The sequence below is a fragment of the Paenibacillus sp. JT22N12 genome (assembly GCF_056269365.1).
Window position 1 is genome coordinate 576,716 of record NZ_JBWDNU010000003.1, and the last position, 57,671, is coordinate 634,386.

At 52.8% G+C, this 57,671-nt stretch carries 56 protein-coding genes and 1 riboswitch (2 of these 57 running past the window's edge); of the genes, 7 read left to right on the plus strand and 49 right to left on the minus strand.

Features of this window, described 5'->3' with window-relative positions:
* The 19 genes from AC0YOA_RS13900 to AC0YOA_RS13990 all read right to left on the minus strand — a co-directional run.
* Positions 1-1,362 carry the 5' portion of an EAL domain-containing protein gene (locus AC0YOA_RS13900; protein WP_475787084.1) on the minus strand. 1,065 nt of this gene lie to the left of the window's left edge, so only the first 1,362 of its 2,427 coding nucleotides appear in the window; it begins with the start codon at positions 1,360-1,362; its stop codon lies off the left edge, out of view.
* Positions 1,363-1,576: 214 nt separating this feature from the next.
* Positions 1,577-2,707 carry a response regulator gene (locus AC0YOA_RS13905; RefSeq protein WP_475787085.1) on the minus strand — a complete coding sequence of 377 codons (1,131 nt, stop codon included), beginning with the start codon at positions 2,705-2,707 and terminating at the stop codon, positions 1,577-1,579.
* A 145-nt stretch (positions 2,708-2,852) separates the two neighbouring features.
* Positions 2,853-3,632, minus strand: a complete 780-nt coding sequence (locus AC0YOA_RS13910) for a DeoR/GlpR family DNA-binding transcription regulator (protein WP_379113839.1) — start codon at positions 3,630-3,632, stop codon at positions 2,853-2,855.
* The gene (locus AC0YOA_RS13915) at positions 3,633-5,057 is read right to left on the minus strand and encodes an ABC transporter substrate-binding protein (RefSeq protein WP_475787086.1); all 1,425 of its coding nucleotides are present in this window, start codon (positions 5,055-5,057) and stop codon (positions 3,633-3,635) included. It abuts the gene before it with no gap.
* Positions 5,058-5,199: 142 nt separating this feature from the next.
* Entirely contained in the window at positions 5,200-6,627 is a 1,428-nt protein-coding gene (locus AC0YOA_RS13920; protein ID WP_475787087.1) for an MBL fold metallo-hydrolase, read from the minus strand.
* 69 nt (positions 6,628-6,696) lie between these two features.
* Entirely contained in the window at positions 6,697-7,557 is an 861-nt protein-coding gene (locus tag AC0YOA_RS13925) for an HAD family hydrolase (RefSeq protein WP_475787088.1), read from the minus strand.
* A 45-nt stretch (positions 7,558-7,602) separates the two neighbouring features.
* Positions 7,603-8,496, minus strand: a complete 894-nt coding sequence (locus AC0YOA_RS13930) for a carbohydrate ABC transporter permease (RefSeq protein WP_210040736.1) — start codon at positions 8,494-8,496, stop codon at positions 7,603-7,605.
* 14 nt (positions 8,497-8,510) lie between these two features.
* On the minus strand, positions 8,511-9,587 hold the full coding sequence (locus tag AC0YOA_RS13935) for a carbohydrate ABC transporter permease (protein ID WP_475770495.1): 1,077 nt from the start codon (positions 9,585-9,587) through the stop codon (positions 8,511-8,513).
* Positions 9,588-9,860: 273 nt separating this feature from the next.
* Positions 9,861-11,303: a nicotinate phosphoribosyltransferase gene (locus AC0YOA_RS13940; RefSeq protein ID WP_475787089.1), complete on the minus strand. Its 1,443-nt coding sequence runs from the start codon at positions 11,301-11,303 to the stop codon at positions 9,861-9,863.
* Between the two features lie 199 nt (positions 11,304-11,502).
* Positions 11,503-12,024 carry a hypothetical protein gene (locus tag AC0YOA_RS13945; RefSeq protein ID WP_475787090.1) on the minus strand — a complete coding sequence of 174 codons (522 nt, stop codon included), beginning with the start codon at positions 12,022-12,024 and terminating at the stop codon, positions 11,503-11,505.
* Between the two features lie 91 nt (positions 12,025-12,115).
* Positions 12,116-13,771 (minus strand): nucleoside recognition domain-containing protein, encoded by a 1,656-nt coding sequence (locus AC0YOA_RS13950; protein ID WP_475787091.1) that lies wholly within the window; start codon positions 13,769-13,771, stop codon positions 12,116-12,118.
* Entirely contained in the window at positions 13,765-14,892 is a 1,128-nt protein-coding gene (locus AC0YOA_RS13955; protein ID WP_475787092.1) for an NAD(P)/FAD-dependent oxidoreductase, read from the minus strand. Before AC0YOA_RS13955 ends, AC0YOA_RS13950 begins: the two co-directional genes overlap by 7 nt.
* A gap of 210 nt (positions 14,893-15,102) precedes the next feature.
* Positions 15,103-15,570: a DUF1572 family protein gene (locus AC0YOA_RS13960; protein ID WP_475787093.1), complete on the minus strand. Its 468-nt coding sequence runs from the start codon at positions 15,568-15,570 to the stop codon at positions 15,103-15,105.
* The gene (locus tag AC0YOA_RS13965) at positions 15,567-16,601 is read right to left on the minus strand and encodes a DUF3500 domain-containing protein (protein WP_475787094.1); all 1,035 of its coding nucleotides are present in this window, start codon (positions 16,599-16,601) and stop codon (positions 15,567-15,569) included. The genes AC0YOA_RS13960 and AC0YOA_RS13965 overlap by 4 nt, the downstream gene beginning before the upstream one ends.
* Positions 16,602-16,878: 277 nt before the next feature.
* On the minus strand, positions 16,879-17,052 hold the full coding sequence (locus AC0YOA_RS13970; protein ID WP_475787095.1) for a DUF2197 domain-containing protein: 174 nt from the start codon (positions 17,050-17,052) through the stop codon (positions 16,879-16,881).
* A 106-nt stretch (positions 17,053-17,158) separates the two neighbouring features.
* Positions 17,159-17,704, minus strand: coding sequence for a QcrA and Rieske domain-containing protein (locus AC0YOA_RS13975; protein ID WP_475787096.1), 546 nt, complete (start codon positions 17,702-17,704; stop codon positions 17,159-17,161).
* Entirely contained in the window at positions 17,697-18,587 is an 891-nt protein-coding gene (locus AC0YOA_RS13980) for an alpha/beta hydrolase (RefSeq protein ID WP_475787097.1), read from the minus strand. Before AC0YOA_RS13980 ends, AC0YOA_RS13975 begins: the two co-directional genes overlap by 8 nt.
* A 1,230-nt stretch (positions 18,588-19,817) precedes the next feature.
* Positions 19,818-20,492, minus strand: a complete 675-nt coding sequence (locus AC0YOA_RS13985) for a glutamine amidotransferase-related protein (RefSeq protein ID WP_475787098.1) — start codon at positions 20,490-20,492, stop codon at positions 19,818-19,820.
* 119 nt (positions 20,493-20,611) lie between these two features.
* Entirely contained in the window at positions 20,612-21,940 is a 1,329-nt protein-coding gene (locus AC0YOA_RS13990) for a voltage-gated chloride channel family protein (RefSeq protein WP_475787099.1), read from the minus strand.
* Between the two features lie 91 nt (positions 21,941-22,031).
* Positions 22,032-22,095, minus strand: a riboswitch (Fluoride riboswitch).
* Positions 22,096-22,303: 208 nt separating this feature from the next.
* Here AC0YOA_RS13990 and AC0YOA_RS13995 point away from each other — a divergent pair.
* Entirely contained in the window at positions 22,304-22,459 is a 156-nt protein-coding gene (locus AC0YOA_RS13995) for a DUF1540 domain-containing protein (protein ID WP_210040708.1), read from the plus strand.
* 152 nt (positions 22,460-22,611) lie between these two features.
* Here AC0YOA_RS13995 and AC0YOA_RS14000 read toward each other — a convergent pair whose 3' ends face one another.
* The 4 genes from AC0YOA_RS14000 to AC0YOA_RS14015 form a co-directional block, all read right to left on the minus strand.
* Positions 22,612-23,598 carry a D-alanyl-D-alanine carboxypeptidase family protein gene (locus AC0YOA_RS14000; RefSeq protein ID WP_475787100.1) on the minus strand — a complete coding sequence of 329 codons (987 nt, stop codon included), beginning with the start codon at positions 23,596-23,598 and terminating at the stop codon, positions 22,612-22,614.
* A 213-nt stretch (positions 23,599-23,811) separates the two neighbouring features.
* Complete coding sequence (locus tag AC0YOA_RS14005) at positions 23,812-24,900, minus strand: sensor histidine kinase (RefSeq protein ID WP_379113845.1); 1,089 nt, start codon at positions 24,898-24,900, stop codon at positions 23,812-23,814.
* On the minus strand, positions 24,890-25,585 hold the full coding sequence (locus AC0YOA_RS14010; protein ID WP_475787101.1) for a response regulator transcription factor: 696 nt from the start codon (positions 25,583-25,585) through the stop codon (positions 24,890-24,892). Before AC0YOA_RS14010 ends, AC0YOA_RS14005 begins: the two co-directional genes overlap by 11 nt.
* Before the next feature lie 51 nt (positions 25,586-25,636).
* Entirely contained in the window at positions 25,637-27,436 is a 1,800-nt protein-coding gene (locus AC0YOA_RS14015; protein ID WP_475787102.1) for an ABC transporter ATP-binding protein, read from the minus strand.
* A gap of 179 nt (positions 27,437-27,615) precedes the next feature.
* Here AC0YOA_RS14015 and AC0YOA_RS14020 point away from each other — a divergent pair, with 179 nt between their 5' ends.
* Positions 27,616-27,981 carry a glyoxalase superfamily protein gene (locus AC0YOA_RS14020; RefSeq protein WP_475787389.1) on the plus strand — a complete coding sequence of 122 codons (366 nt, stop codon included), beginning with the start codon at positions 27,616-27,618 and terminating at the stop codon, positions 27,979-27,981.
* Here AC0YOA_RS14020 and AC0YOA_RS14025 read toward each other — a convergent pair.
* On the minus strand, positions 27,950-28,948 hold the full coding sequence (locus AC0YOA_RS14025; RefSeq protein ID WP_475787103.1) for a serine hydrolase domain-containing protein: 999 nt from the start codon (positions 28,946-28,948) through the stop codon (positions 27,950-27,952). The two genes, AC0YOA_RS14020 and AC0YOA_RS14025, sit on opposite strands and share 32 nt — an antisense overlap.
* 218 nt (positions 28,949-29,166) lie before the next feature.
* On the opposite strand from AC0YOA_RS14025, the gene AC0YOA_RS14030 reads away from it, so the two are divergent.
* Positions 29,167-29,946 (plus strand): alpha/beta hydrolase, encoded by a 780-nt coding sequence (locus tag AC0YOA_RS14030; protein ID WP_475787104.1) that lies wholly within the window; start codon positions 29,167-29,169, stop codon positions 29,944-29,946.
* A gap of 57 nt (positions 29,947-30,003) precedes the next feature.
* Here AC0YOA_RS14030 and AC0YOA_RS14035 read toward each other — a convergent pair whose 3' ends face one another.
* On the minus strand, positions 30,004-31,320 hold the full coding sequence (locus tag AC0YOA_RS14035) for a beta-propeller fold lactonase family protein (protein WP_475787105.1): 1,317 nt from the start codon (positions 31,318-31,320) through the stop codon (positions 30,004-30,006).
* Between the two features lie 183 nt (positions 31,321-31,503).
* Positions 31,504-32,484, minus strand: a complete 981-nt coding sequence (locus AC0YOA_RS14040) for a LysR family transcriptional regulator (RefSeq protein WP_475787106.1) — start codon at positions 32,482-32,484, stop codon at positions 31,504-31,506.
* 132 nt (positions 32,485-32,616) lie between these two features.
* Between AC0YOA_RS14040 and AC0YOA_RS14045 the strand changes: the two genes are divergently transcribed.
* Entirely contained in the window at positions 32,617-34,200 is a 1,584-nt protein-coding gene (locus tag AC0YOA_RS14045; protein ID WP_475787107.1) for a DHA2 family efflux MFS transporter permease subunit, read from the plus strand.
* 180 nt (positions 34,201-34,380) lie between these two features.
* Positions 34,381-34,602, plus strand: a complete 222-nt coding sequence (locus AC0YOA_RS14050) for a helix-hairpin-helix domain-containing protein (protein WP_475787108.1) — start codon at positions 34,381-34,383, stop codon at positions 34,600-34,602.
* A gap of 224 nt (positions 34,603-34,826) precedes the next feature.
* On the opposite strand, the gene alr is transcribed toward AC0YOA_RS14050, so the two are convergent.
* The 3 genes from alr to AC0YOA_RS14065 are packed head-to-tail and all read right to left on the minus strand — an operon-like array spanning position 34,827 to position 38,472.
* Positions 34,827-35,960, minus strand: coding sequence for an alanine racemase (gene alr, locus AC0YOA_RS14055; RefSeq protein WP_475787109.1), 1,134 nt, complete (start codon positions 35,958-35,960; stop codon positions 34,827-34,829).
* Between the two features lie 21 nt (positions 35,961-35,981).
* Positions 35,982-37,385 carry a UDP-N-acetylmuramoyl-tripeptide--D-alanyl-D-alanine ligase gene (locus AC0YOA_RS14060; RefSeq protein ID WP_475787110.1) on the minus strand — a complete coding sequence of 468 codons (1,404 nt, stop codon included), beginning with the start codon at positions 37,383-37,385 and terminating at the stop codon, positions 35,982-35,984.
* Positions 37,386-37,392: 7 nt separating this feature from the next.
* Positions 37,393-38,472 (minus strand): D-alanine--D-alanine ligase family protein, encoded by a 1,080-nt coding sequence (locus AC0YOA_RS14065; protein ID WP_475787111.1) that lies wholly within the window; start codon positions 38,470-38,472, stop codon positions 37,393-37,395.
* 217 nt (positions 38,473-38,689) lie between these two features.
* Between AC0YOA_RS14065 and AC0YOA_RS14070 the strand changes: the two genes are divergently transcribed.
* Complete coding sequence (locus AC0YOA_RS14070; RefSeq protein ID WP_475787112.1) at positions 38,690-39,238, plus strand: NADPH-dependent FMN reductase; 549 nt, start codon at positions 38,690-38,692, stop codon at positions 39,236-39,238.
* A 6-nt stretch (positions 39,239-39,244) separates the two neighbouring features.
* Here the strand turns inward: AC0YOA_RS14070 and AC0YOA_RS14075 are convergent, their stop codons facing one another.
* The 13 genes from AC0YOA_RS14075 to AC0YOA_RS14135 form a co-directional block, all read right to left on the minus strand.
* Positions 39,245-39,901 carry a FusB/FusC family EF-G-binding protein gene (locus AC0YOA_RS14075; protein ID WP_475770520.1) on the minus strand — a complete coding sequence of 219 codons (657 nt, stop codon included), beginning with the start codon at positions 39,899-39,901 and terminating at the stop codon, positions 39,245-39,247.
* Positions 39,902-40,165: 264 nt separating this feature from the next.
* Positions 40,166-40,627, minus strand: coding sequence for a nuclear transport factor 2 family protein (locus tag AC0YOA_RS14080; RefSeq protein WP_475787113.1), 462 nt, complete (start codon positions 40,625-40,627; stop codon positions 40,166-40,168).
* Between the two features lie 268 nt (positions 40,628-40,895).
* Positions 40,896-41,105 carry a hypothetical protein gene (locus tag AC0YOA_RS14085; RefSeq protein WP_475787114.1) on the minus strand — a complete coding sequence of 70 codons (210 nt, stop codon included), beginning with the start codon at positions 41,103-41,105 and terminating at the stop codon, positions 40,896-40,898.
* A gap of 152 nt (positions 41,106-41,257) precedes the next feature.
* Positions 41,258-41,620: a hydroxyisourate hydrolase gene (gene uraH, locus AC0YOA_RS14090; protein WP_475787115.1), complete on the minus strand. Its 363-nt coding sequence runs from the start codon at positions 41,618-41,620 to the stop codon at positions 41,258-41,260.
* Positions 41,617-42,645: a factor-independent urate hydroxylase gene (pucL, locus tag AC0YOA_RS14095; RefSeq protein WP_475787116.1), complete on the minus strand. Its 1,029-nt coding sequence runs from the start codon at positions 42,643-42,645 to the stop codon at positions 41,617-41,619. Before pucL ends, uraH begins: the two co-directional genes overlap by 4 nt.
* 35 nt (positions 42,646-42,680) lie before the next feature.
* Positions 42,681-43,190: a 2-oxo-4-hydroxy-4-carboxy-5-ureidoimidazoline decarboxylase gene (gene uraD / locus AC0YOA_RS14100; protein ID WP_475787117.1), complete on the minus strand. Its 510-nt coding sequence runs from the start codon at positions 43,188-43,190 to the stop codon at positions 42,681-42,683.
* Positions 43,187-43,390 carry a hypothetical protein gene (locus AC0YOA_RS14105; RefSeq protein WP_475787118.1) on the minus strand — a complete coding sequence of 68 codons (204 nt, stop codon included), beginning with the start codon at positions 43,388-43,390 and terminating at the stop codon, positions 43,187-43,189. The genes uraD and AC0YOA_RS14105 overlap by 4 nt, the downstream gene beginning before the upstream one ends.
* 2 nt (positions 43,391-43,392) lie before the next feature.
* Complete coding sequence (locus AC0YOA_RS14110; protein WP_475787119.1) at positions 43,393-43,899, minus strand: (2Fe-2S)-binding protein; 507 nt, start codon at positions 43,897-43,899, stop codon at positions 43,393-43,395.
* Positions 43,896-46,271, minus strand: coding sequence for a xanthine dehydrogenase subunit D (pucD, locus tag AC0YOA_RS14115; RefSeq protein ID WP_475787390.1), 2,376 nt, complete (start codon positions 46,269-46,271; stop codon positions 43,896-43,898). Before pucD ends, AC0YOA_RS14110 begins: the two co-directional genes overlap by 4 nt.
* Positions 46,272-46,327: 56 nt before the next feature.
* On the minus strand, positions 46,328-47,284 hold the full coding sequence (locus AC0YOA_RS14120; protein WP_475787120.1) for an FAD binding domain-containing protein: 957 nt from the start codon (positions 47,282-47,284) through the stop codon (positions 46,328-46,330).
* Positions 47,285-47,466: 182 nt separating this feature from the next.
* Positions 47,467-48,063, minus strand: coding sequence for a nucleotidyltransferase family protein (locus AC0YOA_RS14125; RefSeq protein ID WP_475787121.1), 597 nt, complete (start codon positions 48,061-48,063; stop codon positions 47,467-47,469).
* Positions 48,011-49,081 carry an XdhC family protein gene (locus tag AC0YOA_RS14130; RefSeq protein WP_475787122.1) on the minus strand — a complete coding sequence of 357 codons (1,071 nt, stop codon included), beginning with the start codon at positions 49,079-49,081 and terminating at the stop codon, positions 48,011-48,013. Before AC0YOA_RS14130 ends, AC0YOA_RS14125 begins: the two co-directional genes overlap by 53 nt.
* Positions 49,082-49,364: 283 nt before the next feature.
* A complete protein-coding gene (locus AC0YOA_RS14135) occupies positions 49,365-51,320 on the minus strand; it encodes an ATP-dependent DNA helicase (protein ID WP_475787123.1) in 1,956 nt (651 codons plus the stop codon).
* Between the two features lie 192 nt (positions 51,321-51,512).
* Between AC0YOA_RS14135 and AC0YOA_RS14140 the strand changes: the two genes are divergently transcribed.
* On the plus strand, positions 51,513-52,157 hold the full coding sequence (locus AC0YOA_RS14140) for a metal-dependent hydrolase (protein ID WP_475787124.1): 645 nt from the start codon (positions 51,513-51,515) through the stop codon (positions 52,155-52,157).
* Positions 52,158-52,208: 51 nt separating this feature from the next.
* Here the strand turns inward: AC0YOA_RS14140 and AC0YOA_RS14145 are convergent, their stop codons facing one another.
* From AC0YOA_RS14145 to AC0YOA_RS14175, 7 genes are all read right to left on the minus strand, one after another.
* The gene (locus tag AC0YOA_RS14145; RefSeq protein WP_475787125.1) at positions 52,209-53,126 is read right to left on the minus strand and encodes an aminoglycoside phosphotransferase family protein; all 918 of its coding nucleotides are present in this window, start codon (positions 53,124-53,126) and stop codon (positions 52,209-52,211) included.
* A 28-nt stretch (positions 53,127-53,154) separates the two neighbouring features.
* A complete protein-coding gene (locus AC0YOA_RS14150) occupies positions 53,155-53,808 on the minus strand; it encodes an ABC-2 transporter permease (protein ID WP_475787126.1) in 654 nt (217 codons plus the stop codon).
* A gap of 2 nt (positions 53,809-53,810) precedes the next feature.
* Complete coding sequence (locus AC0YOA_RS14155) at positions 53,811-54,605, minus strand: ABC transporter ATP-binding protein (RefSeq protein WP_475787127.1); 795 nt, start codon at positions 54,603-54,605, stop codon at positions 53,811-53,813.
* Between the two features lie 55 nt (positions 54,606-54,660).
* Positions 54,661-55,044: a GntR family transcriptional regulator gene (locus AC0YOA_RS14160; protein ID WP_210040656.1), complete on the minus strand. Its 384-nt coding sequence runs from the start codon at positions 55,042-55,044 to the stop codon at positions 54,661-54,663.
* A gap of 179 nt (positions 55,045-55,223) precedes the next feature.
* Complete coding sequence (locus AC0YOA_RS14165; RefSeq protein WP_475787128.1) at positions 55,224-55,616, minus strand: hypothetical protein; 393 nt, start codon at positions 55,614-55,616, stop codon at positions 55,224-55,226.
* 78 nt (positions 55,617-55,694) lie between these two features.
* Positions 55,695-56,978: a DUF4129 domain-containing protein gene (locus tag AC0YOA_RS14170; protein WP_475787129.1), complete on the minus strand. Its 1,284-nt coding sequence runs from the start codon at positions 56,976-56,978 to the stop codon at positions 55,695-55,697.
* Positions 56,975-57,671, minus strand: partial view of a DUF58 domain-containing protein gene (locus tag AC0YOA_RS14175; RefSeq protein WP_475787130.1) — the 3' portion only. Its footprint extends 398 nt past the window's final position; 697 of the gene's 1,095 nt are visible here — the last part of the coding sequence; the start codon falls outside the window, past its right edge; the stop codon is at positions 56,975-56,977. The genes AC0YOA_RS14170 and AC0YOA_RS14175 overlap by 4 nt, the downstream gene beginning before the upstream one ends.

The following is a 57,671-nucleotide window of genomic DNA, read 5'->3' on the forward strand; positions in this document are numbered from 1 at the left end:
CTCCAGATTATCGGCGCCGGCAATAAAGCGCTCACTTAACGCCTTGAGAAACAGATCGCCGTATGTATGTCCCAGTGAATCGTTAATAAGCTTGAAGCGGTCAACATCAAGCACAAGCACTGTAAACGAACCGCTTCGCTTTTTGCATTCCTCGATCGCCTGGTCGAGCATCTGGTTGAACAGTCTGCGGTTAGGCAAGGCTGTAAGCTCATCATGGAAAGCGAGATGCTCGATCAGGCTTTTGTCCCGCTTCTCTTCGGTTACATCCCTCAGGATAACATGGCTCCCCACAATCCTCTCGTCAATAATGACCGGAACCTGGGTTACATGGATTTCCACCTGATGTCCGTTCGATTTCGTTATAACGGTTTCATAACTATCCTGCCGATTACCGGCAGGTTGACCTGATAATGCTTTGTCCCTCGTCTTCTGCTCTTCAACTGCCTTCAAGCCGATGGCGGATATATGCTTGTTTGTGAATCCCTCTATGACAGCGCCTGCAATTTTGCTTACAGCGGGGTTCATTCCCATAACTTCGCCCTTGGTATTGACGGACAGGATGCCATCTGCATTGTTCTCGTATAAGGACCGGTACCATTGCTCGCTCTCCAGAATGGTCAGATCCTTTTGCCGAAACCGCTTGTTGACCAGAATGCCGAGAAAAGTCAGACCAAGAAGCAGGAACGTGCCTGCTGCGATAATATAGGCGAGCAAAGTCTGATCAATCAGCATCCCGCCAGCGGCGACGTTATCCATTCTCTCGTGAAAATACGCTCCGGCCATACCGGTGTAATGCATGCCGGCGATCCCGCCGCCCATTACAAGCGAGCTTCCAAGCTTGAAGAGCAGCGCATAACGGACCGTCTGCTGGCGGAAATAATAGAGCATTCCAAGCGCGGCAGCCGACGCTGTGACGGCAATAATAACTGACAGAGCGACCATCCATGGATCGTAACTGATATCGACCGTCATAGCTGCCATTCCGATATAATGCATGCCGCAGATTCCTGCAGCCATCAATCCTCCTGACAACCATATCTCTTTCCAGCCCATACGCTGCAGGTGCGCGGTAAACAATGCAATCAGCGATACCCCGATGGCCAGCACGACAGAGAGCAGCACCAGCTTGATATCATAGGAAATGCGTATAGGCAGGCGCATGGCAAGCATGCCGACAAAATGCATCGACCAGATGCCAAGACCCATGGAAAAAGCGCCGCAAACGAGCCAAAGCAACCGCAGCTTGTCCTTGCTTGTATAGATCTTTCCGGTTAGGTCCAAAGCGGAATAAGAGGAGGCCACTGCGATCAAACAGGATAAAATGACAAGAGATTCATGAAAACTGCCATGCATATGATTCATAACGTTAAACTCCCTTACCATCATAATGAGTAATATTTCCCTATAGATGGGTAATATTAGGGCCTTTAGAACTGAGTCTAACGACTTATTTTATTATACATGACGAATCTGAAACATTTTTGAAAATACCGGCCGGCACAGCCCCATCCACGCAAAAAAAGCTTTGGCGCTTGCTTGCGCCAAAGCTCTATGGGATCGTATAAGGCTAACTATATTACCCCATTGTTTGCTTCCAATTCATATACCATTCACGTACTGCCGTCTTGGGGCTGGCGTCATATTCGCGGCTCAGCATGCCCTGCAGCAATGCGAATTGCTGTTCCAGGGAAAAGCGGTCGCCCGTTTCCTGATACAATTGCATCAGTTCAAAATAAACCTGCTCCTCGGTCAGATTTACCTTCTGAACCTGAAGAAGAAAAGCAATGGCCTCCGAATACCGGCCCTTGGTCTTATAAAAATCAAGCAGTTGATGCCTATGATACTGCCAAATCGCGCGCAAGCGGCGTTTCTCCGGCTCTGCCCAAAGAAACTCATGCTCCATCAGGTAATCGCCCCGATACATCGCAAACAGCTTCAAATGAAGCTCCAATGTAGCTTCAGTCAGCATGGGGGCTTGCTCCAGCTGCTTTTCCCATACCATCACATCCACCTCGACTCCGCCAAGCTCAAGCCGGTAGCCTTCGTCCTGGTTGACGATCCGGATCGTCAGATTCTCCTTGGCAATGAGCATCCTGATCTGATAGATCGTGGTGTACAGCTGCGTGATGGCTCTCTTCCAATCAATCTCGGCCCACAAATGCTCAAGCAAATGCTGCTTTTGAACGGTTATTCCCTGGTGCTGGAGCAGATAGAGGAATAATTCCTGCGCTTTGAAAGTTTTCCAGCGTACAGCGGCTGCCCCCGGGACCCGACCGCCGATCAGGAAGGACCTGAAGCATTGAATCATCAACGGCAGCGCGGCATCTGAACGCCTGGCCGAATAGAGGGTCAGCATTCTTCTGAGCCGTGCACAGGTCTTGATCAATCGATCACGCTGGAATGGTTTGATAATATAATCCTGGGCAGTCAGCTCGAATGCTTCAACGGCGTGCTCCTGGTAGGCCGTTACGAACACAATTTGGATATCGGGAGATTCGCCGAGAATTTGTTCTGCGAGCTCCAATCCGCTGATGAAAGGCATATGGATATCCAGAAAAACAGCATCCGGCAAGCCGGCGCGCATGTCCTGCATGACCACTCGCGGATCCTGGTAGGATCCTATAATTTCGACCTGACCGATGGCCGTAAGCTCGCTCTCCAGAAGCTTCAAAGCCAGGGGGTCATCATCAACCAAAATAACTTTCAAGGATCAAGCTCCTTTCACACGCTCGTTTCGCAATCATTCCTTTCGGATTGTCTTATTTAGTTTCGACGGTTCCTGACATTTTCCTCTAATACTCACGGTGAGATGCGATGGGAGGAAATCATGCTTGGACTTGTCTCGCCTTTAGCTATTCCTCGTTGACTTCGCTGCTGCCTATGATCAGACGGCGGACCGATTCCCGCAGGCTGTCGCGCATGTCCGGAGGGGTGCCTTCATCCGTCACCAGCGTATGGATGCGGCTCAGCTCCATGCCGTAGAGAAAGCCGCTGCGGTTCGCCTTCGACGAATCAGCCATCAGAATCAGCTGATTGCTTTGCTCGACAAGCATCTGCGCGATTTGCAGCGGCTCCCATTTGGAGTAGTACAGCCCTTCAGCGCCAAATCCCATGCAGGAAAACAAGGCTTTGTCAAAGCGGTACTGACGAAGCTCGCAGTGCAGCTTATAGCCGAATGTCTTGCCATCCTCATCCACTTCGCCACCGACCAGATGAACCTTCAATTTCCCTTTTTTCTGGACCAGGTTCAAGGTGACCATAGCCGAGTTCGTCACGATAGTCAGATTTTTATTCTCGGGAATGAACCGGGACAGAATCAGCCCGGAAGTGTTTCCGTCGATAAAAACGCTGTCGCCGTCCTCCAGCAGCAGCACGACTTCGCGGGCGATGGCTTCCTTGCGCTCCCGGTTAAGCTGCATCCGGTCATAATAGGGCATATCCCAAGTGGTTTGTTCTTTTCTGACTGCGCCGCCATACGTTCTGCGAAGAAATCCCTTCTCGTCCAAAATACGAAGGTCCCGGCGGATAGTTTCCACCGAGACATTATAAGTTTGGACAAGATCATCCACAGAAACGCTGCCGACTCTGCGGACGGCTATCATAATCTCGTTTCTTCTATGGACGGAACCCATTTATTTGAATTCTCCGAGCACCTTGGTCGCATCAGCCTGCGCCTTCTTCACCGCATCTGCCGGAGAAAGCTTGCCGGCGATCATCGCCTGCAGCGCCTCGCCTACGGATGTATCCATTTTGCTGCGTGCAGCGCTCGAAACGTCGATGCGGGCATATGGGAACACTTCGTCAAACGCTTGCTTCTTCTGCGGGTTATCCGCATAATTTTGCTTCAGCAAATCGGTTTCCTGCGCGGACTTCGTAGCCGGGAAATAGCCTGTTTTGGCTGCATAGATCGACTGTGCTTCCGATCCCGCGAAATATTTCATGAACAGCCAGCCTGCAAGCTGCTCTTCCGGAGTGGTTTTGAACAGCACCTGGTTGCCGCCGTACAGCTCTGTTACTTGACCTCCGCTTTTGCCTTGCGGGATCAGGGTGATGCCCCATTGGAATTTATCCTTCACCAGATCAAGCTTGGAGCTTGTACGAGCTGTTGTACCGATTTCCATCGCGGCTCTGCCGTTCGTGAATTCCTGCTCCGTGTCCTCTGCAAGAACAATCGCCTTCTTGTCGATCAGGTTCTTGATCATAGTCGCCAGTTCCACAGCCTCCGGGTTGTCATAGTTCACACCGCTTTGATCCAGCTTGATCGGATCAATGCCGTAAGTGCGCAGCCATGTGCGAAACGTGCCGCCATTATTGGCATTTCCCATAACGAGAGCAGGCTTGCCGGTTTTCGCTGTAATATCAAGCGCCATTTTCTCAAATTCCGGCCATGTGGCTGCCGGTTTGTCGTAGCCGGCCTGTTTCAGCAAATCAATGTTGTAGTAAACCCCCATCGAGGAGTTCCCGTGCGGCCAGCTCATCGTTTTGCCGTTATACTCCGGAATACGTTGGCGGGCAAGCACACCCGGCATAATGTCGTCCAGATCCGTCTGGCTAAGTCCGTTCACCGGATCGCTGATGTAGTCGTCAAGCGGGACGATTTTGTCCGCCTTCATGTACTCGAGCGTGTCGCTCTCGTACGACATGGCCACAGCCGGGAGTCCTCCGCCCTGCAAAGCGGCACGCACTTTTTTGTTAAGATCGTCATAGCTGCCCTGGAATACTTCTCTCACAACGATTTTACCTTCGTATTCCTTGTTGAAGTCGCTGACGATCTCCTTGATCGCTTCGCCGTATATCGTGGCTTGAATATGCCAGAAATCAATAGTGACGGGGCCATCCTTGCCGAGCTCGATTCCTGCTGATACGCCTGTCGGAGCGTCAGCTGCCGGGGCGTCGGCAGCTGGTGCATTTGCCGCTGGAGCATTTGCTGCCGGAGCATTGGCGGCCGGGGCATTGTTATTAGCCGCCGGCGCACCCGCTGAACAGCCTACAGCTGTAATAAGCATCAGGGAGACGATTGATGTTTTCCAATGGCTGAACATTTTACGCAAAATCACATTTACCACTCCTAGGTTTTTGTAATTACGTGTTCTGTCACTTCTGAAAAAATTCGATGGCTTCGAGCTTGCATATCTGCGAATATCATGCCACCGCTGATTCGTTCGCCGGTACTCATTGTGCGGCAAGGATGCCTTCGTCTTAAATCGTTGTCAGACTGCTGCTTCCAATCAGCTCGGAAAGCTCAAAGCTCTCCCCTGGCGCCGGGTAATATTTGCGGACGCCGCCGCTGTTGAACAGGGTCGGATGCATGCTGTGCAGCGGCACGACCAGCTTCGGTGCGATCGCTGCTGTCAATTCGCTGATTTCCTGCGGTGCGGCATGGCCGCCAGTTGCGCAATAATGGTACCTTACGCCGAACTCGTTTAGCCATCTCAACAGCGTTTCGTCGGTTGGCGTAAGCGGATTGCCGTCGGCATGAACATAGACAGAGCCTGAATGGACAGACCCGCTTATCTCCAGCTCCGCGATTAATGGCGTATGCGGATAGGTCAGGTAGACCGCGTAAAGAGATTTATCCGCTCCAATATCCTGCAGCTCAATCGTCTCGTAGGGAAGCTCCGCTTCCTTTGCCGGTTGCGGCCCCTGTGACCAAAGCGGCGTACGGAGCAGCCGGATCACATCGCGGCCGGCTTCCAATGCGGGATGCCCCTCGAGTACCTGCAGCTTCCTTGAGGCTGTGTGCCAGAGAACTGCCGTGCTCTCATCCATGACTAGCTTGCGGCCGGCTTCCTGCGTCCTGATGATCAAATCGGCCACACGCTCTACGTTGCGGGCGAGAATATTGACGTAGACAAGGCCGTCTGTTTCCTGCATGGCGCGGCGGCATTCAAGAGCGACCTCGACTTCAAGCCGATCCTTGGGCTTGCGGAATAAAGTATCCTGGCGAAGCCGGGTGCCTTCCGTAATCAATACGTCAATTCCTGTGCTCCGGCAGCGCTCGATGAAGCGGTCCAGCCGATGATGATTCCGGCCGTGGCGGCGCCAGTCTGCGGTGAAGGCGATGCGGTGCTCCGGACCATGAATAATGAAACCGGTCACTCCTGGCGAGTCATGATCCACTTCAATGAATTCGATGCGGAAGGTGCCGAAGTCCACAACCTGGCCATCCTCGACGATGCGGATATCCGCACGGGTATCCGGATATTCGCCCGCCGCCACGACAGCCTCGTGTACGGAATAAGCGTCGCGGTGCATCCATACCGGAAGGTTGGGGCGAAGCGACGGCAGCAGGGCCATATGATCCTGGTGAATATGGCTTACGAAGCCGTGCAGATTGTCAACATGCGGCATTTCCTCCTTGCCCCAGACCTGGAGCAGTTCCGCTTCACCCAGGTCCCCCAGGAGATCAGGATCGTACAGGTCGAGCACCGGAGGCGCCATCCTGGTCAGCAAATAGCTGCGGATGCCGTAATCCGGCCGTACTCTCGTATCTCCGTTGAAGAAACCGCGAGCCATTCCCAGATCGAACACAATGCCGGTGTCTCCAAAGCTGTACATAATGTGGACACCGCCGATTGTTGTCAGACCGCCGTAAAAGGTAAGACGCTCCTTTTGCCGCTTGCTCATTCTTCCAACACTCCTTTGATCACCCTTATTTTTATGTTTGTGCCCGGTTATGGGCGTGATGCTTTCGTTCTAGAAGTCGGAGATCGGCTCCGTGCTTTGCTTCGCCTGCTGCCTGACATGCTGCAGCTCAACCAGCATCGCTGCCAGTTCATCAAGCGTGTCCAGCCGGACATCCCATTGCGCAGGCTCCGATGAGGGATAAGGAGACAAGAATACCGTTCGGCCGCCCAGCTTTTGTACCGGGTACAGATCATTCCAGGCATGATCGCCAATCGAGAGGATTTGATCCGCCTGCAGATTCTCCCTGTCCATCAGCTCCTGCATGTACCGTTCAAGACCATTCGGCTTGCCGGCGCCATACACGATTTCATTAAACAGCTTCAGACAATCGAGCGCCGCAATAAATTCACGGCCCGTATTCTCCGGCGAGTTCGTGAGCAATATCCGCGTCCTCACCCCGGTCAGATTCCCGATAGCGGCATACAGATCATGATGGCCTTCGAAGCTTGAGGCGCCCTGCAGCATTTCTTTGCGCACCTGCTGAAACGCCTGCTGGCGCTTCCCTTCGGCAACGCCGTATTTGGCGGCATAAATACTCACCAGACTCCAGGCATCTCCCGCATAGATGGAGGCAGTCCCCTTCTTCCCCGGAGTGACGCCCAGCTCCTCGCCCTGCCAATTCCGAAAGACCGATTTCGGGTCTGTTCCCCGCGTCCATGTATCGGAATCGGGATGATACCAGTCCCCGATGCCGCTTCCATGCCGGCCCTCCAGCATGGAGGCCATATCGTCCAGAAAGACGCTCAAGCTTGCGCTGTGATCGCTGTCCTCAAACAACAGCTCCAAATAACGTTTGTAAAAGGTCCCATCCTGGTACAGCGTACCGTCCAGATCAAAAATCACGATTTCAATATTTTTCAGCCAGTCCATATTTTCCCTCCAAAGCAGTCTCTTGTTGTCTATTCCCATAATGGGTCAACCCTTCAATCCCGTGGATGTAATGCCTTGGTGGAACCATCGCTGGGCAATGAGATACAGCACCACGATCGGCGCGATCGTAAACGTCGCTGCCGCCATCAAATGATGGTAGTTCGGGCCTTCCTCGCTGACAAAGTAGAGCAGGCCTACCTGCAGCGGTCTTAGCGATTCACTGGATGTAACCAGCAGCGGCCACAGCACGCCATTCCATTTGCCGATAAAGGCCAGCAGCGCTGTCGTAATAAGCGATGGCAGCACAAGCGGAAGCAGCACCGTCCACAGATAACGTCTGTTCGACATCCCGTCCACCTGCGCGGCCTCCCAGTATTCCTTTTGCACCGAGAGAAAAGCCTGCCTGAGCAAAAATATCGTGAAGGCTTCCGCCAGAAACGGCAGCATGATGCCCATATAGCTATCATAGAAGCCCTGTCCGCCGGAGCCTGCCCAATCATTGCCGCCTGCAAGCGGAATATGCCGCATCGTGACAAAGTTCGGAACCAGCGTCACATCGAACGGAATCAGCATCGTCACGACCACTAGCATAAAAATCAGGTTCTTGCCGCGAAAGTTGAAATGCGTAATAGCAAAGGCGATAGGCACACAGACGAGGAGCTGAAGCGCCGTCCCGAGTCCGGCAATAATCACCGTATTGATAAAATAGCGCTGAAACGTCGATTCCGGCTTCATCCAGGCTTCCGGATAATTTTTGAAATTCCATACCTCAGGCAGCATAGTCGGCGGCAGCCGGTTAATTTCCTCCCCCGTCTTCAGCGAAGTCAGGATCATCCAGATAAATGGAAACACTACACAGCATGCCAACAGCACTACACCGATCAGCACGATCGTCCACATCACCTTCGAGGAACGCCGTGCACCTACCATTCCGTACATTCGTCATTCCTCCATTAATGCATATAATGAACCTTCTTCTCTCCATATCGCAGCTGCAGCCATGTCAGGCCCAGCAGCAGGATGAACAGCAGCATGGAGACTGCTGATGCGTAACCAACCTGTCCATACACATAGAAGCTTCGGAAGATGTACAAAGGCAGCGACATTGTCGAGCCAAGCGGACCACCCTCGCCGCCCGAGAAGACATAGAATGCATTAAAGGATTCAAATGCCCCGATGACCGATACAATCGTAAGCAAAAACCAGGTCGGAGACAGCAGCGGCAGTGTAATATGGCGGATGACGTTCCAGGTGCGCGCGCCATCTATGCGGGCTGCTTCGGTCAGATCATGCGGAATCTGCGTCATGCCGGACAAGAACACCACAATCTGGAAGCCAAGGCTGCTCCATATTGAGAACAGGATGACGACGCCAAGGGCCCAGGTCGGGCCTGCGAACGCCGTTGGAATCGATGCCGGCCAGCTGCCGCCAAGCGTGTTCAGCAGCTTGACCAGGATCGGGTCAGGATCCGTGAGCCACTGCTGAGGCGTTCCGCCAAAGAAATTGACGGCCGAATTGGCAAGCCCCACGCTCGGATGGAAGATCCACTTGAACACAATTGCCGCAGCGACTTGAGAAGTAATATAAGGCAGAAAGAAAAGCACGCGAAGCAGCGTTTTTCCTTTGGTTATATGAAACAGCACATAGGAGACGAAGAACGACAGCAGCAGCGTCAGCGGAATCGTACCGATAGCGTAGAAGATGGTAACCATGAACGCTTGTCCGACTTCTCCCAGCTGCAAACCCGACATGGGATCGTTCACGATGAGATCCTCTCTGAAGACGCGCATATAATTGTCGAAACCCACGAACCGTTCCGGCACATAACCCCATTTCCATAAACTGATCCACATGCCGAACACAAGGGGCCAATAGCGGAACAGCAGCAGCAGTACCAGGGCCGGCAGGGCATACATCAAGCCAGTCAGGGCTTCTTTTCTTTTCCGTCTCGAACGAGGCTTGACGAGCTTGCGTTCCTGAACCTGTTCGATAGGCTTGGCATCCAAAGCGGCAGCCTCTTTGACAAGCACGGGGGATTCTCCTCTCTTGGCAGCTTCCTGATTTATCTTACTCCGTTCATTCTAGAGAGAAAGTGTTCGATATGGATTAGAGGCACGTAAAGAGATTGTTGTGAAGTTTACCGTTGTTTACATAAATCGGCATGTTAAAATGTTAAAACGGTCATTTCAGCAGAATAAACGGTTAACTCCCGGGTGAAATCGGTTATTTCACGTTATCCATCCGATAAGCTTGCAAAAAAACCCGAGGCGGGCTTGCCTCGGGTTGATCGCATTTATATTCGTTTATCCTTGATGCTTCCGGATCAATTCCATCTTCAGCTCCCAGGCCTCCCGGCTGAGATTAACCCGGAACATCTCGGGGTTGAGCTTCCGCAAATACTCCGGCCAGAATAACTGGAGCTGCTCTTCGTGATACGTTCGGATATCCTCCAGCTTGGGCAGCGGATACGCAAGAGCGCCATCCAGAAATATCGGATGCAGCAGCGGCACACTTTCATAATCCTTTACCGTCCGGCTTCTATAGGAATGTACGGGGTCAATCAGGTCCAGCGGCTGTCCCTGCAAGACATCCTGCTCGTGGCGCAAAGCGATGTAATCAGCCTCGGCTTTCCCTGTTGCCTTGCTGATAATCCGGTAGATTTCCTTCACTCCGGGATTGGACACTTTATCCGGATTCCCCGATATTTTAATAACCGGCTCGTATTCTCCGTTCTTCTCTCTTGCGACCAGCTTGTATACACCACCCAATGACGGCTGGTCAGCCGCAGTGATTAACTGGGTCCCAACGCCAAAAACATCTATTTTTGACCCCTGCGCCTTCAGATTCAGGATGATGTTTTCATCAAGATCCCCTGACGCGATGATTTTGACATAAGACAGCCCAGCGTCGTCAAGCATCTCTCTCGATTGTTTGGAAATATAGGCCAGATCTCCGCTGTCGATGCGGATGGATTGGATTTTTTTGCCTATTTGCTCCAGGTGCCTGGCTGTTTTTATGGCATTGGGGACGCCGCTTTTCAACGAATCGTAGGTATCCACGAGCAAAGAAACCTGATCGGGAATCGCTTCGGCAAATTTGCGGAATGACTCTTCCTCTGTATCATGATCCTGTATCCAGGAGTGGGCATGTGTGCCTTTTGTTGGAATGCCGAACAATTTGCCTGCACGCAGGTTGGAGGTGGCATGGAACCCGGCAATATAAGCCGCCCGCGCCCCCCATATGGCCGCATCCGCTTCCTGGGCCCGCCTGGTGCCAAATTCAAGCAACGTTTCAGTTGGAGCCACTTGTTTTATCCGGGAGGCTTTGGTGGCGATCAAGGTTTGATAATTCATGAAGTTAAGCAGCGCCGTCTCCAGCAGATGCGCTTCAAAGACTCTCGCTTCGACACGAATCAAGGGTTCATTCGGATAGACAAGGGTCCCTTCCGCTGCGGCATGGATATGTCCGGTAAATTTGAAACGCCGCAGCTCCTCGAGAAATCCATCCTGATACTGCTCCTCCTGCTGCTGCAGATACATGATGTCCTCTTCGTCGAACGCTAAATTTTGAATGTAATGAATGATTCGTTCCAGTCCGGCAAAAACCGCATACCCGTTCCCAAAGGGCAATTTGCGGAAGTACGCCTCGAAAACCGCCCTATTGTTCAAGGATCCATGCACCCAATGGGCATACATCATATTGATTTGATATTTATCCGTATGTAAGGTCAAATTCTCATAGTCCAAGCCAATCACTCCCTAACTCCACTATTGTCAACGCAGCCTGCATAAATACATCCCTTAAACAACTACCCGAGGGGCGCGAATTCAAACCATGGATTTCCAAGGTCAGCTGTCCCGATGTAGATATAACAAAACACTTCTCCTCTCAGCTTGGGGGCCAAACGCGGACCTTAAGCTGGATAAAGAAGTGTTTGGACTTCATCTATGACGAGCGTTCAGAGCTGACCTGCCGGTTCACAGTCACCGCCTGACGCTGGCTTTCAAGGAATTGCTCCGCGCAGCGCCCGATCAGCATGCAGAAGCTTCGATTATGTCCGATGAAGAAGGACGAGAGATCGTAACGGCCCCGCGAAGGCTCATGGATGACCAGCAGCCGGTGGCGCATATAGGCCATGGCAAATTGGACGAATTGCTCCGTTTGCTCCGATTCATGAAAGGTAATATAAGCATACAGCGAATGATCCTCCGGTTCATCCAGCATGCTTACGCCCGCGCAGGAAAACTCGGTGCTGATATTCATTTGCTGAAACAGCAGCAATGCCCGGTGCAGCTCCACATCGACTTCAATGCCGTCAAGCAGGGCGGTTTTCTTCGGATGGCGGGCAGGAGGCTTCACAAGCTCCACCCACTCGGCTATTTCTCTTCTTCTGCGTCCCCATCGTTCTCTGGACTGGCCGCTTAAAATAATCTCTTCGTTCCCGCTGTCTGTCTGATTGGCTGCCAATATCTTCATTCCCCCTAGCCTTAAGAAGCGGAAGATGCCGCTGCTTTCATTGTACATCCCTGCCGGATAAAAAGAAATTGCAGCTGCTCGATTATCCTATCACCAAAACCATGATCATAGAAGCCGACACCACGGAAGTGACGGCCTGCTTGCCGGCCATTGATCCGGCGAACCGCCAGCCAAGCTCCTGGCGCACCGTCCACAGCGTCACCAGACAAGCCGTCAGCGTCGAAGCCAGATAGACAAGCACAAGCAGCTGCCCTGCGCTTAGCGTCTGCAGAAACGCGCCATTATCCTGATTGAGCGTCAAGAGCCCATCCTTGCGCAAAATGGAGAAAATAATCCCTCCGGCAGCTTCCTCCGGCAGGTGAAACCATCCAAGTAGTGGAGCCGCCAGCCTCGCCAGGCGGTCCATAATCCCAAGCTGCTCCAGCAGCGTGGCTGCCAGGCAGATTCCGATAAAAACGGGCATCGCCTGCATCAGAAATTGCTTGATCACCGAACGGACGCGCCAGCCTACCGCGCGCAGCGAAGGGGGCTGCAGGAAGGTTTTCGTTTCATAAAGCGGCCTGTGCAGCTCTTGGCCTTTGCCCCTATTCCAGATCCGGGTGTGCAGCGCTCCAATCACAAACAGCATCGCCAAATAGGGAACAAACAGCCACGGATGACCGCCTGAGCCAAATACAGACAGGGAAGCTCCAATCTGATAGCTGCAGGCCGAACCGAAGGCAATCAGGGATACACAGGATTTCCGCGAGCATGCGCTGCAGGCTCTGCTCTGAAATACAGCCACCACATTGCAGCCAAACCCGGAGAGAACAGGAATCAGGTCCCGTCCGCTGAGCCCGATAACACGCAGCCATCCATCCAGTGCATCGGTTATCCGATCCTTCAAGCCGCTCTCTTCAGCGACAGCAACGCTTATCCCGAGCAGCAGCACCACGGGAAAAGCCCACAGGAACGAATACAATCCCAATGAAATCATGCCGTAATCGCCAATCAGCAGGGATTGGATGAAGGCCGGGCTTGCTTTCAGAACTGAGCGGAGCGGATCAATCACCTGCCGGTCGGCGATTGGCTGCAGCCATTGGGAACCCAGATAAGCAATCAGAACAGGCACGGCAAAGAGCAGCAGCGTCGTAAGAAGAGCAAGCGGCCTTCCCAGCAGCGGATGCTCAAACCAGGTGTGCTGCGGCGTTATCACCGGCAGCCGGGGTGCAGGATGCAGTACGGCTTTTTTGCGGACAGGCTTCGCGGTATCGATATATTCCAGCAGCTGCTTTCGTTTCACGACGGTCAAGCTGCGGGAATCGACGCTTAGTACAGGGATGCCGAGCCAGTCCTTGTAGTGCAAAACAAGCTTATGCAGCTCATCGGACGCTTTATCCTCAAAGGTCAGAACCAACAGGGTTCGTTTGTCCTTCAGCATCAGGCTGTCCATCAATAGAGGCAGCTCGACCTGGGCATGGGTGCCGCGGACAACCAGAACTACAGCATCCGCGCCTTGAATTTCACCAAGCGCCAGCCGGGTGGTGACACTGTCATCCTTCAGCCGGATTCCGGGCAAATCAACCAGATCCAGATCATCCGCAAGCCTGGCCCGCCGGCTGCTCACGGTCGAGCCGCGAAAGTTGGACTCCTCGCCAGTGTCCATGCCGGACAAGCTGCGAAACAGCGCCGATTTCCCGGAGGATTCGAAACCAACCAGAACCGCGCTGCGCCTCTGCTCCTTCACATGCCTCAACACTGGCAATCCTCGCCGCAGCAGGACAAGTCCTCCAGGAGGAGACCCGCTCTGCGGTATTCCTCCAATGGAGCCTTGGAGAGTCCAAGCCCCTCGGCTATAGCTCCAGCGACAACGGCGAAGCGCTGGCGGAATTTATATATGAAACAGAACAGGAGATCGCCGTGCACGACACCCGGGCCGGACAGAAATAATCCAGGAGTCTGTGTCGATTCATCATTTTGGTTAAGCAGCGCATGGCCTTTACCGTCCTTTTCGAACAAGGATTTCACAAGGCCCAGGCTGCTCTTGAAGCCCGTCGCAAGAATGGGGGGATGCGCGGTTTTGACAAAACGCTCCGTTCCTGCTGCATCCTCGCAGTAAATCAGAAACCCGCCATCCTCGGATTCCGCCACCCACTGGACGCTGTGGCCGCTCAATAATTCTATTTGATCCCCGTTCTGAAGCTCATTCAAACGGTCCTTGGTGTAGGGAGACAGCTCCGCGCTGGGGTCGCTGCTTCCCCGCTCGCTGAACCGGTCATTGCGGTCAATCAGTGTAACTTTCCTGCCAAGCCGCCCCAGATGAATCAACGCATCCGCTCCGCTCTCATATCCGCCAATGATTACGAACTCCTCGCCCTCAAGGCCGCTCCACTCGCTGATCAGGCTGCTGTGATAGCAATGCTCGGCCCCTTCGAATCCATCCAATCGGGGATATTGGAATTCGCCTGCCGCCCAGATGACATAACGGCTGAACAATTGACCTTGGGTCGTTTCCAATACAAAGCCGTCCTCCACCGGTGAAACAGCCGTCACATCGATGCCGGTCCGGATCGGAAGCTCTCTGAAATCCGCTACCGCCTGCAGGTAATCCGCATAATCCTCTCCGGACGGATGTTCGGTTTCCAGCGTATAGGCAGGCGATGTCTTAAGCGCCACCGCGTTGAGGTCCAGCATGCCGTAAGCATTGCCGGTGAACGACGGGGTAATCATGCGCATCTCCTTCGGCCACATCAGGAAGGAGGCACCCACTTCGCTTCTTTCCAATATGCCAAAACGCTTCACGCCCAAGTCCTTTAACACACAGCCCATTCCAATACCTGCTGCACCCGCTCCAATTATAAGGCAATCGAATTGTTCCATTGATTTGCACCTCTTTTGAATGACCTTCTTGATCATTTGTTTTATATAGTAAATTTTACGATAAAAGGCGATAAAAAAGAGCCGTCAGGCTTCAGCCACGCATTTATAGGGAGCAGCGCTTAGGCTATATCTCATATAGGCATCTGAATATCCTTCTAATATGTAATTATTACGATTATAAAACGAAAATCAATAACAGTCAATTCGTGATTAAATCGAGGTTGACCGGTATTGATCCCTGCGGAACCATTTTGCGAGATATAGAATCTGTCCCATATGCTCGGAATAATGGGCAGCACACTGATGCAGCATGTCCAGGTGAGTCCGCTCTTTATTTCGGACAATTTGTGTTTCCAGCCACTGTTCGGGCTTCATTTCGTGCAATGTCTGGAGGACCAGATTCATATCCTCTTCAATAAGCCGCTTTAGATCGTCGCATGGCGCAAATACGGGGATCCATTGGATCCCCCGCTCGTATTCCCGATGCAAAATACCTTTGGCGATGCGCTCCTGAACATTGCTGTGAATATGTTGGATGAGTGCCGAAATATTGTGGCTGGCCGGATCAGGCGAGGCATTCACCTCTTCGTCGGTTAGTTGGTCCAGCGCTTTCACGGTGCGCTGCCTGATTTCCCCGAATTTCCCGATCAGCCAGCTTCTATTGAATGCCTCATTCATTTGATTTGCTCCGAATGCCCATTCTCTTGCAGACCGAAGCAAGCGCCATAGTCGGCTGCCTTATCCCGCCAAATCGTATGGATCTGAACCTTGTCCCGGTATGCGGCGCCTTGCAATCCAGCCAGTTCAATCCATACCCGCGGTCCGTCTATCCGGATATACGATTTGCTGTTCATGACATTGGATGAGCCATTCCACCCAATATAGGTTTGATTAATTGCCTCTTCCGACAAGTAGGCTTCCAGCAGCTCCTTGGCGGTATCTGCGTGTGCCGCCATGACCCAGGATGCTATGGCATAACCGATCAGGTCCCTCTGTTCCTGAGAAATCGCCGAAGCGGCTAGTCCCTGCTGTGCCTCGGGAAAATGCCGGTCTTTGCCCGGACCGAGAATAATGTCTCCTATTTCTCCTTCAATTGCCGCGGCTGCAAGCTGCGATGTGCTTAAAGAATTCAGGAATGCGGCGAGCGCGCCGATCCGTCCGGCCATGGCTTCCACCTCCGCTTCATCCGCCTTGAAGAACTGCGGCTCTACACCGACAAACATGGGGGTCGCGCTGGTTTGTTTCCCGTTGCAGACAAGATTAACAGCCAGATGATGACCGGTAATCTGCAGCATCCATGGGGTGTTTGCCGACGGTTTGCCATAAATCGCGATGTAATAAAGCTCGCTGCCCCACTGCATGCCCCCCGCATCCTGCCGCAAATACTCATCGGCCCTGATGATCTCTATCATTGTTTTATAACCTTCGGCGCTGAGCGCTGCTTCTGCGAGCGCATGGGCCGCCTTGAGACTTTTCCCCTCTAAATCACCCAGCCTCAGCCCATGACGGGCGGCATCTCTGATTGGGAGGTTCGACCATACCGCTGTGCTGGCTTCGTTGAAATCATATTGAAGGGCTTCTAGTTCTTCGGCTGATAATGCAGCCATAAATTCCTCAGCCAAGGCTTCAACAGATTGTGCGGTCGCCCTGCCTGCGCCGCCTTGTTCCCCGTGTGACGAATAAGCCTGTATATTTTTATCTGGAAGCATGTTTGTTTTCTCCCCTCAATGGTCCATTCACATTGGATACACTTGATTGCCGGATATTTTTCTCCGAGACTTGTTTTTTGAGTGCCAATCCGCCCGTAAAAAGCAGCCGCATCGCTATCTGTTTCCGCGATCTTTCTCGTGATCTGCGATTCATTACATCACCTGTAAATCATTTCACGCCGCTAATCGTTCTATCAAGCAGTTTTGGCCGCATGAATCTCTTAATCTGAATGAGTACGGTTTCAACAGTTCGTATTGTCGGGCTGCTCGACACCTGTCAAAGAAGCCGTCTGCCAAAATTCAGTCTCGCCTCAAGCTCGACCTTCCATTTGCACTCTTCGCAGCAATGCATGCCCTTCCTGTTTTGCTTCACCTGCTTGAAGATTTTTGTTCCAGCCATCGCTGTGAATTTTTTCTTGCACAGATAACATTGGACTTCATAATCCGCCATGTTTACCAGACTCCTTTTTTGAGAAGTGAGCGGCTTCTGCTTTCGTGATTCTCTCATGGTCCGGAACCGCGCTATATTATCCATGATATCATAACCGGTCATGCAATCATGAAGAAATGCTTCCTTTTATCGGTGCCAAAATATCGATATACACTTTACCGTCCGCGACAAGCGCCTCATACGAATCCAATCCCTGCGAAACCACGCCAACTGCGTTACCTTTGTCATCGAATTCGGCGCCATGACAAGGGCACTGAAAGAACAAATTTTTGGAGCCGCCGCGCTTCTCCACCGGAACCGGATCAATCTTACAGCCCAGATGAGTACATGCAGGCGACAGAATAAGCAGCCCGCCTTTTGCATCAACCGAGACGTAGACAAAACTTTTGACGGGTTTGGTCACCCAGGCGTCATGGATCGTTGCCTCATAATGGATCTTATTCATGCCCTGAAGGGCCCTTAACTGTCCAAGATCACCGAGTTCAGCCATATGGCTTGGAATCTCCTGGGAGGCAGGCACTCTATGCTTGAGTGCTCCATTATAAAATAACCCGGTGCTTCCTGCCACCAATCCCGTTATTCCTAACGCTAATTTGCCGGATGTGCTGAGGAAAGCCCTTCTGCTGATCTTCTGTGGAAGCCGTTCATTCATAGTCGTTCGCCTCCCTGGAATAGGTTAACTGGATCTCATCAAGAAAATGGTGTCTGACCAGAAAATCATCGATCCGCCCCAGCGCCTGCAGGACCTCAACTTCCGCTGCCGTATAATCGAACAGGATAAAAGCGTGATTCAATTCTGCGTACATGACCAGCTCCGCTTCATTGCCGGCAGCCGTGTAAGCTTCATAGAAGCGCACCGCATCCTCGGGTATAACGACCTCATCTTCTAATCCATGCATAATCAGCATCGGCGGTTGACCGGCTGCCACATTATACAGGGGGGACAACGCTTGCGCATGTTTATGCCGTTCCATCCAATTCACCACCGGCTGCCCGCTCTCACGCTTCGGTATCATCATCTTCCATTTGCCTGTGAAATCAACGATTCCGTTGCAGTTAACCACCAAATCGGCTTTCGCCGAAGTTGCCAGATCCTCTCCTGGCTCATCGCAGCCTGCCAGCGTCGCCATACTCGCGGCCAGATGCCCTCCTGCCGAGTCGCCGGCCACGGCGATCCGGTCTGGATGAATACCAAATTGCAGCGCATGTCCGCGAATATAACGAATCGCGGATTTGCAGTCGGAGATGCATTCCTCCACGCTGCGGGCAGCGCCGTCTTCCGGCAGCTCGCCTTCCTGCGGGAGAAGCCTGTACTGCACGCTGAAGTTCACAGCGCCGCGTCCGGCAAAAATCCGGCAATGCCGCCCGAAACGTTCAGGCTCTCCGCTGCTCCAGCCGCCGCCGTGAATCCACACCATTGCGGTCCGTTTGTCATCCGCGCTCCAGCTCTCGGGCTTGAACAGAAGGAGCCGAAGCTCATATCCCACGCCGCGCTTATAAATGATTGTATCATTCTTCAGCTCTCTGTCCGGCATAATCGTTCCCCTTCATCGTATGACAGAATAATATCTGCTCCTATTTTACCAGATTCATGCAGGAAGTAACGGCTATCGCCGATCTCTGAGGACTGAAGCTTTCTTTACGCCTCCGTTCATCCACGGCTGCTGCTCCCCATCAAGACTATGTTAGAGTTCACGGATACATTCATTCGGTATCACCTTCTAAAGTATATTTGAGTATCCCTCCAGCTAAACCCCATCCTATCTTTTTCATCTCTAAAAATGCGGCCCAGTCCCCGCTACTTCATAAGGGAAAAACCTTGCTGCAGCTCTGCTTTGGCGCTCTCATTGCACGATCGGTTGCTCCAGCAAGGAAAAACCTTTTTCCGTACTTCGCAGACCCGATAATCGCCCCTATAAAAATGAAAAACCTTGCTGCTGCGCTGCTTTGACGCTTTCATTCACCGATTGGTTGCTCCAGCAAGGGAAAACCTTCTTCCACACTTCGAAGGCCCGATAATCGCGCCTGCAAAAGGGAAACACCTTGCTGCAGCGCTGCTTTGACGCTTTCATTGCACGATTGGTTGCTCCAGCAAAGAAAAACCTTCTTCCTTACTTCACAGGCCCGTTAATCGCCCCTGCAAAAGGGAAAACCTTGCTGCAGCACTGTCCCCCACCACTAGCATTAATACAGGCTGTTGCGCCAAGCCCTGGTTATACTTTGAGAATTATAACTATCAATAAAGCATACGACAGTTTTCTTCGGCTCCCAGTGATCCCAAGAAAGCAGCAGCGGCTCTCCCCGTATCGGTCGGCGCACCGGTGAAGACATTCGTCATGAAGGAGTCGTTCTTCTTGTATTGTCTCAAGCTAAGCCCTGCGGCGAAGGTGTATTACGACAACATTCTGAAGTTAAGGTCGAATTCGACGACCTTCCGGAGGACTGCGCGGCGATTCCGGTGCCGAGGCTTATCCCTCAGCCAGTCCTGGAGTTGGCCACCTTGACCCCAAGCTGCGCTCCAGCTCCCGGGAATAAATATTGTTGTTGTTGAAATCTTAGCCGGCGGCGAATTTGACACCGCTGTTCGTCATCCGGATCAAAAAACGGCAAATGATCAACGGTCCGGGTTCCGCCATCCAGCCATCCCCTGGAAACGCTGGAAGATGGAAATTCCATGACGTTCTGATCATGATGGGGGATTTACTGTGACACAGGAGAGAGATTGCTCCACGAGAAGCGGAATGAGGAGTTATGCGGTACCTTTCTTAATGGGATGCATATTCCAGGAATGCATCAACAAGGCAATGGGGTGAAACGGGTGTTGAACGAAGCTGGGGAACAAATAAGGTGCCGATATAGAACGGATGCTCCGGCATTTCAATCACACGCGGCTCTCCGCTGCTATCTGATCCGGTTATGAGGAGACCGGCGTTCTCAAGTTCCGTTATGTAGACGGCATTCAAACCAAAGCTGCATCTGAACGGCTCTGTCACCTCTTCCGTTTGGTAGATGTCATAGACACGGGAAGTCTTCAGGATGATTACTTTCCCGTCTTGGCCGGCGAGGGAGCAGCTGAGCCTGCTTATGATCAGATTCCTGGCGGCAGGATTCTGCTCTTCATGTCCGATATCCTCAATCTGTAGAACATTTCTCGCAAATTCCATCACCATATATTGAAAACCGCCGCATGTTCCAAGAACCGGAACTTGATTCTGCCGCGCATATTGAATCACCTGCAGCACGCCATCCAAGGATTCAGGAACGCCGGGAGCAATCCAATAGCCGTTATAATCATACATCCGATCCTTGACGCCGGTTGACGGGATCCAGTCGATCCTGGCGCTTATTCCTGCCCTTTCGGAGGAATGGACAAGCGCCTCCTGTGCAGCCTGCTGTGAGGGATATGCCGTGTTGAAGTCCCCCACGATACCGATTTTCATTGGAATCCCTCCTTTATCATTGAAACGGCATTTCGAATCATGATTATTATACCAACGAATTAAAATAGTGGTAATGGTCCCGGTTCATTTTCGGATGCCTTGCCTGGTTTAGGTCCTGATTACTTCACCCTGCTGCGGTAAGCAGCGAGCGTTGCATCAGGGTCGGATCCCCTCATTCCAGGCTTGCCTGCACCAATCCGCTGCGACGTGTAGATCCCGGAATGACCGGAGAACAGGTAACCGACAATAGAGGCCATGAAGATATAGATCATCGCATCGGAGCCAAATAATTCAATGCCGAGAATAAAACAGGCGATGGGTGTATTCGTCGCGCCGCTGAATACGGCAACAAGTCCCAGACCCGCCATGAACGGCAGGCTGATATGTAGCAGGCTCCCAAGCGCATTGCCAAGAGCGGCGCCAATAACGAAGAGCGGCGTCACCTCGCCTCCCTGGAATCCGGCACCGAGCGTAAGCGATGTAAACAAGGTCTTCCATAGAAAAGCCAGTGAGTGTACAGGCTCCGTAAAGGACTGTACGAGCAGCGGAATGCCAAGGCCCAAATAATCGCGGGTACCCGCAGCATAGACAAGCGCGATAATGATCAGTCCGCCGATGAAGCTTTTCAGCGCCGCATGAGGAAACAGCCGCGTGAACAACCGTTTGCAGGCATGCGTAAGCTCGCTGAACAGCAGGCTGGTCAGCCCAAACAAAACAGAAGCGGCCAGTACCTTCACGATAACGAGCCAGCTGATGCCCGGTACGCCGCTCATTGCGTATTGAACATGATGAATGCCCCATGCCTTGGTGACGAGATCGCCGACGAAGCTTGCCGCAAAGCAGGGCAACAGCGCTTCGTACCGCAGCATCCCGATGACCGCTACCTCCATGCCAAACACCGTACCGGCAAGCGGTGTCCCGAAGACGGAACCGAACCCTCCGCTGATTCCGCACATCAGCAGGATGGCGCGATCCGTCCGGTTAACCTTAAGCCTCTTCCCCAGCCATTCCGCCATGCTTCCGCCCATTTGCACGGCCGTTCCTTCGCGTCCCGCCGAACCGCCCAGCAAATGGGTAATGACGGTGCCGGCAAGAACGAGCGGCGCCATGCGAAGCGGAATCCTCTCCTGACCGTTGTTGACCTGTTCCAGGATCAGATTGTTCCCCTTGGCAGAGCTGCCGCCAAGACGAAGATAAGCATAGCTCACCAGTGCCCCGCCAAACGGCAGCAGAAACAGCAGCCAGGGCTGACCGATTCTCTCTTCTGTGGCATAGTCCAGCGCAGCCAGAAATAATGCGGAGGCCGATCCTGTCAAAATTCCGATTAACGCGCCGTATAAGACCCATTTCATAAAGCTTCCCGTGAGTACAAAATGCTGCAAGGCCTGGATACGCCCTGCATACCGCTTATAAAAAGAGGATTTGCCGCCTGCTGGACCATCTTGCATCACATGAACCTCCTGTTGCTGCGCCGCCAAAGGACGGCGTCAGCCGTATCTTCTTTCATCCGGACAAAAAAACAGACTCCTACCAGTGTTTCCACCGGTAGGAGTCATCAGCCCGTTAAGGGCGGTTTGCGGCGAACTCCATCGCCGTTAATAGCTGACCTTATTCTATAGCATGTGGGCCGGCTCGGCAAGACCAATTTTGAATAGACTCCGGAAACGCAAATTTGCCGGAGCTGCCGCGGGGGCGCCGGAAATAAATTATAATCTCTTCCGTACAGCAAGAAACAATAACTTGGCGGCACAGGTATAAAACAAGCAGGTAATCGCCCATCCTAAATGAATGGACGGGAGGTGAATCAATCCATGGCTAAAGATGTTTTATGTGAAGTAAACTCCTGCAAGCATTGGGCAGCGGGCAACCACTGCAATGCGTCTTCCATCTATGTGGTCAACAACCGGAGCAAACAAGCGAGCAACTCAGAGGAAACAGATTGCAGAACGTTCGAATCCAAACTGTAGATCCGAAATGCGGGCAGCCTTTGCCAGAAGGCTGTCCGTTTTCTTCTTGACCTCAACGAGTTTAAATTCACCCGTTTCTTCTTCATGCAGGATCTTATGAAGACAGTATTGCCAATGATGATAATAATTATCAGTGAGAATGGAAATTACTTTTATCGGATCGACGCAATATTCTTTTCAGCCGGGGAACCGGGAATCGCCTTATCCATGGCAAAGCCGTAATTCAGCAGCGTTCTGGCATCATACCATACCCCTGTCGATGTGGAATGCAGCACCACCGCAATCAGGTTGGCGGATTGGCGGCTGGCGGATGCTACAAGGCAGTATCCCGCCATTTCAGTGTAGCCGGTCTTGATCCCGGTAGCGCCATCATAATAATTCTCATCCGTATTCTGTAGGAGCTTGTTGCGGTTCACGAACGTTTGGGTCTCCTGCCCCGCAGTGACGGAACGCTCGGTCTCGCTGACGATCTGCTTGAACAATTTGTTCTTCCTGGCTTCCTTCGCAATGATTGCAAGATCATAAGCCGTCGTATAGTGATCAGGATCAGGCAGACCATGAGGATTGACAAAATGGGACTCCCTGGCTCCCAGCTCCTTCGCCTTATCGTTCATGAGATCCGCGAAGCAGCTGATTCCCTCTTCTGCGCTGACCGCCCTGCCCAGCTCCTGACTCGAAATATACCGGGCAATCGTCCGGGCTGCGTCATTGCCTGATGGAAGCATCAAGGCTGAGAGAAGGTCGCGCAGCGAGAGCTGCTGTCCTTCGTATAGTCCGGCCGAGCTCTCATCCGGCGTTCGAAGCTGTGCCTCATCCCCGACCGTAACGATGGCATCCGGGTCACCTTTCTCCAGCGCGATCAGCGCCGTCAGTATCTTGGTCGTACTTGCCGGATAAAGCTTCATATGCGGATTCTTGCTGTACAGGATCTCCCCCGTGTTCTCGTCCATCAACAAGGCGGCTTCCCCCTGCAGCGTTCCAAGGGACGAATCTCCGCTGTTTAGTCTAAGATTGGACAGTCCATGAACAAGATTGGATGTTTTCTGTCTCATCAATTCCCAATTCGTTAATATCGCATAAGCCATCATGATCAGAATTACGAGCTGAACGGATTTTTTTATCATTGCGGCATTAAGCATGGCCTGCGGGCTCCTCTCCATTTTTCGAAGGGAAGAAATATAGGCCGGCTGTCCGGCAAGGGCGCAGCCGTTTCTTCTTGTAGCCTTAGTATGAAGGCAAGCCATTAATGCCCGGATAAGAAAACATAACGAAAACCTTACGGTTCTCTAAATAAAAATAACAGCTGCATGCCGGGTCATGTGTGCCGGTATGCCGCTGTTAGATGATTAAGCTTATAGTTCCTTGAGCCTTACCGAGAAAACAGTCCGCTCTATATCGCTGCTTACATGAATGCTGCCCTCATGCATCTCCACAATTTGCTTGGCAATGGCAAGCCCCAGGCCCGATCCGCCCGTATGCGTGGAGCGGGATTTCTCTACCCGGTAGAAGCGGTCGAAAATATGCGGCAGATCCGATTGCGGAATCTCTTCTCCGTAATTCACGACGTCAATCAGAATATGCCCATTATTCCGGCTTCCGAAAATATCCAGCACCCTGCCGTCTTTGCCGTACAGGATGGCGTTTGTAATCAGATTCTCGAAGACTCTGCGCAGCCTGTTACCGTCCGCAAATACATACAGGGCCGGCTCTTCAAAATGCAAACGCGCCGTAATCTGAGCCTGCTCCAGCTGAAGCTGGAACTGCTCGGCCAGCTGATGCAGCATTTCGATCAGATTGATTTTCGCGGCCTGCAGCTTGAACTCATGATTGCGCAGCCGGGTGAATTCGAACAGGTCATGAATAATCTGGCTCATCCGCTCCGATTCCTCATAGGCAAGCGAAATGTAATAACGCAGCTCCACCTCGTCGCGGTACAGATCCTGCTCAATCAACCCCAAATAACCCGTGATCGAGGTAAGGGGAGTACGCAAATCATGCGAAACATTCGTGATCAGCTCGTTCTTGGTCTGCTGGGAGCGGCGTTCTTCTTCCAGCGACAGCTGCAGCTGCTCGACGAACCGGTTAATATTGAAGGCAAGCTGGCTCAGATCACCGCCTTCCTTGACCGGGACTTTATGCGTGAAATCACCGCTTGCGATATGCTGAACATTGGCCATAATCTGTTCCAGGTACTGGGCGCGATAGATCCGTTTATCCCGCTTGAAGAAATAAAAGAGGGAAATAAGAAACAGCGGAAAGAATAAAACAATGAGAATATTCGGAAACCCGATATAATCCCTGATTAAAATATAGAAATCCATTAAATTGGCTTTAAAAAAAACAGTGTCGCGGAGATACGCCGCAGAGAACAGCATAATAAGCAGGACAGCTATCGTTGTCGCAGCGCTCCAGAAGAAGGGAATGACCCATCTAAGCTTCAATTTTGTAGCCGACCCCCCACACGGTGTGAATCAGCTTCTCGCCTTCCATTTCCTTCTCGAGCTTATCTCTCAGCCGGCTCATGTGGACGGTAACGGAATTGTTCGTTTCATAGTATTTTTCTTTCCAGATCATCTCGAAAATATCCTCCGAGCTGAACACCCGCCCCGGCTGGCCCGCCAGCAGATGCAGGATGCTGAATTCGATGGGCGTCAGCTTGATGACCCGCCCCTCAAACATGACTTTATGGGTCAGCTTGTCTATTTCCAGGGATTGAACATGAATAATATGATCGGCCTGCTGCTGCTTGGGCTGTGTCTGATAATACGTCCGTCTGAGGAGCGACTTCACGCGCGCCACAAGCTCCAGCGGATTAAACGGCTTGACCATATAATCATCGGCGCCTGTCATCAATCCCGTGATCTTGTCCATATCCCCGTCTTTGGCGCTGATCATTAATATCGGAGTCGTTTTGTTCTCGCGGATGCGAAGACAGACGCTGAGCCCGTCCAGGCCAGGCATCATAATATCCAGGATAACCAAATCCACGGGCGCCTCATCCATCAGCTCCAAAGCGCGCAGGCCGTCGCTTGCCTTGATAATGGAGAATCCCTCGTTCATCAGATAGATTTCGATTAATTGGGCGATCTTGGGATCGTCGTCGACGATTAATATTTGTTTGCTCAAAGCGCTCATCCTTTTATGTCAACTTTCTGAACTTCCTTTAAGACGAATGGTCTATACAGAAAGTTTAACATATTCGTCGTGATCATTCAGCCGCAGCTGCTGCGTGGCAAACTCGCGGTACATCACATGCGACTTGAGCAGCTCCTCATGCGTTCCGCTGCCGGTGAGCCGGCCTTTCTCGATAAAGAGTATCTGCTCTGCTTCCACGACGGTTGCCAGCCTATGGGCGATCACAAGCGTTGTCCGGCCTGCCATCAGATTCTTGAGCGCTTCCTGCACGACGACCTCCGATTTGCTGTCCAGACTGGATGTGGCTTCGTCCAGCATCAGAATCTTCGGATCGCGCAGCAGTGCCCTGGCAATGGCAATACGCTGGCGCTGACCGCCGGAGAGCTTGATTCCCCGCTCCCCCACCTCGGTGTCGTAGCCCTTGGGCAGCTCACGGATGAAGGTATCGGCATAAGCCATCTTCGCAGCCTGCACCAGCTGCTCCTGGGTCACTTCATGATGGATGCCGTAGCAAATATTTTCACGAATTGTGCCGGCAATCAAGGGACTTTCCTGGGAAACGTAACCGAACTGGCTGCGCCAAGACTGAAGCGAGAATGTCTGAATTTCATCCAAGCCCAACCGGATGGAGCCGGAGGTCGGTTCGTAATACCGTTCCAGCAGCGAGAACAAGGTGGTCTTGCCTCCCCCGCTCGGGCCAACTATCGCCGTCACCGAGCCCGGATTCACCTTGAAGCTGAGGTCGTGAATGACAGGCTCCTCCTGTCCGTAAGCGAAGGATACATGGTCAATGGAAATAACCTGATTCGAGCGCTTGACCTCAATGCCGCTCACATGATCCTCTTCTTCCGTATCAAGAATCTCAATGATGCGTTCCGTAGCTCCGATCGTTTTCTGAAACTGGGTAAAGAAGGTCGTGATCTGGCTCATCGGCATCACGATCTGGATCAGGTACAAAATAAAAGCAACCAGTTCCCCTGCCGACAGCGCGCCCGATGATACACGTATCCCGCCATATCCGATAATGACGACCAGCAGCATCATCATCACGAAGAACATCAGCGGTGCAATCAAGGCCTGCACCTTTGCTTCGCGCAGGCCAAAGCGGAACAAATTCGTAATGCCCTGCTTGCCGTTCCCATACTCCTTGGCCTCGGCGTTCGAGGATTTGACGAGACGGATTTCCGACAATACCTGGGTCAAAATCGTAGTGAAGGAGGCCGTCTCCTCCTGCAGTCCCTTGGATATTTTGAACATTTGACGCCCCAGCGGCACAAGGAACAAGGCGGCGACCGGAATAACGCCCAGCATGACAGCGGTCATTTTCCAATCCATATAGAACAGCACCACAATGGAGCCGATCACGGAGATGATCCCCGTGAAGAAGCCCGTCATATGCTCGGCGATTAAGGATTTGACGACGCCGGTATCATTAGTCATCCGGCTGATCGTCTCCCCTGTGCGGTGGCTGTCGTAGTAGCTTACCTTCAGGATCAGCAGTTTCTTCCACAGCCTGTCGCGCAGCTCGGCCACAACCTTCTGCCCGATCCGGTTGAGCATATAAATGGAGAGGCCGCTGGCAATCGTCTGGACGACGAAAATCCCGCCAATGAGACCGATTTGACCGAAGCTCAAATTGCTGATTGAGAAGCCGTCAACGAGATTTTTCGTGAATAAAGGGATAATCAGCCCGACAAGCGTCGCAGCCACGCTCATGATGACAGCGATTGTCAGGATCGGGATTGAAGGTTTGGTCTGCCTGATCATCTTGAGAAATAATCTCCAATTCCCCTTGGAAGCCGGAGGCCCGCTTGCCTGGGTGGTGCTTGCTGTTGTTTCCATCGTAAATGACTTCCTTTCTGCCTGTAGGGCGGCACGCGAATGTTGAGGTTATGTGCTTAAGCTTACATTCGTTTTTTGAACGGAATATGAACACCCTTGACAGTATTTCCGCTTCAGTGCCATGATCGGATGTAGAACCTATACGTTTGGAGGGATCGCAAGTGGCAGACAAGATCACTATGGACCGCGTGACACCGATACTGCGTATTTTCGACGAGGCCAAGGCCAGGGAATTTTATGTGGATTTCCTTGGCTTCAAGGTGGAATGGGAACATCGTTTTGAAGAAAATTTTCCGCTTTACATGGAAGTATCATTCGGTGAATGCTTTCTGCACCTGTCCGAGCATCACGGAGACAGCAGCCCGGGCTCGGCGGTACGCATCGCCATGACTCAGCTGAAGGACTACCACAGCCGGCTTCTGGGGCAGAATTACAAGTACGCCAAGCCGGGAATCGAAGAAACGCCATGGAACACGGCCGAGGTGCTGATCGGCGACCCTTTTGGCAACCGGATTATATTCTATGCTCCCTTGCAAGCGGAATAATCCAATCATGGAGCAGCTGCTTTGCACAGATGGAGCGGCTTCTTCCCTCCGGTTCCTTGCGAATGGCGGTCACGAGTGCAAGCTCCGGTATAACGAACAGATATTGGCCGCCATATCCCTTGGCAAAATAATAATCAACGCTCCCATTGAGCTCTTTGGGAGAAACCCACCAATGATAGCCGTACTCCCCGAAGATCGGCGGCTCATAATGCTGCAAGCCCTGGTGATGCCTTGATGTCGAGCTCTCCACCCAGGAAGCCGGGACGAGCTGCTCGCCGTTCCACACCCCGCCCTTCAGATAGAGCTGCCCGAACTTCGCCATATCCTGCGCGCTTATATGGAGGCCCGTTCCTCCCTCATGAATACCGGAGGAGCTGTTCCACCTGGGCCTTATGAAGCCAAGCTTGTCGAACAGATGACGCTTTGCGTAGTCGTAAACCGGTTCACCCGTTGCTTTCCTCAGAATGGCGGACAGCAGATGAGAGCCTCCCGAATTATAGGTAAAAGCTTCACCAGGCGTGTGAGCCATAGGCTGGTCCAATATGAAGGAAACCCAATCCGGGGTGCGCCTCATCTTCCAGTACGGCTTATCGAAATCAGGCCAGTGAAATCCTGGCGTCATGGTGAGCAGGTGCTCGATCAGAATTCCGCGCTTGCGGGGGTCTTCCGCTGATGCCACTTCTGCAAAATAATCCGCAATCGGCTGCTTCACCCCTTGTATGCAGCCTTCACCGATCGCAATGCCGATAAGAGCGGATAAAATGCTTTTGGTCAGGGAGTAGACGGCCCCGACACGGTCCTCGCCTTTGTCATGCCAGCTCCACGCCATCCTGCCGTCCAGCAGAACGACTGCATCCTTGATTTTGCCGGACTCCAGATGGGCTGCGGCCCCGCCTTCAAGCCTCCGGAAGGCTTCGGTCGTATGTTGATCCGCTTCCTTCAAGGCAGCGTCACTCGTTATTTGCAAGACAGCTCACTTCCCTGCTTAAGTTTATAATTCCGCTTGTACGATCCATCTGCAGATACGTTATATTATAGGCTGTTTCACCATCCATAACCAAATGAACCAAGGCGTGCCTCACAGCAGCCTTCAAAATGTTACCCTTTTGGAAGGACTTCCGATTTTTATGTGGAACATATAGGGCGTAGCAGGAAAATTTCGATCATATGGGGGAATGGATTTACATGGCACTTATTCAATGCGATTTTTACTCGGAGTCGCTCGGGCTCAGCACTTCAATGAATGTGATTTTGCCCCAGACGACGTATTCCCAGATTGGCATGGAAACGCAGTCACACGGAAACAAGCACCGGACGCTGCTGCTGCTGCACGGCTTGTCCGATGATCACACCATATGGCTCCGCCGCACCTCCATCGAACGTTATGTTGCGCCGCTTGGCCTTGCCGTCGTTATGCCCGCCGTAGGACGCAGCTTCTATACCAATATGGTCAGCGGTCTGGATTACTGGACCTTTATCAGCGAAGAGCTGCCTGCGCTGGCACGCTCCTTCTTCCCGCTTTCGGACAGGCGGGAGGATAATTTCGTCGCAGGCCTGTCCATGGGCGGCTATGGCGCCTTCAAGCTGGCGCTCAGCCATCCCGATCGTTATGCAGCCGCGGCAAGCTTGTCCGGCGCGCTTGATGTGACCGGCTTTTACAAGGACCGGAACAAAGACCTTGATCTGATTTATGGCAGCGTCGAGCAGCTGCGTGACAGCCCTAATGATTTGTTCAGACTGGCGTCGGATGCCGCGGAGCATCAGAATCCTCCCCAGCTCTTCCAATGCTGCGGCACCGAGGACTTTCTCTATGGGGATAATTTGCGTTTCCGCAAGCATGCCGGGGATCTGAAGCTGCCGCTCACCTATGAGGAGGAGCCGGGCAGTCACGATTGGGGCTATTGGGACCGCAAAATACAGCGGGTGCTGGAGTGGCTCCCCCTTCATGAGCACAGCAACGCATAAGCTTGCTTCAACATAGTACGGCATATAGACCTTCAATCCGGGATTGAAGGTCTTTTTCTATATGAGCATGATAGGCGTGACGGCAATTCCGGAAGGGAAGCTGCCCGTAGGCAGAACGGAGACCGGCATATGATTCTGCGTGTCGATAACGGCGACATATCCGAAGGTCAGGACGGTTGCGTAAACTTTGGACCCGTCGCTGGTCACGGCCAAATCGCTCAGTTGGCTTCCTTCGGGCAGATCGATCATGGTGAGCATTTCGTTGCGTGACAGATTAATCGCCATAATTTCGTCGCTCCCCCGGTTCGCCACATAGGCAAGCGATCCGTCAGGCGTGATGACGATGCTTTGGGGATCACTGCCGGGAATTAAAGCGATCGTCTTCACAATCGTTCCGGTCTGGCTGCGAATGACATAAATGCGCTCATAATAAATATCCGTCACATAGATGAATGTGCTGCAGGGGGTAATCGCAAGAGCCGAGGGCTGGCTTCCTTCCGGCAGCTGGAGCATGGAAATCGTGCGTTTTGAAGTATCCAGGACAACGACGGCTCCTGCGCTGATGAGACAGCAGTAAGCGTGTTTTCCGTCCGGCGCGACCGCAATATAGGATGGGTCGCAGCCCTCCGGCAGTGGGATCAGCTTGAGTATCGCAAGCGAATTTGTATCGATGATGGCAATGTAATCCGCCACGAGAGTTGAGACATACGCGATTTTCCCGTCTGGAGCAATGGCTGCCCCCAGCGGCACGGCATTGGCGGGGAAATGAATCTCGGCGCGTATGGACTGGGTGAAGGAATCGATCACTTTCACTGTCTTGTCTCCCGGACAGGTCACGTAGACGTTCGAGCCATCAGGGGTGATGGCCACCTGTCTTGGACTGCTGCCGGCGTTCAGCGGCAAGGTCGCAATCCTCGTATCGGTAGAGGTATCGATAACAGTGAGACTGTGCTGGGTGTGATTGGCCACATAGGCCAAGCCTTTCTCGTCCCGGTTCGCGCTCCGGACTGCGGGCATTGGATGGATATGAAGCATATTTCCGTCCGCATCCAGCTCAGCCGCCGTGGCTGCAACATCGCGTCCGCCAGGACCCCCGGCGACGATACGAATGCCGAAGCTCTGAAGATTCTGCACTGTATGGCTGATGGCAAATGCGGATTCCTCCTGCTGCGCCGGCGCAAGTGCAACAAGCCGAATCGTGCGCACCTGCTCGCTCCCGAATTCCCCCTCATCCCGGACAGATCCGGAATGGAATCTGTAGTATTGAATGCCAACCACAGCATGATGCCTTCCCCTGTTAACAGCTCTGATGGCGATCGTTATCGAATTGGGATGATTGCGGTTCAACAGCATTCCTGTATCCAATATCGGCATTCAATCCGCCCTCTCCATGCTTTCATTCTCTATGCTATGAAAGGATAGAAGAATGCGCGAGGGGTATCTCACTATATCACGAAGATAGATTTATTCCTTAAATCAATTTGTGCTTTCCCGGCATGTAATCCGCTACATTAATCCTTCGCGCATGCAGAAACATCTTCCGACTGCCCTGGAAAATCACCGGGGACGTTCATGCATGACAGTCTGCTTATGCGGCAGTCCGACCAGGTGATTAGCCTTGATCAGAGGCACTGGAGCTGCAGCGGGAGCCTGTGTCCATTTGGTTTTCACCGTATCGTTCAGCATGCGGATAAAGCTGCGCCCTGCGTTGCCGATGAATTTGTCCTTGCGGTAAATCAGGCAAATTTCCTCCTGCGGCCTGGGACCGGAGAGCGGTATCAGCTTAATGTCGCTCAGGCCGAGGATTTCCATGGGCACGCGGGATACAATCGAAGCCCCCACACCGCTGCGGATCAGCTTGATCAGGGAAGAGGAATTGGACGTCTCGATATGCGGCATCAGCTGGAATCCCAGCTTACGGCAGTGCTCGTTCACAAGCTGCCGGCACTGGTGATCGCTCGTGAGCATGACCGTCTTCATATTCTTGATGTCCTCAAAGCCAAGGATGTCATGAACGGCATAAGGATGATCAGCCGCGACTGCGAGAATCATTTCATCCTCATACAGCGGCACGGCCATCAAGCGCTCGTCAGGAGCCGGGCGCATGGCTATACCCAGATCGGCTTCCGATTGCAGCACCTGATCGACCACCCGCGTGGAACCAAGAATCGCAAGCGATACCTCAGGATAGGCGCTGTGGTAATCGGCTACCATCTGACCGAGCAGCAGATCTACCGCCCCCGGAATGACACCGACCCTCAGCCTGCCTCGTTCCTGGGTGCGCATTTCAGAAAAATAATCCTTCACATACTCGATACGCTGAAAAATTTCCTCGCACTGCTCGTACAGCACCTGCCCTGCTTCCGTGATCGCAATCCGCTTGCCAAGCCGGTCAAATAAAGGGAGCTCCATCTCTTCTTCCAGCACCTTGATCTGCTGGCTTAACGTAGGCTGGGAGATGCCAATAGACTCCGCTGCTTTGGAGAAATGCAGCTCCTTGCAAAGCGCCCGGAAATATTCCAGCTGTCTCAGTTCCACTTGATCTCTCCTCATTCCCTGATTATAGTCTGTTGCTATTATAATAATAGATATTATCGTATTGATCAATAATAATTCGATCCCTATACTTGTGAATATTCAATTAACACATGGGATCGGGGGAACTTGCCAATGAAAACAGTATCAGAAACAAAGTCAGGCAGCGGGTTTATGCTTCTTATCATCTGTTTGGGCGTATTTATGGTTTATCTGGACAGCACGATCGTCAATACGGCCCTGCCGTCGATTCAGCAATCGTTCGGACTTGGCGTGTCCGGGCTGCAGTGGCTCCTGGACATTTATGTACTGGCCTTTGCCTGTATGTTAATGACAGCGGGGACGCTCGGAGATTTGTTCGGCCGAAAAAAACTGTTTATCGCAAGCCTTGCCGGCTTTACTCTCTCTTCAGTGGTATGCGCGCTTGCTCCTAATGTCGGGACACTGCTTGCCGGGCGCGTGCTGCAGGGTCTATTCGGTTCAGCAGTCATACCCATGTCCCTCGCGCTTATTACGGTTCTCTATCCGCTGCCGGCTGCCAGAGCCAGAGCCGTCGGATTATGGGCCGGCATCGGCGGGCTCGCGCTGGCGGGAGGACCCATTATTGGCGGGCTGCTGATTGACAGCATCGGCTGGGAAAGTATTTTCTGGATTAACGTTCCGATTGGTACCCTGGCTGTGATCATTCTTGCAATGAAGCTGAAGGTTCAGGAAGTGACAGTCAACAAACGGATTGATTTCATCGGTCAGGTTTTGTTCATCCTCGGAATTGCCGCGCTCACCTTCGCGCTGATTCAAGGCAGCTCCGAAGGCTGGGGCTCCCTCCTCATTATCGGCAGCTTTGCCGTCTCTGTTCTATGTCTTGTCCTGTTCTATCTGTGGGAGCACTCCTGCAGCGATCCCATGCTTCCGCCTGATTTCTTCAGGAACCGAATCTTCATCATGGCATGCCTCGTCAATTTATTGAGCTTCTTCGGAATGTTCGGGGTGATGTTTCTGATGACCCTCTTCTTTCAAACCATCAACCAGCTGACGCCTACCGAAACCGGAATCCGTTTTCTGGCGTTGACAGGCGCCATTATGATTGGCTCTTATGTCACGCCGCGGATCTATTCCCGGATCGGAACCAGGACCACCATTATAATTGGCGCCTTCATGACGGCCGGCGGATTGCTGGGCTTGTTGAATGTGGGACCGGGCAGCGGTTTTGCCGCTTACGGATGGCCGATGATGCTTATCGGTCTGGGAGTATCCTTAGTCGGCGCTCCGGCTACGATGGTGCTGCTGTCCTCGGTACCGCCGGAGCGTGCAGGCGCCGCTTCAGGCGCGTCACAAACCTTTCGTCAGGTCGGATCGATATTCGGAATTGCCCTGTCCGGCTCTATACTGCTGCATCGGATGAAGACTGATGTTCCCGGGGCTTTTGCCGATGCTCCGCTTACCGACGACGCCAAAACAGCGGTTATTTCCACTCTCAGCGGAGGAGATTTTTCCATTATGGCCAAAAGCGGACCCGATGCCGGCCTTACTGCGATGGTACTCGAGCGCATCAGCCCGATATTCGCTCACGGCCTTCACCAGGCTATGCTTGTGGCCGCCGCAGGTGGTATTCTTGCTGCGATATGCACTTTCGCGCTTTATCGTCATAGCCGCGCCGATGAAGCAAAGGCCGGCGCAGGGAAACCGAATCCTTCCGGAGCAGTTAACGCGGAATCATAAATGTCATTTTGCGGAACAGTTGAGTTCTCCATTTGTGCTATCCGCCATTCAACATTAATCCCGATGTTCACTCGGATAGTCTGCTTCTAAAGCTCATTGGTAATATGCTACGATAGACAATAATGAATGTTCAACTAATAATGGGAAATTAATCTTCCCGTGGAAGAAGGGGATACCAGGATGGAGAAAGATATGAACAGCGAAGCTGGACTGGAAAGCAATCTTCCCGATGGTTTAGCCAAACCTGCACGACGGGCGCTCATTGCGGCTGGGTATTTGCGGCTTGAGCAGCTAAGCAAGCTCCGCGAGTCAGATCTGCTCATGCTGCACGGCATGGGGCCCAAGGCGCTGGGTCAGCTCCGCGGCGCTCTGGCTGCCAGGGGCGAAACATTCGCCGAGTGAGCAAACCGATTACCTGTCAGTGAAAAGCAGGTACTTCTGGTGACCTGCGTTTCTCTGACGGCATATAAATTTATACCATAAATTATTAATGTCATTAAATTATAGATTTGAACCGGCATCTTGCAATCTTCTGGCTAATAATCGCAGCAAAAAGAAAGCTCCCCTTAAAAAAGAAGCTTTCTAAACAACCAGCCATTGTCCGTCCCACTTGTTCCTGAATGATCCTAATCGATATAAATGCGGGTCACTCGGGATGTCAGCGCAGCTGATATCTCCTGCCCCGCACCTCCCAGATTGGCAGCTAACTCTTCACAGGTGATGCGCTCGCGGCCATTCTCGCCGATTAGCGTAACCTTCGTGCCTACCGCATATTCCCGGGGCAGACGAATCATTATCTGATCCATCCCGATCTTGCCGATTACCGGTACCCTATGTCCGTCAATGATCATTTGTGAATGCCGCAAGCTTTGCGACCAACCGTCGGCGTAACCGATCGGAACCGTTCCCACCCACTCGTCCCGGCTAGCCCGGTAAGCCTGATCATAACCCACATACCCGCCTTTCTTCAGCCGTTTCACCTGGATCAGGCTGCTGTACAGGCTTAATGCGGGATCCAGCTTCACAGCGCCCGCTGCTGTCCCGGGGCCAAAGCCATACATGGCAGCTCCGATCCGCACCATATCCATAGCCATCTCCGGAAAGCGCAGCGCCGCAGCGCTGTTTGCGCAGTGGAAGACATTCACATGGACCTGCGAGCTTGCGACCCAGGCTATCATCTCCCGAAAACGGTCAAATTGTGCCCTCAAGTAACCGGTATCGGCGCCGCCTGCAGTGGCGAAATGGGTAAACACCCCGTCCACGATGATGTCGGATGCGCGCAGCCAAGGGAGCATTTCCTCCCATTCCGGTTTCTCCCGGATTCCAAGCCGGCCAAGACCTGTGTCCATTTTGACATGAACCTTGAGCGAGAAAGGATAGAAGGTATGCATGCATACCCGCCGCATTTCCTTGAACCATGCTGCCGCCGTGACGGTCACCATAAGATCGTATTCAATCGCGATTGGAACCTCCTGCGGCTTGATCGGCGTCAGAATGAGAATCGGCAGCTCGATGCCCTGCTTCCTGAGCTTCAATGCTTCGCTCAAATAAGCAACTCCCAATGTATCGGCTCCGGACCTTACCGCTATTTCAGCCGTTTCCAAAGCGCCGTGACCGTACCCGTCCGCTTTCACGACAGCCATCAGCTTGGCGGATGCAGGCAGGCGCTTTTTGATTGTGCGCAGATTGTTCCCGATGGCCGACAAGTTTACTTCTGCCCACGTGTTACGGTATATTTCCGATGCGACAGTTGTTATCATGGCTTACCCCTCCCCCTGCCTTCAGCCAGCTTTCAGAACCTGATCCTTCAATAAACTTGAAACAACGTCCTCCAGCATCAGCGCCCTGGAAGCTTTAATCCAGATCAAGGCATCCTGCTTGAGGATGGTTTTAATATGACGGACCATCTCCTGCTTGTTCGTATAATGAAATACATGGCCAGCATTCATCCTCTTAAGGGCGCTGCGGGCAGTGTGTTCCGATAAGGGACCAAACGTGAATAAATAGTCCAGCTGCTCCGCGTCGGCCAGTGAGCCAAGCTCCTCATGCAGCGAAACTGCCTGCTCGCCCATATCCTGCATATCACCCAGGACGGCTATTTTTTGCCTGCTGCCCGGAAGGGTATATAACGTCTGCAGGGCTGCAGCTGCGCTTGCGGGATTGGATTTATACGTGTCGTTGATAATGGTGAAATGATCGGTGCGAACAACCTCATTGCGCATTCCTGTCAGCTTGGCCTCAGCCAGTCCCGCTTTCACCGTGCCCAGGTCCATGCCAAGATTGGATGCGACCGCAATCGCGGCAAGAGCATTCACCAGCTGGAAATGTCCTATTAACGGGATAGTTAATGACATTAACAAGTCCTGGGCAATTTTGAAGCTTGTTCCCTCCAAATTCATCTCATGGCAGACGGGGTGATAGTCATTGTGAGCTTCCATCCCGAAGGTCTTGAGATCAAAAGGCCATTCCTGTTCACCCAATCCCGTCCGAAGCATAGGATCATCGCCATTGTAATAAAGGGTTCCTTCCCGTTTCAAGCCATGAAGGATTTCCAGCTTCGCCTTCAGGATATTCTCTTTGCTGCCCAAATCGCCCAGATGAGCATCACCGATATTCGTAATAATCGCGATATCCGGAAGAGCCAGGGAGGACAGCAGTGCGATTTCGCCAAGTCCGGACATGCCCATCTCCACGACAGCCATCTCGGTATCCTCATCCAGCCCCAGCAGTGTAAGAGGCACACCCAGATGATTGTTCAAATTGCCGAACGTTTTCTGCGTTCTGAACGACTTTGAAAGACAGCCTGCAAGAATATCCTTCGTTGACGTTTTGCCGTTGCTGCCCGTTATCGCGATCACCTTCACCGGCAGCTGCATCCGGTATTCCCTGGCAAGCGCCTGAATCGCCGTAAGCGTATCAGTCACCAGCAGCACCGGAATCCCGCCAATCGGCGGATTGGGCTCAGACTTGTTCCAGAGCATTGCTGCCGCGCCAGCTTCAATCGCCTGCCGGGCAAATTCATGTCCATTGAAGCGCTCGCCCGCAATCGGTATGTAGAGATTACCCTGCTGCAGCGTGCGCGTGTCAATGGAGACTCCCCTAATTTCGACGGCCGCCTGCTCCTGCGGAATCTTGTTCATCGCCCGTACCATAACAGATAGTTGCTGAATCGTTTTTTGTATCATCTTCAAATCACTCCCTTGAATACTGAATCAATTGTTTCTCCGCATGGCGGTTGAAGGCATAATCGATCAGCTTCTCTATCAGCTCGGAATAGGTGGTTCCATCAGTCCGCTCCCACATAACCGGATACATGCTGAAGGCTGTAAATCCCGGAAGCGCATTAATTTCATTCACATACAGTCTTCCCGCATCCTCAATGAAGAAATCCACGCGCGCCAGTCCCGAGCAGTTCAACGCCTGATAGGCAAGCTCAGCCGCCTGCCGGAGCTGCCCGGCCAGAGCGTCCGGAATGTCAGCGGGAATGGACATCGTCAGACGGCCGTCAATATATTTGGCATCATAGTCGAAGAAGGCTTTATCCTGAAGGAACTCGCCGGGGACAGAAACCAGCGGGCGTTCATTACCCATCACGGCCACTTGAATTTCTCTTCCCCGCACCTCCTTCTCCACGACGATTTTACGGTCGTAACGGTAAGCATTCTCAATGGCATCTGTCAGCCGCTCCTTGTCCAGACATCTGGTGATGCCAATGCTGGAGCCCAAAGAGGCAGGCTTGATATAGCAGGGAAATCCGATTTCTTCCTCGACCCGGCTCAATATGCTTCCCTGGTCCTCTATCCACCTCATGTGCGGGAAAGTCAGGTAATCCGCCTGAGGAAGGCCCGCCGCAGCCAGCACCTCCTTGGTGACAGCCTTATCAAGCGTTAAAGCGGACGCGAGTACGCCGTTGCCGACATAGGGCACATTCAGCAGCTCCAGCAGTCCCTGGATCGTGCCATCCTCGCCGTTTGCGCCATGCAGCATGGGCAGCACGACTTTTTTGCCTTGCACCGCAAATAAACGGGTCAGAATGCTGCCAATCGATCCTGCCGGTTCTTCCTCGGCAGCTTCGAGAACCAAATCGCTGATTGCAAAATCTTTGCCGGTGAGCTTCCCTTGGCTGCACCAGCAGCCTTCCCGCGTTATATATATGGGGTACAGATCAAATTTGCTTTCATTTATCGCCTGCATAACGGTATAGGCTGTTTTCAATGAGATCTCATGTTCAACAGATTTTCCTCCGTAGAATACATACAGCAATGTTTTCATATAAAAAAAGCCTCCCGGTTGTCTATCGGTTATCTCGTACTAGCATAACCAAAGAAACTAAAGAGACTCCTAAAAAAAGCTTAAGAAATCATTAAGAAAATGGCACTGTTTATAACATCGGGCTTGGCCAATCAAGGATTCACGTCTATTATAGACGAGCCCGGGTTAGGGAAGGTATGATAATAAACACATCATATCGAGAAAGAAGGAATACGAGATGAGCCAACGATCCATGACCCTATTAGCGATATCCGGCAGCCTTCGCGCCCAATCCTCCAATACCAGATTGCTGCAGGCAGCAGCCGCATTAGCGCCTTCCGGAATGCATTTTACTTTCTACGAAGGGCTCGGCAGCCTGCCTCACTTCAATCCCGAGATCGATACCGACACCCCTCATCCTGCTGTGGCCGAACTGCGAGAGCGGTTGAAGCAGGCGGATGGCGTGATCATCTGTACCCCGGAATATGCAGCCGGAGTGCCGGGATCGCTGAAGAATGCCCTAGACTGGATCGTGTCCTCCGGAGAGTTTATGGACAAGCCGGTATCCGTTATCAGTGCTTCCCCCAACCCGCTTGGCGGAGACAAAGCCTATGCTTCCCTCCTGCTGACGCTGAATATGATGAGCGCCAAGGTAGTAGAGAATGCTTCGATGACCATTCCGATGATTACAATTAAGCTGAACGCAGCAGGCGAAATAACCGATGCCGCAACATCCGATTCGCTGCGCAATGTTCTTCAGGCGCTTGCTGAGGCAATCCCGGACTAAAGCGTGCTACTTCGCATTCACATCCAGGATAAAACGCTCCAAGCCGCTTGGATCCGTGATGCGGCTGTTGCATTCATGACTTTTGAAACACATATAATTGCCGATAGCCTTGTAATACTCGGGAGAGCCTGAGACTTTTTTTCGGGAAATCGCCGTAACCAGCGCCACTTCTCCAAAACCCTTGCATATGCAGCATAGATCCTTCCTGCTGTTCAGCGAGTATTTCCCTTCAACGCCGATCATTTCGCCTTGATGCTCATAAATCAAATACATCCGGCTCGTCCCGATATCGGGCCATCCGAAATAGGTATAGGAATAATCATGCTGAAGCGAAGGATCCGGCAGCCTGACCTTCTTGTTTTTGGGAAAAAGCTCCCGGACCAGCTTCTCCGTGACCTCCGGAAATGAGATGCGGTAAGCCGCCAGAGCGTCCAGATAATCTTGAAACTCCTGTTCCGTCCGGAGCTTGATGATGAACAGCAGCAGTTCCTTCTGAGTATCGGTCAGCTCCGGGAACGCGGCCAGTATTTTGGTTTCCACGCTATATTTGACCGCCTCAATGACAGAGGCATCAGAACTTGTACGGATTGTCCGGCCGAGATAGGCGGCCTCATTGTTAATGACATTAAATTGATGATTGCGTATAAAAGGCTTCTGCATCATGGTTCCCCTTCCTTGCACTTGCACGCCCTTTCTATTTTTACAAAAATTCAATGATTTATCAATCCCATCCATAAAGAAAAAGAACATAGGCCAGCTGCGCACACACAGCCTGGTCCATCTCCATTAAAATACTGCTTCCTTTCTCCTGTAAGGCTCTGCTGCTTTGCTGAGAATGAAAAAGACGTTACCCGGATGATTTCACCCGAAAACGTCTTCACTCGTTAAGATTAAAGAGTCTGCACTGTGCAGTTGTCATAGCAAAAACTAAAGACCAAGCTCGGAGAGGCCGGGATCGTTATCCGGGCGCCGCCCCAAAGGCCAGTGATATTTCCGCTCAGCGTAGCTGATAGGCATATCATTGATTGATGCGTAACGGCGCTTATTCAAGCCATTCGCATTAAACTCCCAGTTCTCATTCCCGTAAGACCGGAACCATTGGCCGCTATCGTCATGCCATTCATATGCGAAGCGTACTGCGATGCGGTTGCCGTTGAATGACCAAAGCTCCTTGATCAGCCGGTAGTCCAGCTCTTTATTCCACTTTCTCGTCAGAAAGGCTATGATCTCTGTTCGTCCCACAGGGAATTCGGCCCGGTTCCGCCAACGGCTGTCTTCAGTGTAGTCCAGTGCCACCAGCTGCGGATTACGCGTGTTCCAGTCATCTTCCGCCTTGCGGACTTTTGCAGTTGCCGTTTCCAAAGTAAAGGGCGGCATAATAATTTGCATACAGGTTCTCCTTGTCTGTTGTCATTCCGCTGTATCAATGCGTCAACATCACTCGAATTTGAAAAAAAATCGCTTTTTCACACTGGTCTTGTGTACCATTGTATGAAGCTGCGGATAATGTGACACCAATTGACGTGCTGCTTTCAGGCAAACTTATGCATTCTATAAGGTGACAAAAAGCCTGCTTGGCGCAAGCAGGCTTCTTCACTATTGATAGAAATCCCATAAGCAAAATTGGCTGACAGCAAGCTGTTCCATGCTCTTCCCATCAGCCCTGCGGCCCTTCAGCCAGAAGCTGACGTATTTCCTGCAATCTGGCAGCCATCGTCTTCAGCTCAATTGCCAAAAAATCCTCATTGGCCTGTTCAAATGCAAGCTGCAGCTGTCTCAGGCTTGCTTCAGCAGCCGGTAGCAGCCCGTAGGCTTGCTCGGTGTGCCCGTAGAAAGGGTGCACCTTCATATCTTGTTCATTGTTCATAATCTCCAATCCCTCCATCCGGTCAGCATTACTCTAACATCCGGATTAAAGGAATGTCCAGTCCTGATAAGGCCGGCAGTTGAAATTCTTACAGGTCAAGAAACCCCGTAACGACGTTGCAATTGCTCCAACAAGCCGGTTCCCCGAAACGGTTAACTGCCCCGGTATGTGCTGTATCCCCCGGGAGCGACCAGAAGCGGAACATGAATCGGCGAACCTGCCTCGTGTACCCGGAAGCGTACCGGAATCTGATCCAGAAACGTCTCGTTTTGCTCCCGCCCCGGTTCGCGGCTTGCAAAATAATCTCCAGCCTCAAACACCAGCTGGTATTCGCCAACCGCCAGGTCGCACGCGGCAAGCAGCGGGGCTTCCAGGCGGCCATCCGCATTTGTCTCCACAATCTTAATCAGCACAGGTTCGCTGCCCTCTTGAAGCGACCACAATTGGATACGCATACCCGATGCGGGCAATCCTCGTGAAATATCCAGCACATGCGTTGTCAACCCGCCGCTCATTCTTCAGTCCCCATTGCGCCGTCGGCAGGACGGCCTGCCGTTCCATCCTCTTCGCCGCCGGGCAGAGCCTTCCCCTCTCCCTCATCCGCCAAATCCTCCTGAGTCATGGAGAAGCCCTGAAATCCAAACGGCGGCCGGGCCTCAGTAAATACGCCGGCTTTGGATTGCGAACCCGGCTCAACCACCGTCTCCCAGGTGCGGTTGTTGGACTCGAATCTGATCTCAGCCAACTGCGGGAACCGCTTCAGCAGCCTTAGTCCGATCTGCACAATCAGATATTGGATCGATGGCGTCTTATATTCATGAAAAACGTGATGGGCAATATCGCTTGCCTGCGCAGCGGAAACATAGCGCCCTTCCCCGGCGTCGAGCGCATCGTCAATATGGGAATACCGCCAATGAATATTGAGAAACACAAATAAAGGCCGATCGTAGCTGTCCGGCAGCGTCGTATATTCATCCCGGATAAAACCAAAAAAGGAGCTCCCGCTCACTTTGATCAGCTGCAGATCGGACAAGCTGCTCCAGCCCTCCGTGATCTGAACGCCACGATTGGACCGGGCAAGCTCAAGCTTGGCGCCGGCATGTTCATTATGCGACCGCCTATACACCAGCCCGCTGTCTTCAAAACCCGCTTCGCCGTTTACCTGCAGCGGTTCGAAAGGAATCCGGTCCGCCGCAATCTCGATCATGGTGATGTGCGTGTATTTCTCCAGAAACCGGCGGCCCAGATAAGCGATAAATCCTTCGGTAGTCGCGCCTTCATAATCACCGGCATGGCAAAGGATGAAATTTTTCATCGAATCTGTCGCAACAACCCATGTATTATCTCCTTCGATAAAAGAACCGAGCAAAAGATCGCTGCTCACGGCAAATGTAATATGATGAGCGAAGATGACATTGGAATCGCCTCTATGGGCGGACTCGGGAATAGCGGAGACAGTCAGCGGTTTGGCATAGGTGCGGTATGCCATCACGTCGCCTTTTCCGTAATAAAGCGTGCGGCCACTGCTTGTTTTCATCATGCATGTCATCTCCTTTCCTTGATGTTGGAGACCTGTTATTTCGCATTTTCCTCGATCAGATCATTCAGACGAAACCAGGCAATCTGGGCGATTTCCCCTAAGGCCTTGGTCCGCTCTTCTTCCTCGGTGTTCATCATCCTCGCGTTCATATCCGCAAGAATCTCCTCCTTTGCCTTCCCGCGGACCGCGAGAATATAAGGAAATCCGTATTTTTCAAAGTATTTGCCGTTTAATTCGGCGAATGCGTCATGCTCTCCTTCAGACAGCTGATTCAAGCCAGCCCCCTGCTGCTCCTTGACCGAATGCACGCTTACCTGCAGCCTCGTCGCAAGATCGGGATGCGCCTGGATCAGCGCCAGCTTCTTGCGGGACGAGGAGCCGTGTACGGCCTGCATCATCGCGTCATGAAGCTCTCTTACCGTATAGAACGGCCTGTTTCTCCATGCCGCCTCGGCCACCCATGGGGAATTCTCGAAAATATCGCCAAGCCTGCGCACGAACAGCTCACGACTGAAAGTATTTAACTGCCAGAGGGAGATTGTCATGACCGGCAACCTTCATGAACGGCATAACCGGTGCAGCTTGAGACGCTAATCTCAACATTGCCCCGTTCAGGCAGCGCCACTCCACCCTTACCTGCCAGAAATGCGCCGAAGGCTGTGCTGCCTGCGGTTATGGCCTGACTTGAACTTTCCATAATTCTGCGCAATAGAGCGCTATAATGATCTCTGTATTCTTCCGCCATTATCATTCTCCCCTTCCCATATCAATCGCGCGTTGAACGGCTCTGAGGATGCCGCCGTAGCCGGTGCATCTGCAAAGATTGCCCGATAATGCCTCTTCCACTTCCGCCGCCGTCGGCGATGGATTATCTGTGAGCAGCGCGGTCACCGATACAATCATGCCCGCCGTGCAATATCCGCATTGATAGCCGCCTTCCTCCAGAAAAGCCTGCTGAACGGGGTGCAGTCCGCCGCGGTCCAGGCCTTCGATTGTCGTGATATGCTTTCCCGAACACTGATATGCCATAGTCAGGCAGGCATTCACCGGATTGCCGTCCATCAGGACCATGCAGGCCCCGCAGCGTCCAATCTCGCAGGAGCGCTTGGTCCCGGTCAGCTGCAGATCCTCCCTGAGCACGGACAAGAGCCTTTTGGACGGATCAACCTGAAGCTCGACCTGCTTCTCATTGATCGTACAGGTCAGCGACGGTCCGGCCTGCGGTACCGTTTCCCTCCAAGACTGGCCGCTCATCTGCCGCTCACCGCCTTCCGCGCAAAGGAAGGGCGCTCCTGCAGCTCGGACGGATCGATCGGCAGTCTGGTGATCCATTTGCCGACGGCGTCATGGACGGCTGCCGTAATCGCCGGAGCCAAACCTACCGTGCCTATCTCGCCAATGCCCCTTGGTCCGTACTCGTCTCCTTCGGGAAGCTCCTCAATCGGCAGCACTTTAATGCCCCCGCGCATATCGGCCATCGTCGGGATGAGGTACGTATCCAGATTCTTCGCGAGATATTGCCCCTGATCCATCAGCGAGTTTTCGGAGAGGGTATAACCAAGCGCCATACTGCTCCCACCTTCAATCTGGCCCAGATAACCCTGCGGATTCATTACGGGACCGGCTGCAACGGCATGAAATTGATCAAGGACGCGCACCCTTCCTGTCAGTGTGTTAACCTCCACCTTCACCGCCACTGCGCCATAGGAATAGATGAAATGCGCTCCCACCCTGCCGAACGAAGATGTTGGAAAATGAAAACCGGTCTCCGCTGTGAGAGGTTCACCCGCAGTCAGGGCAAGTTCTTTATAGGTGAGGAGCAGCTCTGTAGGTGCTGGTTGAGGTAAAGGCTCAGCTGATATCCCACCGAAGCCTGCAGCATCCGAAGCGGCTCTGCCCGTACACTCCCGCTCATTCGCCTTGGCATAGATGCCGCCGGGACCGAGTGCCAGCTGATCGGACGGCAGCCCGAGCGCCTGACCCGCCGCCTCCAGCAGCTTGCCCGTGAAGAGCGGCTGCAGGTTGCGCAGCGATTTCCACATCATGCTCGTCGCCCGCGATGCGGTGCTGGAGCCGCTCCGCGGCACATGATCGGTATCGCCAATGATCAGCCTCAGGTCGCCGGGGGAGAATCCGAACTGCTCGATCAGCATCAGCTCAAGCGTGGCAAGCAGCCCCTGCCCGAACTCTTCATAGCCGAAGGCGGCCTCGATCCGTCCGTCTCCCGCAAGGGTGAGCCTTCCTCCCGCAAAGTCGGGGATGCCCACGCCAAGACCCGAGCCATGCATAATGTAAGCCGCTCCCACTCCGGTATGCAGCCAAGGCTCCCGCCTGCGCTCCGTCTCCTGCTTCTCGGCGGAATGCCTATCCCTCCAGATCGCCGCTTCCGCCATTGCTTCCCATGCCTGGCGTGCTCCGTCCGTTACGGCAATCGGCTGGCCGAAGGGACCCGGGTCAGCAGGCTCACGCAAATTTATTCGGCGCAGCTCCCAAGGATCCATGCCCGCGGACAGGGCCAACCGGTCCATCTGACCCTCCAGCGCGAAGACCGCCTGATTTCCTCCGAAGCCGCGGAATTCTCCCGACATCCCGTTATTGGTATAAACGGATATGCTTTGAATATCCGTATGCTCATAGCGGTAGGGGCCAAGCACATGCTCGGTAGCGAAATTCAGCACCTCCGCTCCAAGTGTCGCATAAGGGCCGGTATCCGCCGTTATTTGGACCTCATGCGCCATAATCCGGCCGTTCCCATCGATCCCTGTCTTCATATGGATGGACATGGGGTGGCGTTTGAGTCCGGCCCGCACCGATTCCCAGCGGGAGTTGTGAATGCGGACCGGACGCTTCGCAGCCAGTGCCAGAAGGGCGCCATACGGCTGTACATTCAGCTCGTCTTTGCCGCCGAAGGAGCCGCCGATAGGACTCGATATGACGCGAATCCCGCTCTCCGGCAGTGCGGTGATGCGCGCCAGCTGCAGCCGGTCAAGAAAACCATGCTGCGTTGGCGCATATACAATCAGACGGCCATTCTCGTCAGGAACAAACAGACCGCCTTCCGTTTCCATATAGGTGTGCATCTGCCTTGGCGTTGTATAAGTTTCCTCCACGATATGGCGGCATGCGGCAAATCCGGATGCAATATCGCCATGACTGTAACCGGTGCGATGAAGCACATTGCCATGGGCATGGAGCAGCGGGGTTTCCTCCTGGAGCGCCTGAACGGGATCCCCGATAACCGGCAGCACCTCGTAATCGACCTCAATCAATTGCAGCGCCAGCTCTGCCAGCTCTGCCGTTTCCGCTGCGACCGCTGCGACGGCATCCCCAACGTACCGGACCCGGTCCGTACAGAAGACGGGCTGGTCCTGAACGGCAATGCCGAAAGCATTCAGCCCCGGGACATCCCCGCTTGCAAGCACGGCATGAACGCCGCGCAGCTGTTTGGCTTTATCCATGCGTATTTCAATGATCATTGCATGGGGATGGGGGCTCCGCAATATACGGCCAACCAGCGTTCCCTCTGCGGTCATATCCGTCAGGTAGGCGAGCTTGCCTGTGACCTTGCCTGGACCATCCGGTCTTACCCGCCAGCGCTTGCCGCTGGCCTTGCGGTTTAACAGCATATTCTCCACCGCCTCTGTTTTGGAATCGGTTGTCAGGCAGATCACAACGGAGTACATCACCTATATCGGGTATTGCCGTTACCATTCCAGCTGCGCCAGATCCTTGCCGCAATGAGATTGGCAGCCGTTTGCTTGCGGTATGCTGCGGATGCAAAGGCATCGCCAATCGGCTGATACTCAATAAGAATCTGCTCATAAAGGCTGTCAAGAAGCTCCTCATCGACAGATCTGCCCTCCAGCAGCGTTTCAGCCGCATGCAGACGGACAGGGACCATCTGTCCCCCGCCCGCGGCAATGCGGACATCAGACAGCCGGCAGCTTCCATCCATGGCTCCGGTTAACGCCGTTGTTACCAAAGATGGCGTGAAGCTCTCCCTGCGCCCCACTTTCTCATAGGCATAAAAGTAATTTTGCGGCAGCACAACGGAGCCTTCCGTTTCCATGACGGATGGGAATGCTGTCTCCCGGATATAAGGCAGCTTGACCTGAAGCAGCAAACTGCCCATTCTGCCGCTTCCGGTTGTTGACCGCTGATTCAGCCACTCTGCAAGCGGCTCCGTAATCAGCCTGCAGCCGTCATGCCAGATCAGCTCGGCTCCATATACAAGCAGGGCTGGAAGAGAATCGCCAATCGCTGACACGATATTTCCGCCGATTGTGGCCAGGTTGCGGATCGAAGGCGCCGCAATGACGCAAGCCGCATCCTGCAGCAGGGGAAAAATTTCAGCCAGAATCGGATTTCGGCGAACAGCAGACAAGGTGGTGCATGAGCCAATTACAATGGAATCGGAGTGAATGGAGATACCTCTTATGCCGCTTACAGCGCCCAAATCAATCAAATGCTTCGGAGCCTTGGCCAGCCCCGATTCCCACTGGGTGCGAAGCAGCGTTGTGCCTGCCGCATAGACGGCCTCACCTCCGTATTTCAGCTTGAGCCTGCAGGCTTCGGCGGCATCCGCCGGCTGCCAGACCAAGGGCGGCTCCATCACATATTCTTCATCAGCCGCCATCATCGCCTCTCCTCCTTCCTCATCTTTGCTGCGGCGCATCCTTTGACCTGAAATTGATCTGATCCAGCCTTGGCCTGCTCCGGCTGGCTTGCCGTTCATGCAGGGTAGAATAAACCAATAAATCCCTCATGCAAGGGATTTATCGGGAGCTTAATATGATTGCAGCAGCTTTATATATCATCAGATTATTTCACTTTTATTTGCAGCTCCGACCAGATATTTCTCGCTCTTGCCAGCTCCTCCGGCGTATCCACATCCATAAATGCCCATCCCGCCGTATGCGGGACGATGATCCCGCGGTATTCCGGCGATTGAAAAATATGCCTAGCTCCGGCATCTCCGGTCAGCTTCTCCAGAACCGGAAACAATGACCGCCCCAGCACTGCAGGCGGGGCTGCCGCCGATACCCCCATTCCCCCCGCCACATAATCGGCATCCGGATTTTTCGCAAATACGGAAATCAGTCTTTTCAATAATGCGGCGGTAATGAATGGCTGATCCGCCAGCGCGACAACAATAGCATCCGGCTCATCGGACAGCAGCGCAGCAAGCCCGTCGCGGATGGAATGCGACATGCCCAAATGAGCATCCTTGCATGCGACAATCCGGTATTTGGCAAGCGGACTCCTGTAATCCTTCCGGTCATATAACCAAAGCAGCGGATCCTCCGGACGGACAACCACCGTCAATGAATCGAGCCCGCACTGACGCATTTCACGAAGCGCCCGGCTACCGAGTGTTATTCCGGGAGACAGCTCTAGCGACAGCTTCGTCTCTCCCATTCTTTTGCTGGAACCAGCTGCCAAATACAACCCTGCGACTCTGATTGCGAGCAGCCCCTTTCTTGACTGTTATGTCATATCCTGCCTTGACCGCGATAATTTCGGCGGCAATGCTGACGGCGATTTCCTGTGGCCCTTCGGCGCCGATAGCCAAACCTACAGGCGAATGCAAATTGGATGTGATGGCCAATCCTTCACTTAATTGATCTATCCTGGCCCGGGAACCGAGTATTCCCACATATCGCAACCGGTGCGGCAGCAGCAGCTCCAGCATTTTCCGGTCGCGCTGAAGCTGGTGGCTGCATATCACGGCATAATCTCCGCTGCCCGGATGCAGCTTTTCTATAATGGACTCCGGATTTCCCGAAGCAAATTGTACGTCCTGAAATCGTTCCTCCGTGCACAAGCCGGCCCGCCAATCCGCAACAACAACGCGGAAGCCGATTTTCCGGATCAAATGAACCATAGGAATGGAATCATCGCCAGCACCGAATATGATGACTCGCGGAGGCTGCTTGAACACGGCATCGAAGAATGGTTCAGCGTTCTCCGGAATACCGGACCTGAATGGAATTGCTGCGCCGTCCTCGGGTATTCCAGGCAAACGATACATCAGCGCGTCCCCGCTGAATCTCCGCCTCAGGCAGACATTGCCTCCGCTCTGCACTCTGGCATAGATCGCCGCCATTATGCCTCGCAGCTTGGCAAGAACCGGTTCAAGCAGAACCCGGACGGATCCGCCGCAGCCGACGCTCCCGCCCCATACCGCATCCTCACCGGCATTCAAGTTATAGTCGATGATTTCACAGCTGCCGGCTGCAAGCAGGTCATGAACCCTTTCTTTAAGATCGGATTCCAGACAGCCGGGACTGAGGCTGCCTGTCGTACGTCCATCCTGCCAGAGAATCATGGACGCGCCTGCTTTTCGATAGGCATGACCCTTCACACCAATCAACGTAACCATCACGGCAGGTTCATCGCGATGAACAATTGTCTCAAGGACGGAATAGTTATCCATGCAGCAAACCTCCTCCAAGGATCTTTTCGGACTGCGGAAGTCTTACTGTAATTAGCGAAAGCGGCAGGAAAAACGGTGTAATCCGGATGTCAGGACAAGGTAAAAGGAGAAGGGTTTGAAAAAGGAGGTTCAGCTTTTCTTTAATGTTATATTAATTAACATGATAATCCCATTTCAATAATTTTTCAATAGTTATGTTAACTTGTATAACACAAAAACAGCCCTTAATCCCTGAATCATCAGGAACTGGGCTGTCAGAAGATCAAGCACGCAACGGCATGTTTTAAAGGATCAGCTCTTTCAGGCGAATGCCTTCGGGCATGACGGACTCGATATAGGGTCTAAGCTGGTGAGAGCCGGATGCTTCTTCATACAAAATGGAGACGATGCCGGTATCCGAGCTGGTTCGGATCAAGCGTCCGATCCCCTGTCTCAGACGAAGCAGCATATAGGGCAGATCCACCTCGTGAAAAGGGTCCTTCGCGCTGCCGCGCTTGGCCATGAAGACCGGATCCTGAGGAGGAAAAGGCAGCGCCCAAATAATCACATTGGACAAGGATGGGCCCGGCACATCAAGCCCCTCCCATAAGCTGACCGCACACAGAATGCTTGCTTCATCATTCTGGAATAGGTCAATCAGCCGGCTGATTTCGCCATCCCCTTCAAACAGAAAGGTCATGCCGAACACTTCCGGATAAGTGGCGATCTCCTCTTTGAACTGCTTCAGCTCTTCTCTGGACGGGAATAAAATCAAGGCTCTGCCTTCGGTACGCTTCAACAGATGAACAGCCGCAGCCATCTTCTCTCCGAATCGGCCGCCAAAGGTCCATGAAGGCGCGAATGCCTTCATATGGGATGCATAATCATAGGGCGATGCCGCCGAGAAGGACAAATACTGCTGAATGCCCAGGCTGTCCGCCACGTAATCGAAGGAACCGTCAACCGACAAGGTGGCCGAGGAGAAGATGATCGGCATTTGCGAGTCGAACACATGCTCCTTGAGCACTTCCTTTACCGTTCTGGGCATGATGGACAGCGTCGGGCCGTCTTTGCCCTCGGTGAGCCAGCATATCAGGGAATCCGAGATGAAAAAGAGCGCCAACGCCTTCTGCATCATCTCCAGATGCTCCTCCACAATGCGCAGCTGATAATGGTTCAATACGAATAGCTCGCCTTCGAAAACCAGTTCATCCTCAATCGAGGCGAGCAGCCCCCTGAATTGGTTCACTTCATGCAGCAAAGCGTCATCCAGCAGAATCTGCTTGCGGTCCGAGCCGGGGATGACCAGACTTTTGCGCTGCAGCGCGGCGAACATTCTCTCGCTCTGAAGAATCGCATCGTCGATCAGCAGTGCAAGCGATTCCCGGATTTCATTCTGCAGCAGCCGGATAATCAATTCTTCGAACACATCATGCTTGATCTTGTAGCTGAGCGCCTTCTGGCTGGCTGATTCCAGAAGATGCCCCTCGTCAAAAACAACCGCGCAATGATCGGGCAGCAGCGGCAGCTGTCCTTCGCGTTTGCGGCCTTCGTAAGTCCACACATGCTCCATATAATAATCATGGGAGCAAATAATCAGATCCTGCGAACGGCGGTAATGATCGCGGGAAAGCGTCTGGCCGCAGCGGTGCCTTTTCTCGCAAATAAAGCAATCCTGGAAGGAATCCCAATTGATCTTGTTCCACTGCTCATCACTGAGTGTCGGATAATCCTTGCGGTCTCCATAGGAATGAAAGGTCTGCATAGCCGCAGGCGATTGGACAAATGTCGGGAGCTCCTTGGTAATGTCCTCGAACAATCCCGCTTCGTCATCTCCCACTCTGGCATGCTCAAGCTTGATCAGGCACAGGTATTGATCCGGAGACTTGCCGAGTCTCGCATCGATCGCAAGACCCAGATGCTCTACCAGCTTAGCAATATCGCCTTCCGGCTTCACCAGCTGCTCGATAAGCGACTCATCGGCACAGGCGATCACGGCTGGCTTGCGCATGTAACGCGCATAGCATACCGTATAAAGGAGATAAACAAGCGTCTTCCCCGTACCGACTCCCGCTTCCGCAAAAATCGTCTTCTTGTCGGCAAAAGCCCTCTCTAATTGAAAGGCCATATAAATCTGTTCATCTCTGACTTCAAAGCCGTGCTCCGGCAATATATCGTAAAACACATCCGCGATCCATTCGCCTGCCTGCTGAGCGAAGGAAGAGCGTGACGGGTCATATTCAAAAGGGTATCGTTCCACAGTCTGTTATCCTCCATAAGCAAAATATCATAATGCCGCGCAATAGATAATTATCACATGGCTTGCCCATAAAAACAACCTTGAATGAAATGGCTGCGCGGGGTTTGACGTAATGGAAAAAGCATGTATAATAAACAGGCAAACATACGTTTGCCTTCTATCTTATCATACACATTAGACACAGGAGGTATTATGAAAGGAACCACCCATCTTACCATCGGCGTCGCCATTGGTGCAGCCGCAGCTGCTTATTATCCTTTTACATTCAAGAATGCCGCTATTTATCTGGCTGTCGCCGCCTTCTCCGCCCTCAGTGCGGATCTCGACGGGACAAGCATGTTAAGCAGCAAGCTCGGGCAGGCGTCCAAGCTGCTTCGGAGCTTTGTATTATGGGGCAGCATCCTGCTGGCAGGAGGGCTCTCCTATATGTATTTCATGTATGACCAGATGCATCCGGAATTAGCCGTGGCATCCATAATTTTGTTCCTGCTTGGCTTCATGACCAAGGAAGGCGTGATCCGCAATGCCATGGTAAGCATAATCGGCGGCGGACTGCTCTATGCGGGCATCCGCTATGAGATGAACTGGCTTATGGGCTTCGGTTTGTTCGTGGCCTGGGTTCCATGGTTGAAGCATAGGGGGATGACCCACACGTTATGGGCGGTGTTGATCTGGGGAGCGATCAGCCGCGGGCTGGAGGCGCAGCTGCAGCTGGAAGGCATTACGATGGTCGCAACTGCCGGCTACCTCTCCCATCTGCTTGCGGACACCTTGACCCCGAGCGGGGTCAAATGGTTTTATCCGCTTTATAAGAAATCCGTCAAGCTACCGGGCTAGCAGGATGAACGCCTGTCGAGGATGCGGTTCGACAGGCGTTAGCTCCTGATTTCATTTCAATAAATCGTTGAACAGCTCTCCGCATGCCATGACTTCATGCCAATCGTCCTGGCCATCCTCTACAGACCACCAGGCAGAAAGCACACAATGGCATACTCCCCATGAGATCATCCGCTCACGGTCCAGTTTCAGATGACTGGCAAGCTGATCAATGCGCCTCTCCAGCACCTGCCCTGGCTTGTCATGCTTCATCAGATGATTGCGCAAGTAAGCAATCACTTCGAATTCGGCCTCCCCGATCAATCCCTTTGGATCGATGGCGAGCCATGGCTCCCGCTCTGCGGAGAGAATGTTCCCATGATGCAAATCTCCGTGCAGCACTCTTGTTTTCTTCATGCTGGACAGCAGCTGCGGATAGAGCGCTTCCGCCCTTGCGACAGACCGGGCCGGAAGCGGACCGGTGCCCCCGTCATAATGGCTGCGCAGCCGCTCAAGCCCCTTGGCCCAATCTGCCAGAGCGGGGAACGGGAACGGATCGCTCGCCGGCTCCGCCGTCCACAGCATCCGCATCACCTGAGCCGCAATCTCCGTCGCTTTCTCCTCTGACAGCACACTGGACAGAACGTGACCGGGCCGTAAATCCTCCAGCAGAAGCACACCTTCGGAAGCGCTGGAATCGATCAGGTTCACCATACCTCTTCCGTTATAATACCGAAGCGCCTCAATCTCGCATAAACCTTCAGCGTGAGGCACACCCAGCTTGACAACCAGCTTCATTCCATCCTTCGCCGTCGCAGGAGCTACATAGTTATAAGATAAATCCGGAAAAGGCTGATGGATCGTAATCTCCCACCGCTTCTCACAGTCTCGTATAAGCGAATCAAGCTGCCCGAGCCAGTTTATCCCTGCATCCCGGTGCACGCCGATTATGGTTTGCCGCCATTTTTCCAGTTGATCCGGCTTTGTCATGAATTGAATCATCTCCTTCCAGTTACCATCAAATATTTCTGCGGTTATAAATAAACAGCGATAACAGCCAGGAGAGCAGCAGCAAGGCCATGCATCCGGCGGCAAGCCAGATCACGGATGCCAGTGTGTCACCGGTGAGCAGTCCGGATATCCGGGATCCCAGGTTGTTTCCGGACCACTCCAGCACCCGCAGTGTAATGAGCACAAGCCCGCCTACTGTGAATAGGACAATCAGATCAAGCGTCTGCACGATGCGTGAGCCAAAAGCAAAGAAAAGCGGAAAATAGATCGAATAAAAAATCAAAAGCGCGGCAATGGTCAAAATCGTGGACTGCAGGCTGAACCAGGGCAATTCCCCTTCCGGCAGCAGGAGCGAAGCGGCTATCCGCCAAAAGCAGGTCAGCAGGAAAGCAAAGGCCATAAACATGAATACGCCCGCATACTTGGAAGTCACAATGTCAAATCTCCGCAGAGGAAATGAAGCCAGCATTCGTCCGTTATGATTCCGCTCGTCCATTTTGCTGGACACCACGATCAGAAAATGGCTGAAGATAGCTGCAGGCACAGACAGCGGCAGCCCTTCAAAAGCCCCTAGAGCAAAAAAGAATATGCCGATAAAAATAAAACCAAGGAGCAAAAACGGCTTCTGGATTCTCAGATCCTTTACAAGAAGCTGCACCATGACTACCGCACCTCCCGCGTATAAACCATAATATCATCCAGAGAAGGCTGCTCCACCATACAATGATTTTGGAGCATGAAATCGGTAGTATAACGTCCCTTGGCCAATAAGCCTTCAAAACCAAGAGCGTTTTTCTGTAAACCGATAACGTCCAGCTTCTCAGACTGCAGCAGCTCAAGCGGCCCTTTGACCAGCACATAGGAATCGAGCAAATCCTCTTTCGCGCCGCTGAACTGCAGCTTCCCTCCCTGAACATAAACAATATAGTCGGCAATCCGTTCAAGATCCGAGCTGATATGGGTCGAGAACAGTACCGAGCGTTTGCCGTCCCCGATATACTCACTCAACAGACCAAGCACCTCTCTGCGAAAAACAGGATCCAGGCCTGAAGTGGGCTCATCCATAATGAGCAGCTCCGGTTCATGGGACAAGGCAACCGCCAGGGCGAATTTGGTCCGCATTCCCTTGGACAGCTCTCGCACTTTTCTGCCTTCGGGAATGCCGAACTGCTGCATATAGCGGTGGAGTAGGGCATCGTTCCAGGTCGGGTAAAAGGCCGCCGCGATTTTCTTCATTTCATGTACCTTCAAGTGATTATAGAAAAAGTCCTCCTCATACACAAAACCGATTTTGCGTTTTATTTCCCGTTCATGCTCCTTGTACATTAAACCAAACATTCTTACCTCGCCTTGATCTGGACGGACAAGGTTCATCATCGAGCGGATTAGAGTGATCTTCCCCGCCCCGTTAGGCCCAATAAGTCCCGTAATATAACCGATCTCCACATGAAAGCTCAATTCGCTTATGCGAAATCCCCGTTTCTTTTGGAGAACTGCCTGAGTTCGACCGCCGTCATGCTTCACTCTCCTCCCCATAGAATATTTCGAATAATTGCAGGATTTCCGCTTGTTTCAAGCCCAGGCTCCGGCCTTCCGCAATCACTGCTTTTACTTTCTCCTCCAGCTGCCGGTATTTCACTTCCCTGATGGACTGCTTATTCTTCTCCGATACAAAGGTGCCCTTGCCCGATACAGATGTGACCAGACCCTCCTGCTCAAGCTCATCATAGGCGCGTTTTGTAGTGATGACGCTGATCTTCAGCGTTTGGGCAAGACTGCGGATGGACGGCAGCAGCTCTCCCTCCTTCAATAGTCCGGTTATTATTTGTTTCTTGATTTGCTCCTTGATTTGCAGGTATATCGGATCTCCGGACGTTAAGGATACCGAGAGGTTCATGTATTCACCTCGCATCTTCTGTATATATCGTATATAAACAGTATATATTAACTGCTGCTCTTGTCAATAATTCCGCAAAAAAAAACCTCTATACAACATGCTGCGGAATGCTCTTTCGAGTCGCTCCGCAACATATGCATAAAGGGTTTTCTGTCCTTAAAGCTTCGTCTTAATATTTTCTATTGAAATTGCTGCGTTCCTGATTGTTGGGAAGAAGCATTTAGATTGGACATCGTGCGCTGCACCAGCTGCTCAGCCTGCTGCAGCTGCTGGTGAATATTTTGGATTTGGCGCTTTTGGGCGTCCATTTGCATTTGCAGCTGATTCTCGGCAAGCTGCAGCTCACGGCCAATGCTTTGCAGCTCGAGCACAACCTGATTGACCTGCTGCGAGCGCCCGTCCAATCCTACGTTGCGGAGTGCCTGCTGGGCCAGGATTCTCTCCTGCTCCTGCTGACGCTGAACCTGCTCCTGAAACTGCTGATAGCTAAGCTGCTGACTATTGTTCAGCTGCCCTGGTTGACCCTGCTGGTTGTACATTCCCTGTTGGCCTTGCTGACCTTGATTATCCATAGATGCGAAACCTCCTGTTGGTCTTAACGTCCACATTTAAGGTGTCCCGCCCTATGGATATTTATGTATGAGGTCAGCTTACCGGCCGCCTTTATCCTCACGCTCCAGGATACGCTGCAGCTCCTGATCCGTAATCTTTTTGCCGCCGTAACGGACTTCGCTGTATGGCTGCGCCAAAGGTTCGGAAGGAGCCTTGCCTGCCCGCTGCTCCTGCAGTTCATTGTCCGTTTCCAGCGGCGTCAGGAAGGGCTTGAAGGAATAGCCGGCCTTTACCTGCCTTCCAAGCCTTTGCCGGTACAAATAGCGCAGCCGGGACTCATTATCCTGAAGGTCCCTGTAGCGAATGCGCGGTTCCTTCGATTTGCTGCGAAAAAGTCCGCCAAGACGGCCTGTCTTGGGAATACTTGCCACCTCATCGACGTAGCCTTGCGCCATATTAATCTTTTCCCGCCCGAAGAGCTTCAGCATCTGCTCCCGAAGCTTCTTCAACCATTCCGGCAAATGACGGAGCTTACGCAGAAGCAGATACAAGACAAAGAGTCCGACCAGCGCAACAATGCCGTACATTATATAATCAACCCAGGGAGGCAGGGATTTCGCATCACCCTGCGGCAGTGCCGGCGGCGCGGCTGGAGGCTCCGCTTGTGGCGGAGGTACATTCTCTGTTCCGCCTCCGGCAAACAGCTGTTGAAGCCAATTCCTGAAAGCATTCCACAACGCGGTAAGTGCCGCCTGGATCTGATATGTAAATACAATCAGCACTGCGATGGCCGCTATGATGCCAACAAGCATACGGTTTTGTTTGCGTACCGTCGGCTCAACGGATGGACGATCGCTTCCGGATAATGACTCGTCATTGACATAGCTGCTGTTGGAAGCAAACAGCGTCAGCATCAAGACAGCAAGACCGAAGACGATCAGCGGGATTTTATAAGACTGGAACGCCTCCGCCCGGCCAAAAAACAACGAGACAAAAAAATAAACAAAGATCCCGATGATGTAATGACGGGCCTGCAGCCTGAAGAGCCGCATGGAGACTGCCATCAGCCCGCCCCTTGAAAGACTGGCCGACAAGACGACCGCGCTGAGCGCTCCTGTCTTTGTGACACCAAACAAGAGCGCACTGCAGGCGCAGCCAATCACAATGCCGACCAACGTGATCATGAAAGGATGCTTGAAGGTAAAGAGACGATTAATGAGAAGTCCTGCCGGATAACCGAGCAAAGCCAGAATAAGCCATAGCCAGCCCGCTTCATTGCCCAGCAGGAAGGCCTGAATGAGAAAAGCCACCGGCAGGAAAAGCAGAAGCTCAACCGCGCCCTGCAGCAGCACTCTGGAGCTGTCGCGTATGTTCCCCGTCACGCTGCATCACCTGCCTGTATTGCGAGCGGCAGCCACTCGACACCATGCCCGCGGCTGCGCAGCCGCTCGACCGCAAGCTCGATCTTGTCACTCATGAAAGCCGACACAATAACCACATCGCACCGCTCGTCCATTTGCTCCTCAAGCTTGTCGATAAGCAGATAGAAGGGCGTAACACTGGCAATAGCAAGCTTCGCCATCCGCTCAAGCATATACAGCAGATGCTCGCTGCCGCTGCTCATCTCCGTTATCACGGGCAGCCCGGGTATGTCTATATCATGGCCGTTAGTGGCAAAACCTGTCTCAAGTCCCTGCTCTGTGGCGTATTGGACAAGCGCGGCTGCCAGCCTGATTCCCTGCTCGATAAGCGCCGTATTATTCACGATCTCCCACATATCTGCATGGTCTTCCACGTTGAGCAGCACCATGAGCCTGTAATCGGCGGTGAAATCCCTTCTGTGCACCTGCATCTTGCTTGACCGCGCAGTCGCATTCCAGTTAATGGACTTCAGCGAATCGCCGGCCTGGTAGTCGCGGACGCCTGTCACATAGAACGGATCCTCGACAATCCAGCGGCGTACCGAAATATCGCCCTGCCAGCTGCGCGAGGGCAGCTGGATCAGCGAGCGGTCCGCCGGCATGGGATAGACGATCAGCTCCTCCTGCAGAGTTACAGACTTCCACGACCTGAAT

Excerpts from the sequence above, each read along its gene's own strand:
- AC0YOA_RS13910 (WP_379113839.1), bottom strand. The coding sequence starts at position 3,632 with ATGGGTTCCGTCCATAGAAGAAACGAGATTATGATAGCCGTCCGCAGA.
- AC0YOA_RS13920 (WP_475787087.1), bottom strand. The coding sequence starts at position 6,627 with ATGAGCAAGCGGCAAAAGGAGCGTCTTACCTTTTACGGCGGTCTGACA.
- AC0YOA_RS13925 (WP_475787088.1), bottom strand. The coding sequence starts at position 7,557 with ATGGACTGGCTGAAAAATATTGAAATCGTGATTTTTGATCTGGACGGT.
- AC0YOA_RS13930 (WP_210040736.1), bottom strand. The coding sequence starts at position 8,496 with ATGTACGGAATGGTAGGTGCACGGCGTTCCTCGAAGGTGATGTGGACG.
- AC0YOA_RS13955 (WP_475787092.1), bottom strand. The coding sequence starts at position 14,892 with ATGGAACAATTCGATTGCCTTATAATTGGAGCGGGTGCAGCAGGTATT.
- AC0YOA_RS13960 (WP_475787093.1), bottom strand. The coding sequence starts at position 15,570 with ATGAATGAGGCATTCAATAGAAGCTGGCTGATCGGGAAATTCGGGGAA.
- AC0YOA_RS13965 (WP_475787094.1), bottom strand. The coding sequence starts at position 16,601 with ATGCTTCCAGATAAAAATATACAGGCTTATTCGTCACACGGGGAACAA.
- AC0YOA_RS13970 (WP_475787095.1), bottom strand. The coding sequence starts at position 17,052 with ATGGCGGATTATGAAGTCCAATGTTATCTGTGCAAGAAAAAATTCACA.
- AC0YOA_RS13975 (WP_475787096.1), bottom strand. The coding sequence starts at position 17,704 with ATGAATGAACGGCTTCCACAGAAGATCAGCAGAAGGGCTTTCCTCAGC.
- AC0YOA_RS13980 (WP_475787097.1), bottom strand. The coding sequence starts at position 18,587 with ATGCCGGACAGAGAGCTGAAGAATGATACAATCATTTATAAGCGCGGC.
- AC0YOA_RS13985 (WP_475787098.1), bottom strand. The coding sequence starts at position 20,492 with ATGAAAATCGGTATCGTGGGGGACTTCAACACGGCATATCCCTCACAG.
- AC0YOA_RS13990 (WP_475787099.1), bottom strand. The coding sequence starts at position 21,940 with ATGCAAGATGGTCCAGCAGGCGGCAAATCCTCTTTTTATAAGCGGTAT.
- AC0YOA_RS13995 (WP_210040708.1), top strand. The coding sequence starts at position 22,304 with ATGGCTAAAGATGTTTTATGTGAAGTAAACTCCTGCAAGCATTGGGCA.
- AC0YOA_RS14000 (WP_475787100.1), bottom strand. The coding sequence starts at position 23,598 with ATGCTTAATGCCGCAATGATAAAAAAATCCGTTCAGCTCGTAATTCTG.
- AC0YOA_RS14015 (WP_475787102.1), bottom strand. The coding sequence starts at position 27,436 with ATGGAAACAACAGCAAGCACCACCCAGGCAAGCGGGCCTCCGGCTTCC.
- AC0YOA_RS14020 (WP_475787389.1), top strand. The coding sequence starts at position 27,616 with ATGGACCGCGTGACACCGATACTGCGTATTTTCGACGAGGCCAAGGCC.
- AC0YOA_RS14030 (WP_475787104.1), top strand. The coding sequence starts at position 29,167 with ATGGCACTTATTCAATGCGATTTTTACTCGGAGTCGCTCGGGCTCAGC.
- AC0YOA_RS14035 (WP_475787105.1), bottom strand. The coding sequence starts at position 31,320 with ATGCCGATATTGGATACAGGAATGCTGTTGAACCGCAATCATCCCAAT.
- AC0YOA_RS14045 (WP_475787107.1), top strand. The coding sequence starts at position 32,617 with ATGAAAACAGTATCAGAAACAAAGTCAGGCAGCGGGTTTATGCTTCTT.
- AC0YOA_RS14050 (WP_475787108.1), top strand. The coding sequence starts at position 34,381 with ATGGAGAAAGATATGAACAGCGAAGCTGGACTGGAAAGCAATCTTCCC.
- alr (WP_475787109.1), bottom strand. The coding sequence starts at position 35,960 with ATGATAACAACTGTCGCATCGGAAATATACCGTAACACGTGGGCAGAA.
- AC0YOA_RS14060 (WP_475787110.1), bottom strand. The coding sequence starts at position 37,385 with ATGATACAAAAAACGATTCAGCAACTATCTGTTATGGTACGGGCGATG.
- AC0YOA_RS14065 (WP_475787111.1), bottom strand. The coding sequence starts at position 38,472 with ATGAAAACATTGCTGTATGTATTCTACGGAGGAAAATCTGTTGAACAT.
- AC0YOA_RS14070 (WP_475787112.1), top strand. The coding sequence starts at position 38,690 with ATGAGCCAACGATCCATGACCCTATTAGCGATATCCGGCAGCCTTCGC.
- AC0YOA_RS14075 (WP_475770520.1), bottom strand. The coding sequence starts at position 39,901 with ATGATGCAGAAGCCTTTTATACGCAATCATCAATTTAATGTCATTAAC.
- AC0YOA_RS14080 (WP_475787113.1), bottom strand. The coding sequence starts at position 40,627 with ATGCAAATTATTATGCCGCCCTTTACTTTGGAAACGGCAACTGCAAAA.
- AC0YOA_RS14085 (WP_475787114.1), bottom strand. The coding sequence starts at position 41,105 with ATGAACAATGAACAAGATATGAAGGTGCACCCTTTCTACGGGCACACC.
- uraH (WP_475787115.1), bottom strand. The coding sequence starts at position 41,620 with ATGAGCGGCGGGTTGACAACGCATGTGCTGGATATTTCACGAGGATTG.
- pucL (WP_475787116.1), bottom strand. The coding sequence starts at position 42,645 with ATGATGAAAACAAGCAGTGGCCGCACGCTTTATTACGGAAAAGGCGAC.
- uraD (WP_475787117.1), bottom strand. The coding sequence starts at position 43,190 with ATGACAATCTCCCTCTGGCAGTTAAATACTTTCAGTCGTGAGCTGTTC.
- AC0YOA_RS14105 (WP_475787118.1), bottom strand. The coding sequence starts at position 43,390 with ATGGCGGAAGAATACAGAGATCATTATAGCGCTCTATTGCGCAGAATT.
- AC0YOA_RS14110 (WP_475787119.1), bottom strand. The coding sequence starts at position 43,899 with ATGAGCGGCCAGTCTTGGAGGGAAACGGTACCGCAGGCCGGACCGTCG.
- pucD (WP_475787390.1), bottom strand. The coding sequence starts at position 46,271 with ATGCTGTTAAACCGCAAGGCCAGCGGCAAGCGCTGGCGGGTAAGACCG.
- AC0YOA_RS14120 (WP_475787120.1), bottom strand. The coding sequence starts at position 47,284 with ATGATGGCGGCTGATGAAGAATATGTGATGGAGCCGCCCTTGGTCTGG.
- AC0YOA_RS14125 (WP_475787121.1), bottom strand. The coding sequence starts at position 48,063 with ATGGGAGAGACGAAGCTGTCGCTAGAGCTGTCTCCCGGAATAACACTC.
- AC0YOA_RS14130 (WP_475787122.1), bottom strand. The coding sequence starts at position 49,081 with ATGGATAACTATTCCGTCCTTGAGACAATTGTTCATCGCGATGAACCT.
- AC0YOA_RS14140 (WP_475787124.1), top strand. The coding sequence starts at position 51,513 with ATGAAAGGAACCACCCATCTTACCATCGGCGTCGCCATTGGTGCAGCC.
- AC0YOA_RS14145 (WP_475787125.1), bottom strand. The coding sequence starts at position 53,126 with ATGACAAAGCCGGATCAACTGGAAAAATGGCGGCAAACCATAATCGGC.
- AC0YOA_RS14150 (WP_475787126.1), bottom strand. The coding sequence starts at position 53,808 with ATGGTGCAGCTTCTTGTAAAGGATCTGAGAATCCAGAAGCCGTTTTTG.
- AC0YOA_RS14160 (WP_210040656.1), bottom strand. The coding sequence starts at position 55,044 with ATGAACCTCTCGGTATCCTTAACGTCCGGAGATCCGATATACCTGCAA.
- AC0YOA_RS14165 (WP_475787128.1), bottom strand. The coding sequence starts at position 55,616 with ATGGATAATCAAGGTCAGCAAGGCCAACAGGGAATGTACAACCAGCAG.